59 protein-coding genes and 1 tRNA gene (2 of these 60 running past the window's edge) are annotated in these 53,694 nt (G+C 69.4%); 34 read left to right on the top strand and 26 right to left on the bottom strand.

What is annotated here, in order from left to right:
- Positions 1–139 carry the 5' portion of an AEC family transporter gene (locus ABQJ56_RS13870; protein ID WP_367845600.1) on the bottom strand. It extends 767 nt beyond the left edge of the window, so the window shows 139 of its 906 coding nt (coding positions 1–139); it begins with the start codon at positions 137–139; the stop codon falls past the left edge of the window.
- Between the two features lie 121 nt (positions 140–260).
- On the opposite strand from ABQJ56_RS13870, the gene ABQJ56_RS13865 reads away from it, so the two are divergent.
- Positions 261–563: a 2-hydroxyacyl-CoA dehydratase gene (locus ABQJ56_RS13865; protein ID WP_367845599.1), complete on the top strand. Its 303-nt coding sequence runs from the start codon at positions 261–263 to the stop codon at positions 561–563.
- 118 nt (positions 564–681) lie between these two features.
- Complete coding sequence (locus tag ABQJ56_RS13860) at positions 682–1,260, top strand: hypothetical protein (protein ID WP_367845598.1); 579 nt, start codon at positions 682–684, stop codon at positions 1,258–1,260.
- Positions 1,261–1,338: 78 nt separating this feature from the next.
- On the opposite strand, the gene htpG is transcribed toward ABQJ56_RS13860, so the two are convergent.
- Both htpG and htpX read right to left on the bottom strand, forming a co-directional pair.
- Positions 1,339–3,207 (bottom strand): molecular chaperone HtpG, encoded by a 1,869-nt coding sequence (gene htpG, locus ABQJ56_RS13855; protein ID WP_367845597.1) that lies wholly within the window; start codon positions 3,205–3,207, stop codon positions 1,339–1,341.
- 200 nt (positions 3,208–3,407) lie between these two features.
- Positions 3,408–4,310 carry a protease HtpX gene (gene htpX / locus ABQJ56_RS13850; RefSeq protein ID WP_367845596.1) on the bottom strand — a complete coding sequence of 301 codons (903 nt, stop codon included), beginning with the start codon at positions 4,308–4,310 and terminating at the stop codon, positions 3,408–3,410.
- Positions 4,311–4,434: 124 nt separating this feature from the next.
- On the opposite strand from htpX, the gene gluQRS reads away from it, so the two are divergent.
- The 3 genes from gluQRS to ABQJ56_RS13835 all read left to right on the top strand — a co-directional run bounded on the left by gluQRS (position 4,435) and on the right by ABQJ56_RS13835 (position 7,624).
- Positions 4,435–5,301: a tRNA glutamyl-Q(34) synthetase GluQRS gene (gene gluQRS / locus ABQJ56_RS13845; protein WP_367845595.1), complete on the top strand. Its 867-nt coding sequence runs from the start codon at positions 4,435–4,437 to the stop codon at positions 5,299–5,301.
- Between the two features lie 83 nt (positions 5,302–5,384).
- A complete protein-coding gene (locus tag ABQJ56_RS13840) occupies positions 5,385–6,125 on the top strand; it encodes a beta-ketoacyl-ACP reductase (RefSeq protein WP_367845594.1) in 741 nt (246 codons plus the stop codon).
- 146 nt (positions 6,126–6,271) lie between these two features.
- Positions 6,272–7,624 carry a diguanylate cyclase domain-containing protein gene (locus ABQJ56_RS13835; RefSeq protein ID WP_367845593.1) on the top strand — a complete coding sequence of 451 codons (1,353 nt, stop codon included), beginning with the start codon at positions 6,272–6,274 and terminating at the stop codon, positions 7,622–7,624.
- 24 nt (positions 7,625–7,648) lie between these two features.
- Here ABQJ56_RS13835 and ABQJ56_RS13830 read toward each other — a convergent pair whose 3' ends face one another.
- On the bottom strand, positions 7,649–8,440 hold the full coding sequence (locus tag ABQJ56_RS13830) for a tRNA threonylcarbamoyladenosine dehydratase (RefSeq protein WP_367845592.1): 792 nt from the start codon (positions 8,438–8,440) through the stop codon (positions 7,649–7,651).
- A 113-nt stretch (positions 8,441–8,553) separates the two neighbouring features.
- Between ABQJ56_RS13830 and ABQJ56_RS13825 the strand changes: the two genes are divergently transcribed.
- Entirely contained in the window at positions 8,554–8,943 is a 390-nt protein-coding gene (locus tag ABQJ56_RS13825; protein ID WP_367845591.1) for a cytochrome c, read from the top strand.
- Here the strand turns inward: ABQJ56_RS13825 and ABQJ56_RS13820 are convergent.
- From ABQJ56_RS13820 to ABQJ56_RS13795, 6 genes are all read right to left on the bottom strand, one after another.
- Complete coding sequence (locus ABQJ56_RS13820) at positions 8,940–9,242, bottom strand: Mpo1-like protein (RefSeq protein WP_367845590.1); 303 nt, start codon at positions 9,240–9,242, stop codon at positions 8,940–8,942. The two genes, ABQJ56_RS13825 and ABQJ56_RS13820, sit on opposite strands and share 4 nt — an antisense overlap.
- Positions 9,243–9,252: 10 nt before the next feature.
- Positions 9,253–10,128, bottom strand: coding sequence for a pirin family protein (locus tag ABQJ56_RS13815; protein ID WP_367845589.1), 876 nt, complete (start codon positions 10,126–10,128; stop codon positions 9,253–9,255).
- 13 nt (positions 10,129–10,141) lie between these two features.
- Entirely contained in the window at positions 10,142–11,200 is a 1,059-nt protein-coding gene (locus ABQJ56_RS13810) for an NADH:flavin oxidoreductase/NADH oxidase (RefSeq protein ID WP_367845588.1), read from the bottom strand.
- A gap of 55 nt (positions 11,201–11,255) precedes the next feature.
- A complete protein-coding gene (locus ABQJ56_RS13805) occupies positions 11,256–12,158 on the bottom strand; it encodes an alpha/beta hydrolase family protein (protein ID WP_367845587.1) in 903 nt (300 codons plus the stop codon).
- A 110-nt stretch (positions 12,159–12,268) separates the two neighbouring features.
- Complete coding sequence (locus tag ABQJ56_RS13800) at positions 12,269–12,478, bottom strand: cold-shock protein (protein ID WP_367845586.1); 210 nt, start codon at positions 12,476–12,478, stop codon at positions 12,269–12,271.
- 412 nt (positions 12,479–12,890) lie between these two features.
- Entirely contained in the window at positions 12,891–13,100 is a 210-nt protein-coding gene (locus tag ABQJ56_RS13795) for a cold-shock protein (protein WP_367845585.1), read from the bottom strand.
- Positions 13,101–13,356: 256 nt separating this feature from the next.
- Here ABQJ56_RS13795 and ABQJ56_RS13790 point away from each other — a divergent pair, with 256 nt between their 5' ends.
- Positions 13,357–13,713, top strand: coding sequence for a hypothetical protein (locus tag ABQJ56_RS13790; RefSeq protein WP_367845584.1), 357 nt, complete (start codon positions 13,357–13,359; stop codon positions 13,711–13,713).
- Between the two features lies 1 nt (position 13,714).
- Here the strand turns inward: ABQJ56_RS13790 and ABQJ56_RS13785 are convergent, their stop codons facing one another.
- Complete coding sequence (locus tag ABQJ56_RS13785) at positions 13,715–15,001, bottom strand: winged helix-turn-helix domain-containing protein (RefSeq protein ID WP_367845583.1); 1,287 nt, start codon at positions 14,999–15,001, stop codon at positions 13,715–13,717.
- 129 nt (positions 15,002–15,130) lie between these two features.
- Here ABQJ56_RS13785 and ABQJ56_RS13780 point away from each other — a divergent pair, with 129 nt between their 5' ends.
- The 3 genes from ABQJ56_RS13780 (at position 15,131) to ABQJ56_RS13770 (ending at position 17,213) form a co-directional block, all read left to right on the top strand.
- Entirely contained in the window at positions 15,131–15,508 is a 378-nt protein-coding gene (locus ABQJ56_RS13780) for a hypothetical protein (protein ID WP_367845582.1), read from the top strand.
- 95 nt (positions 15,509–15,603) lie between these two features.
- Positions 15,604–16,695 (top strand): phospholipase A, encoded by a 1,092-nt coding sequence (locus tag ABQJ56_RS13775; RefSeq protein WP_367845581.1) that lies wholly within the window; start codon positions 15,604–15,606, stop codon positions 16,693–16,695.
- Positions 16,696–16,751: 56 nt separating this feature from the next.
- Positions 16,752–17,213 carry a GNAT family N-acetyltransferase gene (locus ABQJ56_RS13770; RefSeq protein ID WP_367845580.1) on the top strand — a complete coding sequence of 154 codons (462 nt, stop codon included), beginning with the start codon at positions 16,752–16,754 and terminating at the stop codon, positions 17,211–17,213.
- Between the two features lie 69 nt (positions 17,214–17,282).
- Here the strand turns inward: ABQJ56_RS13770 and ABQJ56_RS13765 are convergent, their stop codons facing one another.
- Positions 17,283–17,765 carry an FKBP-type peptidyl-prolyl cis-trans isomerase gene (locus ABQJ56_RS13765; protein WP_367845579.1) on the bottom strand — a complete coding sequence of 161 codons (483 nt, stop codon included), beginning with the start codon at positions 17,763–17,765 and terminating at the stop codon, positions 17,283–17,285.
- A gap of 90 nt (positions 17,766–17,855) precedes the next feature.
- Between ABQJ56_RS13765 and dacB the strand changes: the two genes are divergently transcribed.
- Positions 17,856–19,397, top strand: a complete 1,542-nt coding sequence (gene dacB / locus ABQJ56_RS13760; RefSeq protein WP_367845578.1) for a D-alanyl-D-alanine carboxypeptidase/D-alanyl-D-alanine endopeptidase — start codon at positions 17,856–17,858, stop codon at positions 19,395–19,397.
- A 6-nt stretch (positions 19,398–19,403) separates the two neighbouring features.
- On the opposite strand, the gene ABQJ56_RS13755 is transcribed toward dacB, so the two are convergent.
- Positions 19,404–19,889 (bottom strand): glutathione peroxidase, encoded by a 486-nt coding sequence (locus ABQJ56_RS13755; protein ID WP_367845577.1) that lies wholly within the window; start codon positions 19,887–19,889, stop codon positions 19,404–19,406.
- A gap of 80 nt (positions 19,890–19,969) precedes the next feature.
- Here ABQJ56_RS13755 and ABQJ56_RS13750 point away from each other — a divergent pair, with 80 nt between their 5' ends.
- From ABQJ56_RS13750 to ABQJ56_RS13740, 3 genes are all read left to right on the top strand, one after another.
- On the top strand, positions 19,970–20,971 hold the full coding sequence (locus ABQJ56_RS13750; RefSeq protein WP_367845623.1) for a methionine ABC transporter ATP-binding protein: 1,002 nt from the start codon (positions 19,970–19,972) through the stop codon (positions 20,969–20,971).
- Positions 20,968–21,654, top strand: coding sequence for a methionine ABC transporter permease (locus tag ABQJ56_RS13745; RefSeq protein WP_367845576.1), 687 nt, complete (start codon positions 20,968–20,970; stop codon positions 21,652–21,654). The genes ABQJ56_RS13750 and ABQJ56_RS13745 overlap by 4 nt, the downstream gene beginning before the upstream one ends.
- Positions 21,655–21,801: 147 nt before the next feature.
- Positions 21,802–22,590 carry a MetQ/NlpA family ABC transporter substrate-binding protein gene (locus tag ABQJ56_RS13740; protein WP_367845622.1) on the top strand — a complete coding sequence of 263 codons (789 nt, stop codon included), beginning with the start codon at positions 21,802–21,804 and terminating at the stop codon, positions 22,588–22,590.
- A gap of 109 nt (positions 22,591–22,699) precedes the next feature.
- On the opposite strand, the gene panD is transcribed toward ABQJ56_RS13740, so the two are convergent.
- From panD to pcnB, 5 genes are all read right to left on the bottom strand, one after another.
- A complete protein-coding gene (gene panD, locus ABQJ56_RS13735) occupies positions 22,700–23,086 on the bottom strand; it encodes an aspartate 1-decarboxylase (RefSeq protein ID WP_367845575.1) in 387 nt (128 codons plus the stop codon).
- Positions 23,087–23,186: 100 nt separating this feature from the next.
- Positions 23,187–24,035, bottom strand: coding sequence for a pantoate--beta-alanine ligase (panC, locus tag ABQJ56_RS13730; RefSeq protein WP_367845574.1), 849 nt, complete (start codon positions 24,033–24,035; stop codon positions 23,187–23,189).
- A 17-nt stretch (positions 24,036–24,052) separates the two neighbouring features.
- Positions 24,053–24,883, bottom strand: a complete 831-nt coding sequence (panB, locus tag ABQJ56_RS13725) for a 3-methyl-2-oxobutanoate hydroxymethyltransferase (protein WP_367845621.1) — start codon at positions 24,881–24,883, stop codon at positions 24,053–24,055.
- 49 nt (positions 24,884–24,932) lie between these two features.
- Positions 24,933–25,430 (bottom strand): 2-amino-4-hydroxy-6-hydroxymethyldihydropteridine diphosphokinase, encoded by a 498-nt coding sequence (gene folK / locus ABQJ56_RS13720; protein WP_367845573.1) that lies wholly within the window; start codon positions 25,428–25,430, stop codon positions 24,933–24,935.
- On the bottom strand, positions 25,427–26,773 hold the full coding sequence (pcnB, locus tag ABQJ56_RS13715; RefSeq protein ID WP_367845572.1) for a polynucleotide adenylyltransferase PcnB: 1,347 nt from the start codon (positions 26,771–26,773) through the stop codon (positions 25,427–25,429). The genes folK and pcnB overlap by 4 nt, the downstream gene beginning before the upstream one ends.
- 144 nt (positions 26,774–26,917) lie before the next feature.
- Here pcnB and ABQJ56_RS13710 point away from each other — a divergent pair.
- Both ABQJ56_RS13710 and fdxA read left to right on the top strand, forming a co-directional pair.
- A tRNA-Glu gene (locus ABQJ56_RS13710) sits at positions 26,918–26,993 on the top strand.
- 363 nt (positions 26,994–27,356) lie between these two features.
- Positions 27,357–27,680: a ferredoxin FdxA gene (fdxA, locus tag ABQJ56_RS13705; protein WP_367845571.1), complete on the top strand. Its 324-nt coding sequence runs from the start codon at positions 27,357–27,359 to the stop codon at positions 27,678–27,680.
- Between the two features lie 110 nt (positions 27,681–27,790).
- On the opposite strand, the gene ABQJ56_RS13700 is transcribed toward fdxA, so the two are convergent.
- Together ABQJ56_RS13700 and dapA are read right to left on the bottom strand one after the other, a co-directional pair.
- A complete protein-coding gene (locus ABQJ56_RS13700; protein ID WP_367845570.1) occupies positions 27,791–28,354 on the bottom strand; it encodes a hypothetical protein in 564 nt (187 codons plus the stop codon).
- 50 nt (positions 28,355–28,404) lie between these two features.
- Positions 28,405–29,298: a 4-hydroxy-tetrahydrodipicolinate synthase gene (gene dapA / locus ABQJ56_RS13695; protein ID WP_367845569.1), complete on the bottom strand. Its 894-nt coding sequence runs from the start codon at positions 29,296–29,298 to the stop codon at positions 28,405–28,407.
- A gap of 110 nt (positions 29,299–29,408) precedes the next feature.
- Here dapA and ABQJ56_RS13690 point away from each other — a divergent pair, with 110 nt between their 5' ends.
- The 8 genes from ABQJ56_RS13690 to ABQJ56_RS13655 all read left to right on the top strand — a co-directional run bounded on the left by ABQJ56_RS13690 (position 29,409) and on the right by ABQJ56_RS13655 (position 35,801).
- The gene (locus ABQJ56_RS13690; protein WP_437343432.1) at positions 29,409–29,981 is read left to right on the top strand and encodes a glycine cleavage system transcriptional repressor; all 573 of its coding nucleotides are present in this window, start codon (positions 29,409–29,411) and stop codon (positions 29,979–29,981) included.
- A gap of 105 nt (positions 29,982–30,086) precedes the next feature.
- Positions 30,087–30,551 (top strand): peroxiredoxin, encoded by a 465-nt coding sequence (locus ABQJ56_RS13685; RefSeq protein ID WP_367845567.1) that lies wholly within the window; start codon positions 30,087–30,089, stop codon positions 30,549–30,551.
- Between the two features lie 82 nt (positions 30,552–30,633).
- A complete protein-coding gene (locus ABQJ56_RS13680; protein ID WP_367845566.1) occupies positions 30,634–32,013 on the top strand; it encodes a PhoH family protein in 1,380 nt (459 codons plus the stop codon).
- 51 nt (positions 32,014–32,064) lie between these two features.
- Positions 32,065–32,358 (top strand): GIY-YIG nuclease family protein, encoded by a 294-nt coding sequence (locus ABQJ56_RS13675; RefSeq protein ID WP_367845565.1) that lies wholly within the window; start codon positions 32,065–32,067, stop codon positions 32,356–32,358.
- Positions 32,359–32,509: 151 nt separating this feature from the next.
- Positions 32,510–33,295 (top strand): bifunctional hydroxymethylpyrimidine kinase/phosphomethylpyrimidine kinase, encoded by a 786-nt coding sequence (gene thiD / locus ABQJ56_RS13670; RefSeq protein ID WP_367845564.1) that lies wholly within the window; start codon positions 32,510–32,512, stop codon positions 33,293–33,295.
- Between the two features lie 76 nt (positions 33,296–33,371).
- Complete coding sequence (locus ABQJ56_RS13665; protein ID WP_367845620.1) at positions 33,372–34,310, top strand: aspartyl/asparaginyl beta-hydroxylase domain-containing protein; 939 nt, start codon at positions 33,372–33,374, stop codon at positions 34,308–34,310.
- Positions 34,311–34,369: 59 nt separating this feature from the next.
- A complete protein-coding gene (gene sigJ / locus ABQJ56_RS13660; protein ID WP_367845563.1) occupies positions 34,370–35,296 on the top strand; it encodes an RNA polymerase sigma factor SigJ in 927 nt (308 codons plus the stop codon).
- 46 nt (positions 35,297–35,342) lie between these two features.
- Positions 35,343–35,801 carry a carboxymuconolactone decarboxylase family protein gene (locus ABQJ56_RS13655; protein ID WP_367845562.1) on the top strand — a complete coding sequence of 153 codons (459 nt, stop codon included), beginning with the start codon at positions 35,343–35,345 and terminating at the stop codon, positions 35,799–35,801.
- A 318-nt stretch (positions 35,802–36,119) separates the two neighbouring features.
- Here the strand turns inward: ABQJ56_RS13655 and ABQJ56_RS13650 are convergent, their stop codons facing one another.
- On the bottom strand, positions 36,120–36,971 hold the full coding sequence (locus ABQJ56_RS13650) for an acyltransferase family protein (RefSeq protein ID WP_367845561.1): 852 nt from the start codon (positions 36,969–36,971) through the stop codon (positions 36,120–36,122).
- A 206-nt stretch (positions 36,972–37,177) separates the two neighbouring features.
- Between ABQJ56_RS13650 and ABQJ56_RS13645 the strand changes: the two genes are divergently transcribed.
- Both ABQJ56_RS13645 and ABQJ56_RS13640 read left to right on the top strand, forming a co-directional pair.
- Positions 37,178–37,828: a DUF2306 domain-containing protein gene (locus tag ABQJ56_RS13645; RefSeq protein WP_367845560.1), complete on the top strand. Its 651-nt coding sequence runs from the start codon at positions 37,178–37,180 to the stop codon at positions 37,826–37,828.
- Positions 37,829–37,845: 17 nt separating this feature from the next.
- Positions 37,846–39,234: a serine hydrolase domain-containing protein gene (locus ABQJ56_RS13640; RefSeq protein ID WP_367845559.1), complete on the top strand. Its 1,389-nt coding sequence runs from the start codon at positions 37,846–37,848 to the stop codon at positions 39,232–39,234.
- Here the strand turns inward: ABQJ56_RS13640 and ABQJ56_RS13635 are convergent.
- The 4 genes from ABQJ56_RS13635 to grxC form a co-directional block, all read right to left on the bottom strand.
- Positions 39,200–40,333, bottom strand: a complete 1,134-nt coding sequence (locus ABQJ56_RS13635; protein ID WP_367845558.1) for a helix-turn-helix domain-containing protein — start codon at positions 40,331–40,333, stop codon at positions 39,200–39,202. The two genes, ABQJ56_RS13640 and ABQJ56_RS13635, sit on opposite strands and share 35 nt — an antisense overlap.
- 160 nt (positions 40,334–40,493) lie before the next feature.
- A complete protein-coding gene (locus ABQJ56_RS13630; RefSeq protein ID WP_367845557.1) occupies positions 40,494–41,507 on the bottom strand; it encodes an isocitrate dehydrogenase in 1,014 nt (337 codons plus the stop codon).
- Positions 41,508–41,713: 206 nt separating this feature from the next.
- Entirely contained in the window at positions 41,714–42,127 is a 414-nt protein-coding gene (locus tag ABQJ56_RS13625; protein ID WP_367845556.1) for a carboxymuconolactone decarboxylase family protein, read from the bottom strand.
- Positions 42,124–42,387: a glutaredoxin 3 gene (grxC, locus tag ABQJ56_RS13620; protein ID WP_367845555.1), complete on the bottom strand. Its 264-nt coding sequence runs from the start codon at positions 42,385–42,387 to the stop codon at positions 42,124–42,126. Before grxC ends, ABQJ56_RS13625 begins: the two co-directional genes overlap by 4 nt.
- 117 nt (positions 42,388–42,504) lie before the next feature.
- Between grxC and ABQJ56_RS13615 the strand changes: the two genes are divergently transcribed.
- From ABQJ56_RS13615 to lpxH, 8 genes are all read left to right on the top strand, one after another.
- A complete protein-coding gene (locus tag ABQJ56_RS13615) occupies positions 42,505–44,196 on the top strand; it encodes a M48 family metalloprotease (RefSeq protein ID WP_367845554.1) in 1,692 nt (563 codons plus the stop codon).
- 266 nt (positions 44,197–44,462) lie between these two features.
- Positions 44,463–45,152, top strand: coding sequence for a phosphate regulon transcriptional regulator PhoB (gene phoB / locus ABQJ56_RS13610; RefSeq protein WP_367845553.1), 690 nt, complete (start codon positions 44,463–44,465; stop codon positions 45,150–45,152).
- A gap of 41 nt (positions 45,153–45,193) precedes the next feature.
- Positions 45,194–46,492, top strand: coding sequence for a phosphate regulon sensor histidine kinase PhoR (gene phoR, locus ABQJ56_RS13605; RefSeq protein WP_367845552.1), 1,299 nt, complete (start codon positions 45,194–45,196; stop codon positions 46,490–46,492).
- 171 nt (positions 46,493–46,663) lie between these two features.
- Positions 46,664–47,896 (top strand): FAD-dependent oxidoreductase, encoded by a 1,233-nt coding sequence (locus ABQJ56_RS13600; RefSeq protein ID WP_367845551.1) that lies wholly within the window; start codon positions 46,664–46,666, stop codon positions 47,894–47,896.
- 137 nt (positions 47,897–48,033) lie between these two features.
- Entirely contained in the window at positions 48,034–50,127 is a 2,094-nt protein-coding gene (gene ppk1 / locus ABQJ56_RS13595) for a polyphosphate kinase 1 (RefSeq protein WP_367845550.1), read from the top strand.
- Between the two features lie 55 nt (positions 50,128–50,182).
- A complete protein-coding gene (locus ABQJ56_RS13590; protein ID WP_367845549.1) occupies positions 50,183–51,700 on the top strand; it encodes a Ppx/GppA phosphatase family protein in 1,518 nt (505 codons plus the stop codon).
- Positions 51,701–51,890: 190 nt separating this feature from the next.
- Positions 51,891–52,589, top strand: a complete 699-nt coding sequence (locus ABQJ56_RS13585; RefSeq protein ID WP_367845548.1) for a peptidylprolyl isomerase — start codon at positions 51,891–51,893, stop codon at positions 52,587–52,589.
- Between the two features lie 7 nt (positions 52,590–52,596).
- Complete coding sequence (lpxH, locus tag ABQJ56_RS13580) at positions 52,597–53,325, top strand: UDP-2,3-diacylglucosamine diphosphatase (protein WP_367845547.1); 729 nt, start codon at positions 52,597–52,599, stop codon at positions 53,323–53,325.
- Positions 53,326–53,401: 76 nt separating this feature from the next.
- Here the strand turns inward: lpxH and ABQJ56_RS13575 are convergent, their stop codons facing one another.
- Positions 53,402–53,694, bottom strand: partial view of a sterol desaturase family protein gene (locus ABQJ56_RS13575; protein WP_367845546.1) — the 3' portion only. The gene runs 316 nt beyond the window's last position; 293 of the gene's 609 nt are visible here — the last part of the coding sequence; its start codon lies off the right edge, out of view — the gene reads right to left on this strand; it ends in the stop codon at positions 53,402–53,404.

Here is a 53,694-nt window from a genome sequence, read left to right as displayed (position 1 = left end):
GCTCCAGCACCAGCGCCGGCAACGCGATGTCGAGCACCCACCAGTTCAGCCCCTGCACGATGCCGGCCGGCGGTTGCGCATAACGGCGCACCAGCACGCCCAGCGCCAGACAGACGAACAGCAGCAGCAGCGCACTCATCGCGGACGTTTCGCATGAACCAGCGCCGCATTAGACGCGATCCGGCCGATAGCCGGAAGTCCGCCACCCAGTGCCGTCGCGACATGCGAAAATGGTTTCGCCCCCTGACTATGCCAGAGCCATGAGTTCCAAGTCCTACGATTTCCGCCAGTTCCAGGCCGAGCTTGCCGCACTCGACCAGACCAAGCCCGAACCGAAGCAGCCCAAGCCCCAGCCGAAACCCAGGCCCCTCGGCAAGAAGGCTGCCGAAGCCGAACGCCTCGCCCGCGCCCGCACGGAATTCCTGGCCCTGCGCGAGCGCTACCAGCTCAGCGTCGCCGACGTGGTGGCGTTCTTTCCCGAGGAGGAAGGCATCGCCTACCTGCAGCAATTGCTGGTGGCGTCGGAGAAGAAGCCGCGGCGACGGAAGATTATCGAAACGTGAAAAGATGCGACTGCCGTCGCGCCATCCCATGCATGTCGCGCATGAATCTTCCTTCACTTGACCCAGTCATGGACGCAGCGTAGATAGGTGGGTGCCCCACTGTCACAAGGAGATGGACATGCGCAAGCAGTTGCTTTCCGCCGTGGTCGTCGCGCTTCTGGGCAGCACCAGCGCCAGCGCCGGCGACTCGATGTCACTCAACCAGTTTCCCCACCGGGTCGAACCGGTACTGGTGCGTGTGGATGCCGCGGGCAAGGTCACCCAGGCTTCGCCGGCCTACGAGCTTTCGCCGAAGATGACCCGCCTGCTGCAGGACAACCTGAGCGAGATGATCCGCAAACCGGCCACCGACAAGCACGGCAAGCCGGTATCCAGCCAGTTCATCATGAACATGGCGCTGCTGGCCACGCCCAACGGCAGCGGCAGCTACGAGGCCTACTTCACCTACGTCTCGACCAAACCGGTGCCGCCGGGCTCCTGGTACTGGGTACACCTCGACGGCGACCGCCTCGCGCTGGCCAGCCAGGACATGTTCCGATTCGGCAGGGACAGGCATCGGTCCGTGCCCGTCTCGCGTTACGGCGACGGCTACCGGCCGACCTACCGGGGAAGCAGCCAGCCGATGCCGGCATCGATGCACGCCCCGGCGCAGGCGACGCAGAGCACGTCCAGCAACGCTCCCGCCCACACCCGGTAAATCCGCGGGGACAGATGTCAAAGGCCCGTCGCATGCGACGGGCCTTTTCGTTTGCGCAAGCCTTGCCGACGCGACGGCTTACGCCCCCAGCAGCACCCGGTTCATCCGCTGCACGAAGGCCGCCGGATCAGCCAACTGCGCACCGGCCGCGATCTCGGCCTGTTCCAGCAGCAGCGTCGCCAGGTCCTTCGCCTTGGCGTCGTCCGCTTCGCTTTCGACGCGCTTGAGCAAGGCGTGTTGCGGATTGATCTCGAGCGTCGGCTTGCTCTCGGGCAGTTCCTGGCCGGCTTCGCGCAGCAGGCGCGCGAGGTGCGGCGCCATCTCGTAGTCGCTGAGCGCGAGGCACGAGGGCGAATCGGTGAGGCGGGCGGAAACCTTCACGTCGCCCACGCGATCACCGAGCAGTTCCTTGAGCCTCTTCAGCAGCGGCTCGGCTTCCTTCGCTGCTTCCTCCTGCTGCTTCTTCTCCGCCTCGTCCAGCGGCAGCTCGCCCTTGGCCACGTTGCGCAGCTTCTTGCCTTCGTATTCGCCCAGGTAGCCGACCATCCATTCGTCGATGCGGTCGAACATCAGCAGCACCTCGATGCCCTTGGCGCGGAAGGCTTCCAGCTGCGGGCTGCCGGCGGCGGCGGCGTAGCTGTCGGCGGTGATGAACCAGATCGCGTCCTGGCCCACCGCCATGCGGCCGATGTAGTCGTCCAGCGAGACGTTCTGCTGCGCGCCCTCGCCCCTGGTGGAAGCGAAGCGCAGCAGCCTGGCGATGCGATCGCGGTTCGACGCGTCCTCGCTGATGCCTTCCTTCAGCGTGTTGCCGAAGGCCTTGCAGAACGTGGCGAACTTCTCCGGCTCGTCCTTGGCCAGCTTCTCGATCAGGTCCAGCACGCGCTTCACGCAGGCGGCCCTGATGCGCTCCAGCTGGCGGTTGTGCTGCAGGATCTCGCGGCTCACGTTCAGCGGCAGGTCGTCGGCATCCACCACGCCGCGCACGAAGCGCAGGTAGTTCGGCAGCAGCTCCTCGGCCGCGTCCATGATGAAGACGCGCTTGATGTAGAGCTTCAGGCCCTTGCGCTCGTCGCGGCCGCCCATCATCAGGTCGAACGGCGGCTGCGCGGGGATGTAGAGCAGCGTGGTGAAGCTCTGGCTGCCCTCGACGCGGTTGTGCGTCCAGGCCAGCGCGTCGTTGAAGTCGTGGCCCAGCGACTTGTAGAAACCCTGGTAGTCCGCGTCGGAAATCTCGGACTTGGGCTTGGTCCACAGCGCCGAGGCGTCGTTGACGGTTTCCCACTCGCCGGTCGCCTTGCCGTCTTTTTCCACCGGCACGCGGATCGGGAAAGCGACATGGTCGGAGTACTTGCGGATCAGCGACTTCAATTGCCACGCCTTGAGGAACTCGTCCTCGTCGGCCTTGAGGTGCAGGACCACCGCGGTGCCGCGCTCCGCCAGCTCGACCTGCTCCAGCGCGTACTCGCCCTTGCCGTCGCTCTCCCACTTCACGCCCTCGCCGGCCGGCGCGTCGGCGCGGCGGGTGAGCACGGTGACCTTGTCGGCCACCACGAAGGCGGAATAGAAGCCCACGCCGAACTGGCCGATCAGCCGCGCATCGGCCTTCTGCTCGCCGCTCATCGCTTCCAGGAAGCGGCGCGTGCCCGAACTGGCGATGGTGCCGATGTTCGCCACCACCTCGTCGCGGGTCATGCCGATGCCGTTGTCGCGCACGGTGACGGTGCGCGCGGCCTCGTCCCAGCTCACGTCGATGTGCAGCTCGCCCTCGCCGGCCAGCAGCTCGGGCTTGCCCAGTGCCTCGAAGCGCAGCTTGTCGCAGGCGTCGGACGCGTTGGAGACCAGCTCGCGCAGGAAGATCTCCTTGTGCGAGTACAGCGAATGGGTGACCAGGTGCAGCACCTGGGCGACTTCGGCTTCGAACTTGCGGGTTTCGGTGGCGGTCATGGCAGCAGGAGTTCCAAAAGTAACGGAAGGTTTTCCCCCTCTCCCCTCGGGAGAGGGTGCCCGGCAGGGCGGGTGAGGGTTCGGGCGAAGCGTAGCGTTCCGCACTGGCCGAACCCTCACCCCAACCCCTCTTCCTCGCTCCTCAGAGCAGGGCCATCCATGGCCCTTCCCCGCGTCCGGAGGGAGAGGGGCTCAAGGCGTCAGGCGTGCGGCGAAGCGTTCTGCAACGCGGCGATGCGCTCGTCCAGCGGCGGATGGCTCATGAACAGCCGCTGGAAGCCCTGGGCCAGCGGGCCGGAGATGCCGAACGCGGCCAGGGTCTTCGGCAGCGTGTTCTCGCCGTGGTCGCCCTTGAGCCGCTGCAGTGCGGAAATCATCGCGCCGTGCCCGGCCAGTTTCGCGCCGGCGGCATCGGCATGGAACTCGCGCCAGCGCGAGAACGCCATCACGATCATCGAGGCGAACAGGCCGAACACCAGCTGCAGCACCATCACAGTGACGAAGTAGCCGATGCCGCTGCCGCCGCGGTTGTCGTCGCGGCCGCCGGACAGCCAGCTGTCCACCAGCCGGCCCACGATGCGCGCGGCGAGGATCACCAGCGTGTTCAGCACGCCCTGGATCAGGGTCATGGTCACCATGTCGCCGTTCGCGACATGGCCGATCTCGTGGCCGAGCACGGCGGCGACCTGTTCGCGGTCCATCTGTTCGAGCAGGCCGCTGCTCACCGCCACCAGCGCGCTGTTCTTCGTCATGCCGGTGGCGAAGGCGTTCATCTCCGGTGCGTCGTAGATCGCCACCTCGGGCATGCCGATGCCTGCGTTCTGCGCATGGCGGCGCACGGTCTCCACCAGCCAGCGCTCGGTCTCGTTCGCCGGCTGCCCGATCACCTGGGCGCCGGTGGACATCTTGGCCATCCACTTGGACATGGCCAGCGAGATGAAGGCGCCCCCCATGCCGAACACCGCGGCATAGATCAGCAGGCCCGTGCTGCCGCCAAGGCCCTGGGCGGCGGCCATCTGGTCCACCCCGAGCAGATGGCAGACGATGCCCAGCAGGAACAGGACGGCGATATTCGTACCGAGGAACAGGACGATGCGGCGCATGGCTGTCTCTTTGGCAGTCACGTGGACAAGGGTGGCAAGTGCGATGGTGGTGGGGGCGGCGGCGCCCGGTTTCAAGCATCCGCGCCCCTCGCCAGCAGGCACCGGGGCAGGCAGACTGCCGCGGATGGACTACCGCGGACGCTTCGCCCCATCCCCCACCGGTCGCCTGCATTTCGGCTCGCTGGTCGCCGCACTCGGCAGTTGGCTGCGCGCGCGGCATGCCGGCGGCCAGTGGTTGTTGCGCATGGAAGACATCGATCCGCCGCGCGAGGTTCCCGGCGCGGCTGCCGCCATCCTCGCCGCCCTGCCGGCATTCGGCTTCACGGCGGACGAGCCGGTGCTGTACCAGTCGCAACGCCTGGCCGCCTACGATGACGCATTCGCACGATTGCGCGGGGCCGGTGCCGTGTTTCCCTGCTGGTGCAGCCGCAGCGAGCTGCTTGCCGGCGCGGGGCTGCACCGCGACGGCCGCTGCGTGGCGGCGCCCGACCCGCGGCGCGAGCCGGCATGGCGGTTGCGTGCGCCCGATGTCGGGATCGCCTTCCACGACGCGCTGCAGGGTCCGCAGCGGCAGAACCTGCGCGAGAGCGTGGGCGATTTCGTGATACGCCGCGTCGAGGGCCTGTATTCCTACCAGCTGGCCTGCGTGGTGGACGACGCCCACCAGGGCGTCACCGAAGTGGTGCGCGGCTGCGACCTGCTCGATTCCACGCCGCGCCAGATCTGGCTGCAGCGCCTGCTGGGCCTCCCTACGCCGCGCTACCTGCACCTGCCGCTGGCGCTGGACTGCGCGGGGCACAAGCTCTCCAAGTCGGAGCAGGCCTGTCCCGTCGATCCGGCCGATCCCCTGCCGGCACTGCGCCGCGCCCTGGCCTTCCTCGGCCAGCCGGCGCCCGGGGATGCCGCCGACGCGCCGGCACTGCTGGCGGCCGCGCTGGCGCGCTTCGATCCGGCGCTTATTCCCAAACGCAGCGGTTGCTTTGCCGGCTGAGCAGTTATAAATCTCTCCATGGGCAAACACCGGTCGCCGACCGTCGCACGTTGTGCCCGGCAGCGGCCCCAAGGAGACTGGACATGACGCAACGCACGGCTTTGGTCACGGGTGGTACCGGCGGCATCGGCAGCGCCATCGTGCGCTACCTCGCCGGACAGGGACACCGGGTCGCCACCAACTACCGCAATGCGGAGAAGGCCGAAGCCTGGCGCAAGGCGATGGCGGCCGAGGGCATCGAGGTGTGCATGGTTGCCGGCGACGTCTCCGATCCCGCCTCCTGCGAGGCGATGGTGCAGGCGGTCGAGGCCAAGTGTGGCCCGGTGGACATCCTCGTCAACAACGCCGGCATCACCCGCGACACCACCTTCCACAAGATGAGCTACCAGCAGTGGACGGAGGTGGTGAACACCAACCTCAACGCCTGCTTCAACGTCACCCGGCCGGTGATCGAGGGCATGCGCGCGCGCAAGTGGGGCCGTATCGTGCAGATCAGCTCGATCAACGGCCAGAAGGGCCAGTACGGCCAGGCCAACTACGCCGCCGCCAAGGCCGGCATGCACGGCTTCACCATCTCGCTGGCGCAGGAGAACGCGAAATTCGGCATCACCGTCAACACCGTCTCGCCGGGCTATGTGGGTACCGACATGGTGATGGCCGTGCCCGAGGAAGTACGCGAGAAGATCGTGGCGCAGATCCCGGTGGGGCGGCTGGGCAGGCCGGAGGAAATCGCCCACGCGGTGGCCTTCTTCACCACCGACGACGCCGCCTGGATCACCGGCGCCAACCTCGCCATCAACGGCGGCCACTACATGGGTTGGTAAAGCGAGCGCCCGGGAACTGCCAGCGGCAGCTTCGGCACGCTTTGCCGGGCGAGGCAGGATGCCGGGCGGAACGCCTCGCGTGACATGGCAATGGCGCAAGTCACGCCTGCAGGTCAGGCATGAACACGGCGACTCATCGGGGTCCGATGGAAACGACTGCACTCACTCCGCTGGGCAAGATCCTGGATCTTCTGCTGGACGCGATCTGCGTCGTCGACGCCGAGGGACGCTACGTGTTCGTCAGCGCGGCCTTCGAGCGCATCTTCGGCTATGCCCCCGCGGAAGTGATCGGCAGGCCGATGATCGAACTCGTGCACCCGGACGACCGCGACATCACGCTGCGCACCGCCGCGGCGATCATGGACGGCAGGCCCGAATCCAATTTCCAGAACCGCTACGTTCGCAAGGACGGCGAGGTGGTGCACATCATGTGGTCGGCGCGCTGGTCCGAGGCCGACCGGGTGCGGATCGCCGTTGCCCATGACATCACCGCGCTGAAGCGCGGCGAATCGATGCGGCTCGCGCTGCACGCGGTTTCCGAGGCGGCGCATGCCGCGCAGGATCTGCCGACGCTGTTCGAGCAGGTGCACCGGATCATCGGCGGCATCCTGCCCGCGACGAATTTCCTCGCCGCCCTGCACGACCCCGCGGGCAACCGCGTGGAATTCCCCTATGTGGCCCGCGCGCACGGACCGGCACCGGCAGCGGAAAGCCTCGCCGCCGATGCGCGCATCGCCGAGGTGATCCGCAACGGCCGGGTCGTCCGGCTGGCACCAGGCGCGTCGACGGGGCCGGAGGCCACGCACTGGCTCGGGGTGCCGCTGCAATCGAAGGACGGCACGATCGGCGCGCTGGTCGTCGAGCATCGCGGCCGCACCGGCTACACCGATGCCGACAGCGAGTTGCTGCAATTCGTCGCCACCCAGGTGAGCACCGCGATCGAACGCAAGCAGGTGCAGGCGAAGCTGCACCATCTCGCCCTGCACGATCCCCTGACCGACCTGGCCAACCGCAACCTGCTGCGCCACCACCTGGGGTCCATCCTGGAGAACGCCGCCAGCCGCAACGCGCACGTGGCGCTGCTGTACATCGACCTGGACGGGTTCAAGCAGGTCAACGACCGCTACGGCCACCCGACCGGCGACCTGCTGCTGTGCGAAGTCGCCAACCGCATCCGCGGCTGCCTGCGTGAACACGACCTCGCGGGGCGTATCGGCGGCGACGAGTTCGTCGTGCTGCTCGATGCGCTTGCCGCACCGGGCCTCGGCGTGGACATCGCGGAACGGATCCGCGCGGCACTCGGCCCGGTCTTCCATCTGCGCGACCATCAGGTCGGCATCTCGGCGAGCATCGGCGTGGCCACGTTTCCGGCGGATGGCGACGACGGCGAGCAACTGGCCAGGGCCGCGGACCGGGCCATGTACTGCGCCAAGCATTCCGGCGGCAACCAGACCCGTGTCGCGGCAGACCTCGCGGCCATGGATGCGGCCGGCCACTGAGCCCCCCTCCGCGCCGCCCCCTTGCTAGTCGTCCGCCTGCAGCAGGCGTTCCATCACCTTGCCCACCGCGGCGAACGCGAACGCGCCGGTGACGTGGGTGGCCGCGCCCAGGCCCCCGCCGCAGGCGAGGTTCAGCGCATCGCCGCCGGGCGGCCGCGTGCCGCACACGCTGCCGTCCGGCTGCGGGTACTGCACGTTCTGCAGCGAGTACACCGCCGGCACGCCGAAGTAGCGCTGCGGGCTGCGCGGGAAGTTGAAATCGCTGCGGAGCTTCTTGCGGACCAGGCTGAACATCGCGTCGTGCTCGGTGCGCGAGAGGTCGCGCACGCGGATCTGGGTCGGATCGGTGCGGCCGCCGGCCGAGCCCACGGTGACGATGGGCAGCTTGCGCCGGCGGCACCAGGCGATCATCTCCAGCTTCACGCGGAACGCGTCGCAGGCGTCCAGTACCGCGTCGTAGCCCCGGTCCAGCAGTTCGTCCAGCGTGGATGTGGTGAGGAAGCGCTCGACCGCCTCCAGCCGCAGCGCCGGGTTGATCGCATGCAGGCGCGTCGCCATCACGCCCACCTTGGGCCTGCCGTACTCGCCGTCCAGCGCGTGCAGCTGGCGGTTGGTGTTGGACACGCACACCTCGTCGGCGTCGATCAGGGTGAGCCGCCCCACCCCGCTGCGCGCCAGCGCCTCGGCCGCCCAGGAGCCCACGCCGCCCACGCCCACCACGCAGACATGGCGCTGCGCCAGCTTCGCCACGCTGCCGGCGCCGTACAGGCGCTCGACGCCGGCGAAACGTTCGTGCGGAAAGGTGGAGTCGCTCATCGAAAGAACCCGGCGGTGTGGCGTGGCACGCAGCGCAAAGCGGGCATTCTATCGCCCCGCCCCGGTGAACCGGGTTATCCTCGTGAACCCGTCTTCGACCAAGGAAACCCACGATGCGAGCCGCCCTCCTGATCCTGCTCGGCCTGGTCATCGGCGTGATCGGCACGTCCCAGGTGATGAACGCACTGGCCGCACGCAACCCCATGCCCAAGGCGGTGATGCACACCATGGCCTACCACATGGGCGAGCTGAAGCAGGCGATGAAGACGCAGAAGTGCGACGCGGCGACGATCCAGCATCACCTGCTGCGCATGCAATCCACCGCCACCGACATCCTGCCCACCTTCGGCATCGCCGACAAAGGCTTCGTCGACGACGCGAACCAGCTGCAGACGCGCCTGCAGCAGGCCACCGTATCCGCGCCGGCCACCTGCGCGGCGCTGGCGGCGGCGCTCAAGCCGGTAGGCGAGACCTGCCAGAGCTGCCACCAGCAGTACCGCTAGAAAGTCACCTTGCCGCGCAGCATCTGCGCGTACATCACCCAGTCGCCCGCCAGGCTGTACAGCGGGTGGTGGAACGTGGCCGGGCGGTTCTTCTCGTAGACGAAGTGGCCGATCCACGCGCAGCCGTAGCCCGCCACCGGCAGCAGCCACAGCCAGGCCCAGCGGCCACTGGCGATCGCCAGCAGCAGGATCAGCAGCACCAGCGAGCTGCCGATGAAATGCCAGCGCCGGCACAGGCGCTGGCTGTGCTCGCCGAGGTAGTAGGGATAGAACGCGCGGAAGCTGGCGAATTCGCTCATGGGTTCTCCCTCAACCGGGCGGCAGCGGAATGAACTCGTCCTCGTCGCCGGGCACCCTGGGGAAGCGCCCTTCCCGCCAGTCGGCCTTGGCCTGCTCGATGCGCTCGCGGCTGGCGGCCACGAAGTTCCACCACAGGTGACGCTCGCCATCCAGCGGCGCGCCGCCGAACAGCATCACGCGGCTGGCGCTTCGGGCCTTGAGCGGCGGCGGCGATGTACCCGCCTGCACGGCCATCCGGCCCGCCTCCAGCGTCAGGCCACTCCATGCCAGTTCGCCCTCGATCACATGCACGCCATGCTCGGCATGCTCCGCCGGCAGCGCCAGCTCGGCACCGGCGTCGAGTCGTGCCTCGGCGAAATACATCGGCGCGTACACCTTCACCGGCGAGGCCTCGCCCCAGCCGGTGCCGGTGATCAACACCAGCTCGACACCTGGCCGGCGCACGCGCGGCAGGGCGTCCGCCTCGTGGTGATGGAATTCCGGCGCGATCTCCGCGTGGTCGCGCGGCAGCGCCACCCACACCTGGATGCCGTGCAGGCGCTGGCCCGCGATGCGCGCTTCCGGGGGCGTGCGCTCGGAATGCACGATGCCGCCACCGGCCGTCATCCAGTTCACCGCGCCGGGGCGGATGTCGGCGAGGCTGCCCAGGCTGTCGCGATGGCGGATGGTGCCGTCGAACAGCCAGGTCACCGTGGCCAGGCCGATGTGCGGATGCGGCCGCACGTCCATGCCGCGGCCGGGCGCGAAGTCCGCCGGCCCCATGTGGTCGTAGAACACGAACGGACCCAGGTGGCGGGCCTCGAACACCGGCAGCAGCCGGCGCACGGTGAAGCCGTCACCGAGATCGTGCAGGCGGCCATCGATCAGGATAGCTTGCGTGTCCATCGAGGGTTCTCCGTCACCAGGCCCGCTGATATTGCGCCGGCGCGGGCAACTGCGCACCCAGCTCCTGCGCCGCACGGCGCGGAAAATACGGGTCGCGCAGGCTCTCGCGGGCGATCAGCACCACGTCGGCCTCGTCATTCGCCACGATGTCGGCGGCCTGTTGCGCCCCGGTGATCAGGCCCACCGCGCCGGTGGCGATGCCCGCTTCGCGGCGCACGCGGGCGGCGAACGGCACCTGGTAGCCCGGTCCCAGCGGGATCTTCACGTGCGGCAGCAGGCCGCCGCTGGACACGTCGACCAGGTCCACGCCCAGCGGCCCGATCTCGCGCGCCAGCCGCACGCTCTGCTCGACGTCCCAGCCGCCCTCGGCCCAGTCCGTGGCGGAGATGCGCAGCCACAGCGGCAGGTCCGCCGGCCATGCCTCGCGCACGCTGGCGATCACTTCGCGTACCAGCCGCGTGCGGTTCTCGAAACTGCCGCCGTATTCGTCGTCGCGCCGGTTGCTGAGCGGCGACAGGAACTGGTGCAGCAGATAGCCGTGCGCGGCATGCAGTTCGACCACCCGGAAGCCGGCGGCCAGCGCACGCTGCGCAGCCGTGCGGAAATCGTCGGTCAACTGGCGGATGCCGGCCGCATCCAGCGCCTCGGGGGTGTGCCAGCCGGCGTCGAACGGCAGCGCCGACGGCGCCACCGTGGTCCATGCGCCCTGCGCCGCGGTGAGCGCGCCGCCGCCATCCCAGGGCCGGTGCGCGCTGGCCTTGCGGCCGGCATGCGCCAGTTGCACGCCGGGCACCGCGCCCTGCGCCGCGATGAAGGCCGTGATCGGCCGCCAGGCCGCGGCCTGCGCATCGCTCCAGATGCCGGTGTCGCCCGGCGAGATGCGCCCCTGCGCCGACACCGCGGTGGCCTCGGCCATCACCGCCGCCGCGCCGCCCACCGCGCGGCTGCCCAGGTGCACCAGATGCCAGTGGTCGGGCGTGCCGTCGATCGCCGAGTACTGGCACATCGGCGACACCACGATGCGGTTGCGCAGGCTGAGGCTGCGTTGCTGGAGGGGCTCGAACAATTTCATCGGACAGCCGGCGTGGGGAAGGAGACCCTTACAGTGCCGGCGCACCGACGCCGCATCAAGGGCCGGAACGGCACCCCGGCGCGAACGCCGTGTCGTGTGCAGCGATCCAGTCGGCGATGCGCACGGCAATCGCGTCCGGCATCTTCATCCAGCCGAAGTGATCGGCCGGCTGGCCGCCCAGCTCGTCCGGCGTGACCAGCTCGTGGCGGCGCGGCGCGTGCGGCAGCTTGCCCAGCAGCCAGTCCAGCGAGGCCGCCGGACCCAGCCAGTCGTCGCGCAGGCGCAACGCCAGCAACGGCAATTCCAGCGCGGCCAGCCGCCGCTCGAAATCCGTCGCCATGCCTGCCGCGGCGTAGCGCCCGTGGCGGCCGCTGCGCGCCCAGTCGACCGTGACGCCACGCGCCTCGTTGCCGCCAAAACCGATGCGGCGGCCGGGCAGATGCCCCAGCAAGGCCGCCAGCGCCGGGGCCAGCACGTAGGCGAGGCCGACCAGGGCGCCGTGGCGGAAACGCCGCCAGTACGGCGCGCCGCTGGCCACCAGGGCGAGGCCCGCCATTTCGACCGGGTGCAGGCTCGCATAGAGGCAGGCCAGCTGCCCGCCGAGGCTGTGGCCACCCAGCCATGGGCGCGCCTGCGGCCAATGCGTCCGCATCGCGGCCAGCCCGGCAGGCAGGTCGATCTCCAGCAGGTCACGGTAACCCCAGTCGCAGCGGCGCCCGGCGCGCAGGCTGCTGGAACCCAGGCCCCGCCACTCGTGCAACGCCACCGCCACGCCCTGCGCCGCCAGCGAGGCGGCCAGCGGCAGGTAATGCTTCGCCGGCACGCCCATCGCGGGCAGCCAGTACACGGCCTCGCGCGGTTCGCCCCCCGGCGCCACGCACAGCAGCCCGGCGCGCGCGCCGTCGGCCATCACCAGCGGCAGCACGGCGGGTTCGGCGGAGGCGGTCGTGGCGTTCATCGCAAGGTGCAGCCATGGATGGCTGCACGTTTGATCCTCGCGGTCAGGGGCGATCCAGAGCAAAGAAAAAGCCGCGGTTTCCCGCGGCTTTTTCGCTCACCTCGCAGCCATCAAGCCGGGGTGACTTCCTCGGCCTGCAGACCCTTCTGGCCCTGCACCACCTTGAACGTCACCTTCTGGCCTTCCTGCAGGCTCTTGAAGCCCGTGCCGCTGATGGCACGAAAATGCACGAACACGTCGGGGCCGTTCTCGCGGCTGATGAAGCCGAACCCCTTGGCGTCGTTGAACCACTTGACGGTACCTGTTTCACGATCCGACATGACTCACTCCGATCCATTCCAGACGCTTGAGACGAGCCGACCCCGCGGGTCGACGACTTACTGGGCATGCCGGGGTCGGGTGTAGCGACATGGAATCGACAGGGGTTCCATACCGGGCACGCACGTGGCCAAGCAGACGCAGTAGGGCAAGCATAACGGAATTTCACGAATGCAAGCGACATGTCAAGCGTCATTTCCCAATAGTGTCCGCGGACACAAAAATCGCCGGGAGCGATTTTGAACATCGGGCCGGCAATGGCCCAAAGGGCACCCGCCACGGAGGGCGGCCGCAAAATCGTCGGGAGCGATTTCCGGCATCACGCGGCATTGGCCCGAGGGGTGCCTGCCATGGACGGCAGGCACAAAAAAACCGGGCATGGCTGCCCGGTTTCCGGTGACGCGCGAGCGGCGCTCAGGCCGGGGTCACTTCGTCGGCCTGCAGGCCCTTCTGGCCCTGCACCACCTTGAAGCTGACCTGCTGGCCTTCCTGCAGGCTCTTGAAGCCGTTGCCGGTGATCGCGCGGAAATGCACGAACACGTCCGGGCCATTGTCACGCGCGATGAAGCCGAAGCCCTTGGCGTCGTTGAACCACTTGACGGTACCGATCTGACGATCAGACATTGAATCACTCCACTGGGTATTGCATGAAAGGAGACTCGACTGCCGCGAATGTGGCAGCCGGCTTACTGGTGTGCGAAGGAAAACAACCCCGGGGTGAACTGATGAGGCAGATCGTGGATCGGCTGCATCGGGTCACCGGTGCTTGGCGACCCCGGCAAACTCAGCCCCATAATGATAACCGCAGCGGCGGTCCGGAAGCGAGGAGCAAGCGAATATCATGTCTGGCCCGTCCCATTCCCATCCGAGGACTCCCCGCGTGAGCATCCGCCCGTTGCTGCCGCTGTGTGCCGGCCTGCTGCTGGCAGGCTGCGCCACCACCCGGCCGAACCGTCCCGCCGCGCCACCGGCCGCACCGGCCGCGATCACCGGCATTCCCGCCTGCGACGCCTATCTGGCCGATTATCTGGCCGGCCATCGCGCTGCGGCGATCTTCCCGGCCGACCAGTTGCAGGCGCATTACCAGGCCATGCGCGACAGCCTGTTGCAGGCCGCCCATGACCCGCACACGCGGCCCTACCTGGACGCGCGCTGCCGCCTGCTGTCCAGCCAGCTGGACCAGGGCCTGCCGGCAGGTTCCCCCGGCGCGGCGGCGGCCGGGTCCGGCACGCACTGATTCAGGTCGCCCCTGCTTTCCAGGTGGCCCGCAGTACCGGCGCCAGTGCCGCCGGCCGGCAGCGCGCGAGGCGGATCCGCGGCGTGCCGTGCCAATGCGCGGTGCGCGCGATCGAGGCAGCCAGCTCGTGCGCCAGCCGCGGCGCGGGTTCCACGCCATCCTCCAGGTAGAGCGCCTTGATCTCGAACACGCCCGCGTCGCGGTGTGCCTTCGCGTCCAGCCGGCCGACCAGCGCCCCGCGATGCAGGACAGGCAGCACGTAGTAACCGTAACGCCGCTTCGGCGCCGGCACGTAGCACTCGATGCGGTAGTCGAAGCCGAACATCGCCAGGGCGCGGGCGCGGTCCCACACCAGCGGATCGAACGGCGACAGCAGCGCGGTGTGGGTGGCGCGCAGGCGGCCGCCGTGCGCGCGTTCCAGTTCCGCGGCATGCGCGCGATGCACGTAGCCAGGCACGTCCCAGCCGCGCACCGCCACCTCCAGCAGTTCCCCCTCGGCCAGCAGCGGCGCCAGTTCGCGCGCGCTCACCGCCGGCTTCAGCCGGAAGTAGTCGGCGATCCAGCGCGCCTGCGCGATGCCCAGCGCACGCACGCCGTCGAGGATGAACTGCCGCCGCAGTTGCCCCGGATCGAGCGTGCTGGGCACGAACGGCGGATCGAGTTTCGCCAGCACCCGCCCGGCGAGGTCGTACACGCGCTGGAAGCGTTCGCGCCGCGGCACCATCAATTCACCCAGCGCGAACCAGGCTTCCAGCCAGCGCTTCTCCGGCTTCCACTCCCACCAGCCGGACACGCCGCGATCCTCGCGCGGGAAATCCGACGCCAACACCGGGCCGTTTTCGCGGATGCGCGCCAGCAGCGCATCCATCTCCGGGCGGTGGTCGCGATGCATGCGCTCGGCATGCCGCTGCGCCCAGTGGCTACCACGCTCGCGCCAGACGCGGTGCGCGGCGAGATCGCGCGCACCGACGAAGCAGGCCTCGTGTGCCCAGCATTCGGCGATCAGGCCCGCGGCCAGCGCCTCGTCCAGCCACGCCATCGGGTAATCGCCGAGGCGCGCGTGCAGCACGAGGTAGGGGCTGCGCGCCACCACGTGGATGCTGTCGATCTGCAGCAGCCGCATGCGCTCGATGGCCGTCACCACGTCGGCGCGCCGCGGCTTGCGGCGAGGTGGCTGCAGCAGGCCTTGGGCATGCAGTTGCAGCGCACGTGCCTGCGACAGGCTCAATGCAGCCCTGTTCGCTGAAGCCGCGTTCAACGGCACGTTGCCTTCACGCCGGCTCGACAAGAATGTTGCGGCGACATTTATGCAGCCTCTGCTAGCGTCAATCGCAAGCCTCGCCGAGCAACGGATTTCCTCTCGCCGTTGCCCGCAAGGCCTGCACTCCCTCGGACATTCTGGCATGGAGTAACGATCATGAAAGCACGCAACGCGTTGTTGCCCGTACTCGCCGCCGGCGCCCTGATCTTCGCTGGCGCCTCCCTCGCGCAGGACAACACCGGCCAGACGCCGCCGCCGTCGCAGGACACCATGCAGCAGGCGCCTGCCCCGGCGCAGACATCCGCTCCCGCGCAAACGCCGCCGCCCGACGTGACCGTGCGCAGCGTGCCGCCTGCCGCGCCGCAGGTCGCGCCGCCGCCGCCGTTCAGCCAGCTCTCCGGTGGCAGCAAGTGGATCACCGAGGAACAGGCGGCCGCCTATCCGCCACTGGCGAACGACTTCCTCAACGCCAGCCACCACGGCACGCGTGTCAGCAAGGCGCAGTACGAAGCCTGGATCAAGCAGGTCCAGTGAGGCCCTGCGCACGGAACCGGCCACATCGCGATGTGGCCGGTTTTTCATTGCCCTAGACTCCGACCATGCTTGCTGGCCGCCCCGCCGGAGTCCCCATGAAACACCGCCGCATCCTGCTGCTGGCCGGCTGCCTCGCCGCCGGCATCTGCCATGCGCAGAATCCCGACCCGATGGACATCCGCGCCTGCACCGCGATCGAGAGCGACGCGCAACGGCTGGCCTGCTACGACCGCGCCACCGGACGCGACCAGTTACCGGCCGCGCAGAAGCGCAACGGGCAGCAGGCCGCCGCCGCGAACGAGCGCATGTTCGCGCACGACCGGCAGGCCGCCGTCGTCGCCGCGGCCGAGCCGGCGTCCCGGGTATCGCCGCCGCTGTCGCTGCTGGACAGCCGCTGGGAGCTGTCGCCGGAAAGCAAGCTCGGCACCTTCAACCTGCGCGGCTACAAGCCGGTGTACGCGATGCCGCTGTTCGCCACCAACAACCAGAACAGGGAGCCGTACAGCCCGAACCCCGACAACACCGTGCAGACGCCGCAGCAGTTGCAGAACGTCGAGGGCAAGTTCCAGCTCAGCCTGAAAACCAAGCTGTGGCAGGGCGTGTTCGGCGATGCCGGCGACCTGTGGCTGGGCTATACGCAAAGCTCGCGCTGGCAGGTCTACAACGCGCAAGCCTCGCGGCCGTTCCGCGAGACCGACTACGAGCCCGAGGCGCTGCTGGTGTTCGATACGCACTACCAGGTGCTGGGCTGGGAGGGCCGCCTGTTCGGCATCGGCGTCGACCACCAGTCCAACGGCCGGGGCAATCCGCTGTCGCGCAGCTGGAACCGGGTGATCGCCGACTTCGGCTTCCAGCGTCCCGGCTGGACCGTCATGATCCGCCCGTGGTGGCGCATTCCCGAGGCGCGCAGCGACGACGACAATCCCGACATCAGCAACTACATGGGCCGCGCCGACGTGCAGATCATCCACGAATGGCACGGCCAGGAATTCGGCATGATGCTGCGCCATTCGCTGCGCGGCGGCAGCCAGAGCCGCGGCGCCGCGCGCTTCACCTGGAGCTTCCCCGTCGCCGGCAACCTGCGCGGCTACATGGAGCTGTTCAAGGGCTACGGCGAAAGCCTGATCGACTACAACCACAACGCCACGTATTTCGGGGTGGGCGTGTCGCTGCTCGATTGGTACTGAGTCCGCCGCCGAGGCATCCGCTGCATCCTCCCCCCACACGCAACCACGAGCAGCCCATGAGCGGCACGATATCGATCCGCCCCGTCACCCCCGCCGACCATGCCGCGTGGAAACCGTTGTGGGACGGCTACAACGCGTTCTACGGCCGCAGCGGACCCACGGCCCTGCCGGAGGAAATCACCCGCACGACCTGGGCGCGGTTCCATGACCCGGCCGAGCCGGTGCACGCGCTGGTTGCCGAGTGCGACGGCGAGCTGCTGGGCCTCGCGCACTATCTGTTCCACCGCAGCACCATCCAGATCGGGCAGAGCTGCTACCTGCAGGATCTGTTCACCGTCGAAGCCGCGCGCGGCCGGGGCGTGGGCCGCACGCTGATCGAGCGGGTCTGTGAACACGCCAGGGCAGCCCGCGCGCCGCGCGTGTACTGGCAGACCCACGAAACCAACACCACCGCGATGCGGCTCTACGACCAAGTCGCCGAGAAGTCGGGCTTCGTCGTCTATCGCAAGTTGCCCTGACGTCAAAGGCCCGGCAGTTCATGCCGGGCCTTTGGGTGTCGGGCACTGCCTACGGGCGATGCAAAGCGATCAGTGGTGGTGGCCACCCTCGCCGTGCACATGGCCGTGCGACAACTCTTCCTCGCTGGCTTCACGCACACCGGTCACTTCGATCGCGAAATGCAGGGCCTTGCCGGCCAGCGGATGGTTGCCGTCGATGTGCACCTTGTCGTCCTCGACCCTGGTCACGGTGACGTTGATGACGCCCTGCGGGCCGTGGCCCTGGAACTGCATGCCGGGCTGGATGTCGGCCACGCCCTGGAAGGCCTCGCGCGGCACTTCCTGCACCAGTTCCTCGTGGCGCACGCCGTAGCCTTCTTCCGGCGCCACGTGGGCATCGAACCTGTCGCCGACCTGGCGGCCTTCCATCTGCTTCTCCAGGCCCGGCACGATCTGGCCCTGGCCGTGCAGGTAGCCCAGCGGTTCGCGGTTGGCGGAGCTGTCGACGACCTGGCCGTCGTCGTCGGTAAGCGTGTAGTGGAAGGTGACGGCGGAGTTCTTGGCGATCTGCATGGTAGAGCGTTCCGTATCGATGAAAGAGCCGGTTTTGCGCCGGCATGAGCGGATAAGCCTAGCAGATGGCGACTTTGCGATACTCCGCGCATGAGACCCGCCCCGTGGATCACCTCGCTGCCGTGCCTGCTGATTTTGCTGTGCGCCGGACTGCCGGCAACAGCATTCCCGGTCGCGTCCGCCACGGCGCAAAGCCAGCGCTCGCTGACCACGCAGATCGACGCGATCATCCGCCAGCCACGCTATGCCGCCGCCGACTGGGGCATCGCCGTGGTGTCGCTGGACAGCGGCCGCATGCTGTACTCGCACCAGTCCGGCAAGCTGTTCCAGCCCGCCTCCACCGCCAAGCTGTTCACCGCGGCGCTGACCCTGTCCACGCTGGCTGCGGACTACCGCATCCCCACGCGCCTGCTCTCGGCTGCGCCAGTCCGGCACGGCCGGCTGGACGGTCCACTGCTGCTGTACGGCATGGGCGATCCCACCCTGGGCACGCCGGGCGCGAATCCCGCATGGGCCGATGACCTGGCCGGACAGCTGGCCGCGCGCGGCATCCGCGAGGTCCGCGGCGACCTGGTCGCCGACGACAGCTACTTCGCCGGCCCACAGCTCGGCAGCGGCTGGGAAGCGAGCGACCTGCTGGGCTGGTTCGCGGCCCCCGCCTCCGCACTCAGCGTGCACGAGAACATCGTGGCGCTGACGGTGACGCCCGCCGCCAACGCCGGCCAGCCGGCACGGCTGAGCTTCGCGCCCGCCGTGGCGACGCCACCACTGGCGGACACGCTGACCACGGCGCCGGCGCACGCCCCCGACGACATCAACCTCTATCGCGCACCCGGCGACCCGCTGCTGCACGCCTTCGGCAGCATCGCCGCCGGCACGCCGCCGCACACCTATCGGCTGGCGATACCCTCACCGGCGCGCCAGGCGGGCGAGGAACTGCGTGCGGCGCTGGCACGCCACGGCATGCGGCTGCGAGGCCAGCTGCGCGTGCTGCACTGGCCGGAACGCGACGACGCGCTGCGTGCCGACGCGCAGACACTGGCCGAAGTGCTCTCGCCGCCGGTCGCCGCGATCCTCGCCCAGGGGCTCAAGCGCTCGCAGAACCTGTACCTGCAGAACCTGCTGCAGATCGACGGCATCAGCGCGCAGGCCGCGGCCGCGGGCCAGCCCGACGCGCCCACCGGTTTCCTCAGCAGCGAAGCCTGGGGCTTGCATGCCCTGCACGACCTGCTCGGACGCATCGGCATCGCGCCATCGTCGGTGCTGCTGGAGGAAGGCACCGGGCTGTCGCGCGGCGACCTGGCGACGCCCGAGGCGATGGTGCGGCTGCTGCAATACCTCGCCGCGCAACCCTGGGCGGCCACGCTGCGCGGCATGCTGCCGGTGGCCGGCGTCGACGGCACGCTGGAGCGGCGCATGCGCGACGGCCCCGCCACCGACAGGGTGCAGGCCAAGACCGGCAGCATGGCCCACGTGCACAGCCTCGCCGGCTACGTCACCACGGCGAACGGCCAGCAGCTGGCCTTCGCGATCCTGCTCAACAACGACGAGCGCGGCGCCGTGGAGCCGCCCGCCAGCGGCGACATCGACGCCATCGTGCAGTTGCTGGCCGGCTGGCGCGGTACCGACTGACGCCGATCAATTCGCCAGCAGGTGATCCAGCTCCCTGCCGATCTTCTCCGGCGTGTCGGCGGGCGCGTAACGCTTCAGCACCTGGCCGTGGCCGTCGACGAGGAACTTGGTGAAGTTCCACTTGATCGCCTCACTGCCCAGGATGCCCTTGCCCTCGCGCTTCAGCCACTGGTAGAGCGGATGCGCGTGCTCGCCGTTCACCGCGATCTTGGCGAACAGCGGGAAGGTCACGCCGTAGTTCGCGTCGCAGAACTCGCGGATCGCCGCCTCGTCGCCCGGCTCCTGATGGCCGAACTGGTCGCAGGGAAAGCCCAGCACCACCAGGCCGCGGTCGCGGTCGTCCCGCCACAGCTTTTCCAGGCCGGCGTACTGCGGGGTGAAACCGCATTTCGAGGCCACGTTGACGATCAGCAGGGTCTTGCCCCGCCACTCGGCCAGCGAGCGTTCGTTGCCGTCGATGTCGCGTGCGCTGAAGTCGTGGACGCTGCTCATGGCCGGGGTTCCCGTGGATGGACGTATGGAAGTCTACGCCAGACGCTAGAATGTCCGCCCACTCCGCCGCCCGAATCGCCGTGATCCGTTTCCTCGACGTACACAAGTCCTACCGCGTGGACGGCCGGGAGGTTCCCGCGCTGCAGCCGTTCAACCTCGACATCCCGGATGGCGAGGTATTCGGCATCATCGGCCACTCCGGCGCGGGCAAGTCCACCCTGATCCGGCTGGTCAACCTGCTGGAACGCCCCAGCGGCGGCCGTATCCTGATCGGCGACACCGAGATGACCGCGCTGGACGAGGCCGCGCTGCGTGCGCAACGCCGGCGCATCGGCATGATCTTCCAGCACTTCAACCTGCTCGCCTCGCAGACGGTGGCGGACAACGTGGCGTTCCCGCTGCGCCTCGCCGGCGAGCGCGACGCGGCGAAGATCCGTCGGCGCGTGGACGAATTGCTCGCGCGCGTAGGCCTCGGCGAACATGCAAGCAAGTACCCGTCGCAACTCTCCGGCGGCCAGAAACAGCGCGTGGGCATCGCCCGTGCGCTGGCGAACCGGCCCGAGATCCTGCTCTGCGACGAGGCCACCAGCGCGCTCGATCCGCAGACCACGGCCTCGGTGCTCGACCTGCTGGCGTCGATCAACCGCGAGCTGAAGCTCACCATCGTGCTGATCACCCACGAGATGGACGTGGTGCGCCGCATCTGCGACCGCGTGGCGGTGCTCGATGCCGGTCGCATCGTGGAAAGCGGCACGGTGGCCGACGTGTTCCTGCACCCGCGGCATGCCACCACGAAACGCTTCGTCGAAGAGGCGCTGCCGGAGGAAGCCGCCACCGCGCAGGCACCGGGAGTCGCCGGCCGCGTGCTGCGCCTCACCTTCCGCGGCGACGCCACGCTGCAGCCCGTGCTGAGCCGCGTGATGCGCGAGCACGGCATGGACTTCAACCTGCTGGCCGGCCGCATCGACCGCATCAAGGAGCTGCCCTACGGCCAGCTCACGCTGGCGCTGCAAGGCGCGCACACCGACGCCGCGCTGGCCGCGCTGCGCGAGGCCGGCATCGAGATCGAGGAACTGCCATGAGTACCGCGCCGCTGCTGCAGACGCTGTTCCCCAACATCGACGACTGGGGCGAGCTGGGCCGCGCCTGCGTCGACACCCTGCTGATGCTGGGCGGCGCGCTGGCGCTCACCGTGCTGATCGGCCTGCCGCTGGGCGTGCTGCTCTACCTCACCGGCCGCGGCCAGCTGCGCGCGATGCCGAAGCTGTATGGCGCCACCTCGCTGGTGGTGAACGTGCTGCGCTCGGTACCCTTCATCATCCTGATGATCGTGCTGATGCCGGTGACCTACGCGCTGGTGGGCACCAAGCTGGGCGTGCGCGGCGCGATCCCGCCGCTGGTGATCGGCGCCGCGCCGTTCTTCGCGCGGCTGGTGGAAACGGCGCTGCGCGAGGTGCAGCAGGGCGTGATCGAGGCGGCGCAGGCGATGGGCGCCGGCACCTGGCAGATCGTGCGCCACGTGCTGCTGCCCGAGGCGCGCGCCGGCATCGCCGCCGGCATCACGGTCACCGCGATCGCGCTGGTGGGCTACACCGCGATGGGCGGCGCGATCGGCTCGGGCGGCCTGGGCGACCTCGCCTACCGCTACGGCTACCTCAGCTACAAGTCCGACTACATGGTCGTGACCGTGGCGTTGCTGGTGGTGCTGGTGCAGCTGCTGCAGATGCTCGGCGACCGCATCGTGGCGCGTTATAAGCGCCACTGATCCGGTTATTTCACCCCAGTCATTTGGGCGTCTAGTCTGGAACTCCCCCTGGAAACCGTCATGACCGATGCTGCTGCTCCCCGCGATCTCCGCCATCCTTGCCCTGCTGCTGCTCGCCGGCTGCGCCCGCAAGCCGCCGTGAAGCGGATGCTGCGCACCGCCGGCTGCGCGGCGTTCGCCCTGCTGCTCGCGGCCTGCTCCGCACCGAAGGAGGACGCGAACACGCTGACGGTGGCCGCCACCGCGGTGCCGCATGCGGAGATCCTCAAGCAGGTGCAGCCCATCCTGGCGAAGGAAGGCGTGAAGCTGGAGATCAAGGTGTTCGCCGACTACGTGCAGCCGAACACCCAGGTGGTCGAGAAGAACATCGACCTGAACTACTTCCAGACCGGCCCTTATCTGGAGGCGTTCAATCGCGAGCACGGCACCCGCCTGCTGCCCATCGTGGGCGTGCACATCGAGCCATTCGGCGCCTACTCGCGCAAGCTCAAGAGCATCGACCAGCTGCCGGACGGCGCCACCGTGACGCTGCCCAACGACCCCAGCAACGAAGGCCGCGCCCTGCTGCTGCTGGCGAAGAGTCAGCTGATCACGCTGAAAGACCCCGCCAACGTGCTGGCCACGCCGAAGGACATCACGGCGAACCCGAAGCACCTGCAGTTCAAGGAGCTGGAGGCGGCGATGCTGCCGCGCACGCTGGACGAGGTGGACCTGGCGCTGATCAACACCAACTACGCGCTGGCGGCCGGACTCAACCCCACCAGGGACGCGCTGCTGATCGAGAGCAAGGATTCGCCCTACGTGAACTACCTGGTGGGCCGCGCCGACAACGCGCACGACCCGCGCGTGCAGAAACTGGCGCAGGCGCTGACCAGCCCGGCGATCAAGGCGTTCATCGAGACGAAATACAAGGGCGCGGTGCTGCCGGCGTTCTGAGCACCCGCCTGTGGATCGCCCGCAGGAGCGGCTTCAGCCGCGATTCGCGTGCGGCGGGCGATCACCCGTCGCGGCTGAAGCCGCTCCTGCGGGGCTCATGGCGGGCCGCTCAGGCCGCCGCCATCTGCTTCGGGATAGAGCGGTTGGTGTGGGTGATGCGGTTGTTCGCGTCCACGTAGACGCAGGTGGGCTGGAACTGCTCCAGCTCCTTCTCGTCGAGCTGGGCGAACGCGGCGATGATGATGAGGTCGCCCACCTGCACGCTGCGCGCGGCGCTGCCGTTCACCGAGATGATGCCCGAGCCTTCCTCGGCACGCAGCGCGTAGGTGACGAAGCGCTGGCCGTTGTCGATGTCCCAGGCATGGATCTGCTCGTACTCGCGGATGCCCGCGGCGTCGAGCAGGTTGCCGTCGATCGCGATCGAGCCCTCGTAATGCAGCTCGGCGTGGCTGACGGTGGCGCGATGGATCTTCGCCTTGAACATGTTCAGGTGCATGACTTCGGTTTCCTGCGGGAACGGCCCGCGTGGCTGCGCATTATCGAACCGCCGACATTGCACCGCAACATCGGCCATTCAGCTTGAAAATGTGGGCAGCTCAGTCGAACTGCAAGTTGTCGATCAGCCGCGTCGTGCCCAGCCGCGCGGCGACCAGCGCCACCAGTCCCGTGCGTTCGCCGGCCTCGGGCTCGGCCAGATCCTCGGCGCGGCGGATCGCCACGTAGTCGGGGACGAAGCCCGCACGCTCCAGCTTCGACTGCGCGGCTTCCTCGACGATGCGCCACGCGTGGCCCTTGTCGACGACCAGCTCGCGCATCTGCACCAGCGTGGCGTGGATCTGCGGCGCGACTGCGCGCTCCTCCGCCGACAGGTACTGGTTGCGCGAACTCAGCGCCAGCCCGTCGTCGGCGCGCTGGGTGGGCGCGCCCACGACTTTCAGCGGCAACGCCAGGTCGCGCACCATGCGCTCGATCACCTTGAGCTGCTGGAAATCCTTCTGGCCGAATACCGCGAGATCCGGCTGCACCAGGTTGAACAGCTTGCACACCACGGTGGCCACGCCGTCGAAATGGCCAGGGCGGTGCGCGCCTTCCAGCGTGTCGGTGAGCTGCGGCACGTGGATGCTGACACTGTGTTCGGCGCCGAACGGATACATCGTCGCCACCTCGGGCGCAAACACCAGGTCGCAATCGTGCTCGGCCAGGCCGGCCTGGTCCTGCGCCAGCGTGCGCGGGTAGCGCTCGAAATCCTCGTTCGGGCCGAACTGGGTGGGGTTGACGAACACGCTGGCCACCACGCGGTCGGCGCGCGCGCGCGCCAGCTTCAGCAGCGCGTAGTGCCCCGCGTGCAGGTTGCCCATGGTGGGCACCAGCCCCACGGTCTGGCCCTGGGCCCGCCAGCCGCGGATCGCGGCGCGCAGGGCCGGAAGGTCTTGCACAGTTTGCATACGTAAACCGCCGTCGGTCAGTTGAAGCAGTGCTCGGGGCCGGGGAACGTCCCGCTGCGCACGTCCGCCGCGTAGGCCGCGATCGCCGCCGCCACAGCATCGCGGCCGGCAAGGAAATCCTTGCTGAACTTGGGTCGCTTGCCGGGCGTGATGCCCAGCATGTCGTGGATCACCAGCACCTGGCCGTCGCAGTGCGGGCCGGCGCCGATGCCGACCACCGGGATCTTCAGCGCATGCGTCACCCGCCCGCCCAGCGCGCTGGGCACGCCCTCCAGCACCAGCAGGTCCGCACCCGCGGCCTGCACGGCCAGTGCCTCGGCGAGGATGCGGTCGGCGGTCTCCCGCTCGCGGCCCTGGATGCGGAAGCCGCCGAACTTGTGCACCGACTGCGGGGTGAGGCCCAGGTGCGCGCAGACCGGAATCGCGCGCGCCACCAGTGCGGCAGTCGCCTCGAGGATGTGCGGCGCGGCGCCCTCGATCTTCACCATCGCGGCGCCCGCCTCGCCCACCAGCCGCGCACCGGCTTCCAGCGTGTGCGACACGTCGCGATCGGCCATGAACGGCAGGTCGGCAATCAGCAGCGTGGCCGACAAGCCGCGCGCCACCGCCTGCGTGTGGTAGACCATGTGGTCAAGCGTCACCGGCAGGGTGCTCTTGTGCCCCTGCACCACCATGCCCAGCGAGTCGCCGACCAGGGCCACGTCGATGCCGGCCAGTTCCAGTTGCGCGGCAAGGCTGTAGTCGTAGGCGGTGAGCATCGCGATGCGGCGGCCTTCGGCCTTCATCGCGTGCAGGCCGGGCACGGTGACCGGCTTGCGGGCGGGCAGGTTGGCGGGATCCACGTACACGATGTCGTCTCGCAAGGCTAGGGAGCAGCCGATTATCCGCTGCACCGCATCATTCGGCCAGCCGGTCCTCGACCAGGCACTCGCAGCCCTGCGTATCGGCCACGGCGAGCAGGTCCGCCACGCGGCCCTGCCCCGGCAGTTGCAGGTCCGGTGCCAGGTCGGCCAGCGGCAGCAGCACGAAGGCGCGTTCGGCGATGCGCGGATGCGGCAGGGTCAGGTGCTCGTCGTCGAGCTGCACGCCGTCCATGTGCAGCAGGTCGAGATCCAGCGTGCGCGGGCCGTTGCGCTCGGCGCGCACGCGGCCGGCGCGCTGCTCGATCGCCAGCAGCGCATCCAGCAACTCGTGCGGCGCGAGGCCGGTGTCCAGCAACGCCGCGGCATTGAGGAACGGCGGCTGCTCCAGCACGCCCCAGGGTGGCGTGCGGTACAGGCGCGAGCGGCGCAGCAACCGCGTGGCAGGCAGCCGCCCCAGCGCGTCCATGGCCTCCAGCAGCTGCCGTCGCGGATCGCCCAGGTTGCCGCCCAGCGCGATGTAGGCCGCGGTCACGCCGGTTTCGACTTCGCCGCGGGCTTGCGCCGGCGCCGCTTGCGCGTCGGACCGGCCGGCGCGGCCGCCTCGGGCTCGTTGCCGCCGTGTGCCGGCAGCGCCGCGGCCAGCGTCTCGTGCGGCAACTGCTGCGCATGCTCCCACCACAGGCCCAGCTCGCGGATCGCCGGTGACTCGTGCGCGCGCAGCAGCAGGAAATCGAATGCGGCACGGAAGCGCGGATGCGCCAGCAGGCGCAGCACCTTCTTGCGCTGCACCTGCTCGAAGCGCGGCTGCAGCGACCAGATCTCTTCCATGGTGAAGGTGAAGCGGCGCGGGATCGCCACGCGCTGGCACTGCTCGCCCACCACCTGCAGCGCGGCGCGCGCCCAGGCTTCGGTGGCGTCCTTGCCGCGGGCGATCTGCTGCTGCGCCAGGTCACGCACCTCGCCCCACAGCAACACCGCGAACAGGAACGCCGGGGTCACCGACTTGCCCTCGACCACCCGCGCGTCGGTGTTCGCCAGGCCCTGTTCGACCAGTGCGCGCAGCGCCTCGTCGCCGCGCTTCAGCGCGCGCGCGGTGGCCGGGAACAGGAACTTCAGCAGGCCGCACTGTTCGAGCATGCGGAAGCTCTTCAGCCCGTGCCCGGCGAGGAACATCTTCAGCGACTCGTCGAACAGCCGCGCCGGCGCCGCCTCGGCCAGCAGCGGCCCCAGCTCCTCGAACGGCGCGGCGGCGTGCGCGTCGATGCTGAAACCGAGCTTGGCGGCCAGCCGCGCCGCGCGCAGCATGCGCACCGGATCCTCGCGGTAGCGGGTGTCCGGATCACCGATCAGGCGCAGCACGCGGTCCTGCAGGTCCTGCATGCCGCCCACGTAGTCGCGCACCGAAAAATCGCTGATGTCGTAGTACATCGCGTTGACGCGGAAGTCGCGGCGCAGCGCGTCCTCCTCGATCGTGCCCCACACGTTGTCGCGCACGATGCGGCCATCGACGATGTGGCGCTCACCCTCCGCGCCCTCTTCCTCGCCGGTACCGCGGAAGGTGGCCACCTCGATGATCTCCGGCCCGAACACCACGTGGGCCAGCCGGAAGCGGCGGCCGATCAACCGGCAGTTGCGGAACAGCTTCTTCACCTCGTCCGGCGTGGCGCTGGTGGCCACGTCGAAATCCTTGGGTCGGCCACCCAGCAGCAGGTCGCGCACCGCACCGCCGACCAGGAACGCGTCGTAGCCGGCCTCGTTGAGGCGGTACAACACGCGCAGCGCGGCCTTGCTGATGTTCTTGCGGGAAATCGTGTGCTGCTCGCGCGGGATGATGCGCAGCGCGGGCCTGGCGTCGTTCCTGGCTTCGGGATTCAAGCGTGTGGAGTCCTTGCGGCTATCGTGTCCGGCGCGCTGCCAGGGCGGCGGCGCGGCGGCCTGCAGCCGCACATCTTACCTGCCGTCGCCGGGGCATTGCCGGGCGAAACATTTCAGCTATACTAGCGCGCTCCGCGTCATTCCGCTCCCATCGTCTAGTGGCCCAGGACACCGCCCTCTCAAGGCGGGAACACGAGTTCGAACCTCGTTGGGAGCGCCATCGTTTGTGCGATTCGTCCGGAATCGCCGCCCGGCGCGGCAGTACGGCACGCTTCAAAGTGCCCGCCCTGCCCAAGCGCCAACCGCGGCCATCCATGGCCGCGCTCTTCAAGGAACAGCCGGCACGATCATGCAGTCGTGCCGTTTGTTTCTGGAGCAACAGCCACGCCAACCGCTGTCGACCTCAGTGCCGGGATACGCCTGGCGTGGCCACGTCGCGCGAGGACAGAAGTCCTCTCTCCCCTCCCCGCCCCCTCCCCCGCAAACGGGCGAGGGGGTGACTCGCAAGCAGCCGCCAGCGACTTCTCACTCGGCGCTCGTTGCAGTCATACTTGCCAACGCCACAACGCAAGAGCCCCGCCCCATGACCTTTGTCGTCACCGACAACTGCATCAAGTGCAAGTACACCGATTGCGTGGAAGTCTGCCCGGTCGACGCCTTCCATGAAGGCCCGAACTTCCTGGTGATCGATCCGGACGAGTGCATCGACTGCACGCTGTGCGAGCCGGAGTGCCCGATCAACGCGATCTACCCGGAAGACGACGTGCCGGCCGGCCAGGAGGGCTACGTGGCGCTGAACGCCGAACTCGCGAAGGCGTGGCCGGTGATCACCGAGCGCAAGGACGGGCTCGCCGATGCGAAGGACTGGGAAGGCAAGCCCGGCAAGCTCAAGCTGCTGGAGCGCTGAAAGGCGGGATTCGGGAACGGCGGAACGCCGCAGACCGCCCATTCAGCGCGCCGCAACGGAAAATGCCGCCCATCGGGCGGCATTTTTCATGGGCGGAAACGGTGGCGGGATCAGCCGCCCATGCCCTTCTTCAGCGCATCGATCAACTTGGCGACCGCGCCCTCGTCACCCTGCACGCGCACTTCGCTGGCGCTGCTGCCGCTGGGGTTCACCGTGACCTGCACCGCATGCGTGGCGGTGTCGGAGGTGGCCCTGCTCTTGTCGTGGTGGAACATGCGGCCGAAGAAGCCCCGCTTCTTCGCCGGCGCCACGCCGCCCACCACATTCACCGCATAGCTGTGCGCGCTGTCGTCATGGGCGGTCACCTGGCCGGCGCCGCCGGCAGCCAGCACCTGGCCCACCTTCTGGTAGGTGCCATCGACATCACCGGACACCACGAAGGCGTCGGAGATCGCGCCGGGCACGGGTGCGGCCTGCGGCTGGTTCGAGCCCGGTGGCGGGATCACCAGTGCGGCATTCGCCGCCGGCGTGTCCAGGCCCGGCGGGATTTCCAGCGGCGATTCCTGCTTGGCCGTCTCCCACGCCTTCGTGGATCGGAACATGCCGCAGCCGGAAAGCAGCAGACCCGCAAAGGCCAGCGCCGGCAGGGTCACGAGGAGCGAGGATTTCTTCATGCAAGGGATTCCGTGAAAAGGTCGGGTACGGCCGCAAACGTGGCTTTCGATCAGGCAGCGTGCGCCAAGGATGCCAGACTGGACAGCGCTTCGCGCAAACGGGCGCGATCGGGCCCCTCGGCAAGCTCCACCAGCGGCAGCCGCGGCAGCGCCGAACCCAATCCCAGTTCCGGCAAGCCGGCCTTCACCGCGATCGGGTTCGGTGCGCAGTTCAACGCTTGCAGCAGCGGCGCCAGTGCATCCTCGCAACGTGCGGTGGCGGCATGGTCGCCGCCGGTGGCCGCGTCGCACAGCGCACGGAACGCCTTCGGCACCAGGTTCGCCACCACCGACACGGTACCGGCCGCACCGGCCAGCATCGCCTGCCCGGCCGTGCCATCGTCGCCGGAGAGATAGACGAAATCCGGGCACGCAAGTTCCGCCAGGGCGGCAATGCGTTCGGCGTCGGCGCGCGCCTCCTTGATGCCGACGATGGCCGGATGCCCGGCGAGCTGCGCCACCGTCTCCGGCAGCAGGTCGCAGGCGGTGCGGCTGGGCACGTTGTACAGCACCACCGGCAGGCCGCCGTGCTCGGCCACTTCGAGGAAGTGCCGGCGCATGCCTTCCTGGGTGGGGCGCACGTAGTACGGCGTCACCACCAGCGCGGCATCGGCACCCAGCGCCTTGGCGCGGCGCGTCGCCGCCACGGTTTTCGCGGTGCCCGCCTCGCCCGTGCCGGCGATCACCGGCACGCGGCCGGCGACGTGCTCCACCGCGAACACGAGCAGGCGGTCGAACTCGTCGTGTTCGAGCATGTGCGCCTCGCCGGTGGAGCCGGCCACCACCAGCGCCTGCGTGCCGCCGGCGAGCTGGTGGTCGAGCAGGCGCGCGAACGCTGGCAGGTCGAGCGCGCCATCGGGCACGAACGGCGTCGCCAGCGCGCAGATGCTTCCACGAATATCCAAGGCCCGGTTCCGCTGCAGATTCAGACGGACCATGTTACTTGCGGCCTTGCCGGAGCGGCAAGTAAGCTGGCCGGCGCGATTCCCGCGCCGCGCGGGATCCGGCACAGGCCATCCCATTGAAACCGACGCCCCCCGCCTCCGCTCGTTCGGGCAGCGACAATCAGTTGCTGATCCACGCACTGACCTCCGCCACCCATTCGCCGCTTACCGCGCTGACCCGCCGCATCGCCGACGCCGGCTGCAGCCTGGCCGAGTCGCGCGTGGCCACGATCGGCAACGAGGTGTCGATCATGCTGCTGGCGAACGGTGCCTGGGATGCATTGGCCAAGCTGGAGACGGCACTGAACAAGCTGGCGCGCGACGAGAACCTGCGGCTGAGCCACTACCGCACGGCGCCGCGCGAGCCGAACTCGCACCTGCTGCCCTACATGGTCGAGATCATTTCCGCCGACCGCCCCGGCATCGTGGCGCGCATCGTGGAATTCTTCAGCCAGCAGGGCATCAGCGTGGAGCAGTTGCATTCCACCCGCTACCTGGCGATGCAGACCGGGGCGGAGATGTTCCAGGCGCAGTTCACGATCGGCATCCCGGCGGACGTGCACATCGCCGCCTTGCGCGACGATTTCCTGGAACTGTGCGACGGCATGAACCTGGATGCGATCATGGATCCGGTGAAGTTCTAGCTTGCTCCGCCGGAAGACGCCTGACAAGGCTGTCATCCGTAACATTCATCGCGCTAGTCTCTGCTCCGCGTACAGGCGAAACCCCGTCGGGTTTCCGGAGAGACCATGCCAGACATCGGAAAGAAGGCCCCGGCCCTCAGCGGCAGCACCGGCGACGGCAGCACGCTGAAGCTCGCCGACCTCAAGGGCCAATGGGTAGTGCTGTATTTCTACCCCAAGGACGCCACCCCCGGCTGCACCACCGAGGCGAAGGACTTCCGCGACCTCTACCCGAAGTTCAGGAAACGCCACGCCGAAATCGTCGGCGTCTCGCGCGACTCGGCGAAATCCCACGCCAACTTCGCCGCCAGGCAGGAGCTGCCGTTCCCGCTGCTGTCCGACGCGGACGAAACCTGGTGCAAGGCCTTCGACGTGATCCACGAGAAGGTGCTCTATGGCAAGCGCCACATGGGCGTGGTGCGCAGCACCTTCCTGATAGACCCGGACGGCAGGCTCGCCGCCGAGTGGCGCGGCGTGAAGGTGCCGGGCCACGCCCAGGCCGTGCTCGACGCGATCCCCACCGGCAAGTGACCACCGCCTTTTCCTGCGTCGTACCCGCGGCATCCGCCATGCCGCGATCCCTTCGTATTGCCCTTCGCGAGGTTCCCGCCGCATGACCGCAAGCAAGCGCATCTACGCCCTCGACACCAACGTGCTGCTGCACGACCCCACCTCGCTGTTCCGCTTCGAGGAACACGACGTATTCGTCCCGATGACGGTGCTGGAGGAACTGGACGAGAAGAAGAAGGGCGGCTCGGAAGTCTCGCGCAACGGCCGCCAGGTCAGCCGCTTCCTCAACGAGCTGATCGTGCGCGGCAACGGCCACGGCATCAGCAACGGCCTGGAGCTGGCCAACCCGCAGGGCGTGAGCCTCAAGCGCGGCGCCGCGGTGGGCCGGCTGTATTTCCAGCAGCGCACCACCGCCAACCACGGCAAGGCGGACAACCTGATCCTCGCCGCGGTGATCGAGCTGCGCGACCAGAACCCCGACCGCGCGGTGATCCTGGTCACCAAGGACATCAACCTGCGCATCAAGGCCAAGATCTACGGCATCGACGCGGAGGACTACGAGAACGACCGCGCGTTGGACGACTTCGCCCTGCTCTACACCGGCTCGGCCGCGCTGCCCGAGGACTTCTGGGACAAGCATCCCGAAGTCGAGTCGTGGAACGAGCGCGGCCGCACCTACTACAAGCTCGACCACCACGAGGACGAGGACTGGTATCCCAACGAGTGCCTGTACCTGCCCGGCGAGGGCGGCGTCGAGCTGCGCGTGCTGCGTCTGGACGAAGGCAAGGCCACCCTTGCGCTGATGGACGACCACAGCCACGCCAACCACCACGTCTGGGGCATCGCCGCGCGCAACCGCGAGCAGAACTTCGCGCTGAATGCACTGATGGATCCGGACATCGACTTCGTCACCCTGCTCGGTACCGCCGGCACCGGCAAGACCCTGCTGGCGCTGGCCGCCGGCCTGGCCCAGGTGATGGACCAGCAGCGCTACCGCGAGATCATCATGACCCGCGCCACGGTGAGCGTGGGCGAGGACATCGGCTTCCTGCCCGGCACCGAGGAAGAGAAGATGACGCCGTGGATGGGCGCGCTCACCGACAACCTCGAAGTGCTGGCCAACCCCGAGGAAGGCGGCAGCTGGGGCCGCCAGGCCACCAACGACCTGCTCGCCTCGCGCATCAAGATCCGCTCGCTGAACTTCATGCGCGGGCGCACCTTCCTGTCGCGCTACCTGATCATCGACGAGGCGCAGAACCTCACGCCCAAGCAGATGAAGACCCTGATCACCCGCGCCGGCCCCGGCACCAAGATCGTCTGCCTGGGCAACGTGGAGCAGATCGACACGCCCTACCTCACCGAAACCACCTCCGGCCTCACCTACGCGGTGGATCGTTTCAAGCAGTGGGAGCATTCGGCGCACGTCACCCTGCGGCGCGGCGAGCGCTCCCGGCTGGCGGATTTCGCGTCCGAGGCGCTGTAACGCTCTTGATCGTCATGCCGGCGCAGGCCGGCATCCAGTGGAGACCACGCCATGGAAAGGCGGCAACCTTGCGTATACATGCTTGCCAGTCGTCGGAACGGCACGTTGTACACCGGCGTCACCAGCAACCTGGCCGGTCGCGCCTGGCAACATCGCAACGAAGTCGTCGCAGGCTTCACCTCGCGCTATCGCGTCCACGATCTGGTCTGGTACGAGCTGCACGAAACCATGGAGTCGGCGATCCTGCGCGAGAAGCAGCTCAAGGAATGGAAGCGCTCCTGGAAACTTCGGCTGATCGAAAGCGGGAACCCCGGATGGTGCGATCTTTATCCAACGCTGCTGTAACTGGATTCCGGCCTTCGCCGGAATGACGATCATGAGCAGGCACCTCGTGCTTGCCGTCATTCCAGCGAAGGCCGGAGGCGCTTTTCAACAGCCAAAGGGCGGGTCATCCAGTAGCCGCCATACCCGACAGTACGACAACCACCAGGCATCGATGTCCCACACCACGCCCCCCATCGCCCTCACCATCGCCAGCTCCGACTCCGGCGGCGGCGCGGGCATCCAGGCCGACCTCAAGACCTTCCACGCCCGCGGCGTGCATGGACTGTCGGCGATCGCCGCGGTCACCTCGCAGAACACGCGCGGCGTGACCGCGGTGCATCCGGTGCCGCTCAGGCACATCCGCAGCCAGATCGCCGCGGTGTTCGACGACTTCCCGATCGCCGCGGTGAAGACCGGCATGCTGGGCGGTGCGGCCATCGTGCGACTGGTGGCGCGCGAGATGGCGGCGCGCAAGCCGGCATGGCTGGTGGTCGATCCGGTGATGATCGCCACCAGCGGCGCGCGCCTGCTCGACGAAGGCGCCATCGCGGTGCTGGTGGACGAGCTGATTCCGCTGGCCGACGTGCTCACGCCGAACCTGCCCGAGGCCGAGGCGCTGCTGGGCTACCCGATCCGCAGCGCGAAAGACTGCACCCGCGCCGGCAACGAGCTGCGTGAGCTCGGCGCCAGGGCCGTGCTGCTCAAGGGCGGCCACGGCAGCGGCCGCGAGGTGGTGGACCGCCTGTTCGACGCGCGCGGCGTGCTGGAGCTGCGCCACCCGCGATTGAAACTGCAAGCCCACGGCACCGGCTGCACGCTGGCCTCGGCGATCGCCGCCGAGCTGGCCAGGGGACAAACGCCTCGCGGCGCCGTGCGACGTGCCGTGGCCTACGTGCAGCGCGCGCTGGCACATGGCTATCAGCCGGGTGGCGCGCCCCTGCGCGTGTTGTCGCACTGAGCGGGTGCGCTGCGGCGGTTCACGGCACGGGCGCTAGAATGCCGCATTGCCCCGCCCCACCTTGCCGCCCGACCCGATGACCCCTCGCCTCGTCCTGCTGATCCTGATCCTGCTGTTCGCGCTGTGCGTGCTGCTGGTGCACCTGCGCGGGCGGGCGCGGCTGCGCTTCGACCGCCAGCTGGTGGATCACTCGGCGATCTTCGCGCCGTACAACCTGCTGATGTACGCGTTCTCCGCGGTACCGGCGCGCCCCATCCTCGACCGCCGCGGCTTCCCGCAACTCGACCTGCTGCAGGCGAACTGGCAGACCATCCGCGCGGAAGCCTTGTCGCTGTTCGACGAGGGCCACATCCGCGCCGCACAGGGTGGCAACGACGCCAGCTTCAACAGCTTCTTCAAGCAGGGCTGGAAGCGCTTCTACCTGAAGTGGTACGGCGAACCGCTGGCCTCGGCCGAGGCCTTGTGCCCGCAGACCGTGGCGCTGCTGAAGTCCATCCCCAGCGTCAAGGCGGCGATGTTCGCCACGCTGGCGCCGAACAGCCGGCTCAACCCGCACCGCGACCCGTTCGCCGGCTCGCTGCGCTACCACCTCGGCCTGATCACCCCGAACTCGCGCGACTGCCGCATCTTCGTCGACGGCGAGGAACACGCCTGGGGCGACGGCAAGGACGTGGTGTTCGACGAGACCTACGTGCACTGGGTGGAGAACAAGACCGACCAGACCCGGGTGATCCTGTTCGCCGACGTGGAACGCCCGCTGCGCACGCGCTGGATGAGCGCGATCAACCATCGTGTGGGGGCCTTCATGGGCAGGATCACCGCTTCGCCGAACACCGAATCGCCGGAAGAGAAGACCGGCTTCGTCAACCGCGTGTTCGCGCTCAACCAGCGCAACCGCGAACGCAACCGCGCGTTCAAGAAGAGACACCCGAAGCTGTTCCGCGTGCTGAAATACCTCGGCATGCTGGTGCTTGCATGGCTGATCGTCTGCGCGCCGTGGCCGTTCGTCCGCTGAAGCTGTAACGCCGAGGCCCGCCCGCGCGTCCTTGCCGCGATTCCCTTGAGGAAACCGCCGTGGATCCGCAAACCGCCCTGTTCCAGCAACACCGCCCGCGACTGTTCGGGCTGGCCTACCGCATGCTCGGCACGCCCGCCGACGCCGAAGACGTCCTGCACGATGCCTGGCTGCGCTGGCACGCGCAGGACACCGACGCGCTGGACGACCCGGAGGCCTGGCTGGTCACCGTGACCACGCGCCTGGCGCTGGACCGCCTGCGCCGCGCCAAGACCGAGCGCGAACACTATCCCGGCCCATGGCTGCCCGAGCCGCTGGTGGAAGAAACCGCGCCCGCTGCAAGCGCCGGCACCGAGACGCCCGAGGCGGCGCTGGAGCGCGACCAGACCCTCACCCTCTCCTTCCTCACCCTGCTGGAACGGCTGGGCCCGGACGAGCGCGCCGCCTTCCTGCTCAACGAGGTGTTCGACTACAGCCATGCCGAAACGGCGGCCATCCTCGGCATCGCCGAGAACGCCTGCCGCCAGCGCGTCCATCGCGCCAGGGCCCGCTTGCGCGAGGACCGCCCGCGCTTCAACGTGGATGCGCGCGCCCAGCAGCGCCTGCTGCAGCGCTTCGTGGCGGCGATGGAACAACCCACGCTGGAATCGCTGCAGGCGCTGTTCGCCGAGGACGCCATCCACATCAGCGACGGCGGCGGCGTGGTCGCCGCCACCCTGCACCCGCTGCACGGTGCCGAGCGACTGGCACGACTGTACCTGCAGATCGCCCACAACACCCGCCTGCAGCCGCTGCGCTACAGCCTGCTCACGCTCAACGGGGCGCCGGCCCTGCTGGCCTGGGCCGGCGACGCGCTGACCACCGCGATCTGGATCGAGGACGACGGCGAGCACATCAGCGCCATCCACGCCCTGCGCCATCCCGGCAAGCTGGCCCGGCTGGCGGCGACGGTCACGAATCCGCCGACTGGCGCGTCCTGGCACTGAGCGGCCCCTTCCGGCCGTCATCCCCGACAGACACAGGAGTTTCCCCATGACCCGCATTTCCATCCAGCGCCACTACGCCGCCATGCAGCCGCTGGTCAAGCTCGGCGAGGAGATCCGCGCACGCGGCCACCTGGACGCCAAGCTGGCCGACCTCGTGCTGATGCGCTGCTCGCAGATCAACGGCTGCGCGTTCTGCCTCGACATGCACAGCAAGGACGCCCGCGCCGCCGGCGAGACCGAGCAGCGCCTGCACCTGCTGCCCGCCTGGCGCGAGACCAAGCTGTACAGCGAAAGCGAGCAGGCCGCCCTGGCCTTCGCCGAGGAACTGACCGAGCTGCCCTCGCACGAGTCGGTCTCCGACGCGCTCTACGAACGGCTGCACCAGCACTTCGACGACGCCGCGGTGATCGACCTGATCCTGCTGGTCGGCCTGATCAACACCTGGAACCGGCTCAACATCGCCGTGCGCACGGAAGGCGGCCACTACAAGCCCGCCGCGCACTGACGTTGCGCGCGCATCCGCGCAGGCTTCAGCCGCCTGCGCGGATGCGCGCGAACACCAGCCACGCCTTCGCCTGCGCCACGCCTGGCAGGGACTTCAGCCGCAGCGCCGGCCGCTCGACCAGGTGCCAGGACAGCACCGCCAGCAGCATGGCCAGCGGCCACGCCAGCAGGATGTTGCCCGCCGGGGTCAGCCGCGGCGCGAGATGCGCCACCAGCTGCTGCATCGGATAGCCCCACAGGTACAGGCCGTACGAGTAATCGCCGAAGCGCAGGCAGCCCAGCCACGGCGAGGCATAGCCGAACGCGAACACGAAGGCGGTCAGCGCCAGCGCGAAGGCGAACGGATAGAGCGGCGTCGCGCGCAGCAGCCAGGCCAGCGCAGCCAGTGCAGCCGCGCACCACCAGCCTGCCGGGATGCGCTCGCGGTTGACGCAGCAGAACACGCCCAGCGCGAAGCAGCCGGCCAGCCGCAGGAACGAGGCCAGCGGCACCAGCGGCACGTGCGCCGGCGCCAGCAGTCCGCAGACGAACAGGGCCGCCAGCAGCAGGTGCAGCACCAGCGGCGGGACAGGATGCCCAACACGCCCGCCAGCGCCACCCAGAGATACATGCGCACCTCGGCCGGCAGCGTCCAGATCGAGCCGTTGACGAACGCCAGCTTCGGGTTGCCGGTGAACACGCCCGGCAGTTCCCACGACAGCCCCTTGCCGAGCTGGACGTTCTTCGACACGTAGCGCACCACCTCGTGGCTGCCGTAGTAGTCATGCAGCGGCAGGCTGGTGCACGCGGCGCCCAGCACGAAGGCCGTGCCCAGCAGGCACACGATGTAGGCGGGATAGATGCGCAGCAGCCGCGCCCACAGGAAATCCGCCAGGTGCTGCCGGCGCAGGTAGCTGCCGGCGATCATGAAGCCGCTGACCACGAAGAACACGTCCACCGCCAGGTCGCCGGAGTAGCTGCCCCAGCCCAGCCAGACGAAGACATCCGGCCAGCCCCGGCCACCGGTGATGGCAGGCGCGTGGCCGTAGATCACCAGGCTCGCCGCCAGCAGCCGCAACAGCAGGAAGTTGTCGCGGCCGCCGGCCAGGCCATCGGCGACAGTGGCAATGCGACGCGAGACCGGACGATCCCGCCCGCCGCGCAGACCCGACAGCCATTCCTTCGCCCTCATGCACTCTCCCTTCGACCGGCAAGCAACGCCAACGGCGCAGCGCGCATCTTAGAGGCTGTCCCGGTCTCCCGCTTGCACCGGATACGTCCGAACCGGCCGGATCGCACCTGCGCGCCGCGGGCTGCCGTACGGTTCCGCCGTCCCGGACGAGGCTGGATGTCCATCGCCGCATGCTGACTGCTCCTTCCGACGAACGGGACCATCCCATGCGCGATCGATCCGTCAGGCTCCTGCGCTGCATCGCCATCCTGACGTTCACCGTGCTCTCGATCGCGGTCGCCGCGTATGCGTTCGCCTATCTCTATCGCGAGCACTCGCCGTACAACCGCTTCGCCGCCCAGTTCGCCGTGTCCGGGCTGGACGTGCCGGCGCATTTCTTCGGCGCCGGACTCGCGTTGCTGCTGACTCCGCTGCAGCTGGGCGCCACCGTGCGCCGGCTCGCGCCCCGCCTGCACCGGCTGAGTGGCTGGCTCGCCGCCAGCGGCATCCTGGTGGCGGCCCTCGCCGCCCTGTCGATGGCCCGGCACACGCAAGGCGGCGCGGCCAGCGGACTGGCCCTGGCAACCCTGGCCCTGGCCTGGCTGTTCTGCATGGGCAAGGGCATCCGCCACATCGTGGCCGGCGACGTCGCCGGCCATCGCCGCTGGATGTGCCGTACCGCCGCGCTCAGCTTCACCGCGGTGACGCTGCGGTTGATCCTGGCCCTCGGCACGGCGCTCCACCTGCCGTTCCTGCCGGTCTACGTCTTCGCGACCTGGGCCTGCTGGCCGATCAACCTGGCCGTGTGCGAAGTCCTGCTGCGCAGGCGCGCCATCCGGCAACACCCATCCCCTGCCGCCTCGGCGGCGCAATCGTGAAGCGAAGGAAGCATCCGATGACTGCACGCATCCTGAAAATCGTCCTGGGCCTGCTGCTGGCCAGCATGCTCGCCGGCACGGCCTGGCTGTGCACGGCGGGCAGGCCCTTGCTGCTCGTCGCCACCGGCTCGGTCAGCCAGGGACTGTGCGACGCGGTGTTCGTCAGCCGCGTCGATCCCGGCCGCGTGTTCCGCGAGCAGCATGCGCCGCTGATGCGCGGCATCGGCTGGGCGGTCCGCTGGCAGGTGGACCGCGCGCACGACGAAGTGCACGCCAGCGTGCTCGGGGGTTTCGGCGCACGCGCCGTGTTCCGCCCGGGACTGGGTTGCCTGCTGCTGCACGATGATGGCCCGGCGCCCGAGGCTGCCGGCTTCACGCCCTCCCCCATCGCCAGCCCGTTCCCGGGCCGTCCGGTCGCCCCGAACGACCCCGCGATCCGCCGCGCGCTGGACCGCGCCTTCGCCGAACCCGACCCCGCGCATCCGCGCAACACCAAGGCCGTGGTGGTGCTGCACGACGGCCGGCTCATCGCCGAGCGCTACGCACCAGGCTACGGGCCGGACACGCCGATCTGGGCGCATTCGCTGACCAAGTCGCTGACCAGCGCGCTGATCGGCATCCTGGTGCGCGAAGACAGGCTGCGGCGGCAACAGCCTGCACCGGTCGCCGGATGGCGGTCGCCCGGCGACCCCCGCCATGCGATCACCATCGACCAGTTGCTGCGCATGGACAGCGGCCTGCCGTTCGACGAGACCGATGGCGCGCTGAACCCGCTGACCCGCATGACCTTCCTGGAACGCGACATGGCCGGATACGCGGCGCGGATGCCGCTGGCCCACGCGCCCGGCACCGCGTGGGGCTACAGCAACCTGGGCTACGTGCTGCTCGGCCGCATGGTCACGGATGCCACCGGCGGCAGCGCCGCGGACGCCGAGCGCTTCGCGCGGCGCGAGCTGTTCGCGCCGCTGGGCATGGCGCACACGGTGATCCAGACCGACGCCGACGGCACCCTGGTCGGCGCGAGCGGCAGCTACGGCACGGCGCGCGACTTCGCCCGCTTCGGCCAGCTCTACCTCGACGACGGCGTGGTCGGCGGCCAGCGCATCCTGCCCGCGGGCTGGGTGGCCTACAGCCACTCGCAGACACTGGACACCGGCTACGGCGCGGGCTTCTGGCTGAACGTCAGGAACGACACCCGGGTGCCGGTGTGGAACGCGTCCTGGGGCATGCCGCAGCTGCCGAAGGACATGTACTACGCGCGCGGCGCGTTCGGGCAGTACGTGGTGATCGTGCCGTCCGAGCAACTGGTGGTGGTGCGCATGGGCATCTCGCTGGACTACGGCGACGACACCGGCGACCTGGTGGCCGCGATCATCGCCGCCCTGCACCGCCAGCCACCGCCGTGAGCGGCTGCGCCGCCTTGCGGTAGGCGCTGGGCGTGTCGCCCACCTGCCGCTTGAAGGCGGCATTGAAGGTGGACTTGGAGGTGAAGCCGCAGGCGTAGGCGATGTCGAGGATGCTGCGCGTGTCGCCGGCGTCGGCCAGGCGCTCGCGCGCCGCTTCCACGCGCAGCCGGTTGATGTAGTCCCAGAACGTGCCGCCGAAGCGGCGGTTGATCACCGCCGACACCAGGTACTCGGGATAGCCGCTGCGCTTCGCCACCTGGCCGATGGTCAGCGCCGGCTCCAGGTACAGCGGCGCGGCGCCGCCCATCAGCTCCGCGAGGCGGGCCTGCACGGCATCGGAACGGGCGTCGTCGGGCGCGACTTCCAGGCGTTCGGATGCCGGCGCGGGCGGCGGATCGGGTTCGACCACCACCGGCGCCTGGTTCAGGCTGAACCAGCCCACCACGCACACCCAGGCCGCCACCAGGCCGAACAGCAGCATGTAGTTGATCACCGGCATCCACACCACCGCCTGCACGATGGCGACGATCCAGATCACGATCTGGCACAGCGCCAGCACGTCGATCCAGCGCAACGCATGGCGGTCGGCGTCCGAGCGCCGCTCGCGCAACCCGCGCCGGTGGCGGTGAACGCGCACCAGCGCCGCCGCCACGTAGGACAGGCTGTAGACGAACAGCGGCCCGTCGAACCACACGCCGACGTTGCGCTCGCCGGCGATCCAGCGCGCCGACAGCGCCGCGATCCGCGCATGGTCCATCGTCCACACGTAGCCGCTGGCCACGAACATCGCGCCGAAGCCGAGCAGGTGCACGCAGTCGCGCCAGCGGAAGCCGCGCCCCTGCGTCAGCGTGCGCACGTAGAGGTAGAACAGGCTGCCGTAGAGGAACGGGAACAGCGCCACGAAGCGATAGGCACGGAACCACTCCGGCGCCAGCGTGTGCCAGTACGCCGCCTTCACCGCTAGGTCGAGGCCGGCCAGTGCCACCCACAGGGCGAGCAGCCGGTTCGCCTCTCGGTTGGCCGGCCGTCGCCACAGCGCCAGCGCGAGCAGGGCGGCCTGCAGGGCCGCGGCAAAGTAGAGGAAAACCCAGGACGTCATGCGCGCGAGGACGGGTGAAGGCGCCGGAGGCCGCCAGGACCATCGATGCTAGCGAGACGGGCGGCGCCGTTCCAGAACACGCCGTCGCAGAACATGCCGTCCGGAAACGCGAAGGCCGCGGACGATGCCGCGGCCTCCGGAGACTTTCGCGCGGGGCGGATCAGCCCTTCACGCGCTTCGCGATCGCCTCGCCGAAACTCTCGGTGCTGCCCTTGCCGCCGAGGTCCGGCGTGACGCTGTCGCGGTCGTGCGTCATGGTGTCGCGGATCGCGGCGCGCAGCTTGTCGCCCTTGTCCACCATGCCGAGGTGGTCGAGCATGTCGGCCGCGGCCAGCAGCAGCGCGCAGGGGTTGGCGATGCCCTTGCCGGCGATGTCCGGCGCGGAGCCGTGCACCGCCTCGAAGATCGCCGCGCTCGCGCCGATGTTGTCGCCCGGCGCCAGGCCCAGGCCGCCGACCAGGCCGGCGCAGAGGTCGGAGAGGATGTCGCCGAACAGGTTGGTGGTGACGATCACGTCGAACTGCTCGGGCTTCATCACCAGCTGCATGCAGGTGTTGTCCACGATCATCTCGTTGAACTCGATCTGCGGGTATTCCTTCGCCACTTCGCGCGCCACGTTGAGGAACAGGCCCGAGGCGGTCTTGATGATGTTCGCCTTGTGCACGGCCGTGACCTTCTTGCGGCCCTTCTTCACCGCCAGCTCGAAGGCGTAGCGCACGATGCGCTCGCTGCCCTTGCGCGTGTTGCGGATCATCGAGATCGCGGTCTGGCCGTCCTCGGACAGAGACTGGCCTTCGGCGAGGTACGCGCCCTCGGTGTTCTCGCGCACCGTGATGATGTCGATGTTGTCGAAGCGCGCCCTGGTGCCGGGGAAGCTGATCGCCGGGCGCACGTTGGCGTACAGGTCGAAGTGGCGGCGCAGGGTGACGTTGATCGAGGTGAAGCCGCCGCCGATCGGCGTGGTCAGCGGGCCCTTCAGCGCCACCTTGTGTTCGGCGATCTTGTCCAGCGTGGCCTTGGGCAGCAGGTCGCCATGCTTCTCCAGCGCCACCATGCCGGCGTCGGCGAAATCATAGGAAAGGCCGCAGTCCAGCGCGTCGAGCACGCGCAGCGTGGCGGTCATGATCTCCGGGCCGATGCCGTCGCCCGGGATCACCGCGATGGTCTTGCTCATGGGGAAACTCCATTGGGGAATGAAACCATCGACCGCTGCCGCGGGAAGGGGCACAAGGATCGACAAGCCCGCAATTATCGCCCATCCGTACGGGAGCGAACAGGCGGGAGCGCCCGCAAGACGTTGAAAATCCTCGCACGGAGCGTTGCGGGAACTCGCATGCCAGGCTCTCTCCTCTCTCACCCTGGGGGAGAGGGAGCACTCCGTCAGGCGTGGTCGGCGCAGCTGCCGGACGAACCGGCCTCGCCCGCTTCCAGGCGATCCAGGAAATCCACCGCGCGGCGCAGGTGCGGGATCACGATGGAGCCGCCCACCACCAGGCCCACGCTGAAGGTCTCGAAGAACTCCTCGCGCGTGACGCCGGCCTCCCTGCATTGCGCCACGTGGTAACTGATGCAGTCGTCGCAGCGCAGCACCATCGAGGCGACCAGGCCCAGCAGTTCCTTGGTCTTCACGTCCAGCGCGCCGGGCTTGTAGGTCTGCGTGTCCAGCGCGAAGAAGCGCCGCACCACCTGGCTGTCCTCGGCCAGGATGCGCTCGTTCATGCGCTGGCGGAACGCGGTGAACTCGGCCACGCGGTCCTTTTCGCCGCGGTTGCCGTCGTCCTGGCCGCCGCTCATGCGGCTTCGCCCAGCAGCTGGGCCAGCTTGCCGCTGCGATCGGCGGCCACCAGGTCGTCGTAGCCGCCCACCAGCTGGTCGTTGACGAAGATCTGCGGCACCGTGCGGCGGCCGCCGCTGCGCGCCAGCATGGCGTCGCGCTGCGCGGGATCGGTATCCACGCGGATGTCTTCCCAGCTCAGGCCCTTGGCCTTGAGCAGGTTCTTCGCCGCCACGCAGTACGGACAGACCGCGGTGGAATAGACTTCGATCTTGGGCATTGCCGGGCTCCACGGACATCTGCCGCCCAGATGGCGGCGGATGCTTGCAAAAACAAGCCGGCAGGCGCTGAACTGCACCTGCCGGCGACGGTCATACCCCATATTGTCCCCCAACTCATGTCCATGGCACCACGACGCCCCGCCACGCGCCTGCTGACCACCCTGGTCCTCGCCGGCCTCGCCTTCGCCGCCGGGGCACAGGACAACGTGCGCCTGCCCGACCTCGGCAGCTCGGCGAACGCGCTGATCTCGCCGCAGGAGGCGCAGGACTACGGTGCGGCGATGCTGCGCCAGATGCGCGCGCTGGACATGGTGGTGGACGACCCGCTGCTGGACGACTACATCAACGACCTCGGCTTCCGCCTGGTCGCCGCCTGCGCCAAGCCGCGCGACCACTTCGCGTTCTTCATCGTCAAGGACGACGAGATCAACGCCTTCGCCGCGCCGGGCGGCTACATCGCGGTGAACTCGGGCCTGATCACCATCACCCGCAACGAGAGCGAGCTGGCCGGCGTGATCGCCCACGAGATCGGCCACATCACCCAGAACCACCTGCAACGCGCGTTCGAGGCCTCGAAGAAGGACGCGCCGTTGATGGCGCTGGTGCTGCTGGGCGCGATCGCCGCCGGCACCGCCGGCCGCAGCGCCGGCGACGCGCCGATGGCGGTGCTCGCCGGCGGCCAGGGCCTGCTCATGCAGAAGTCGATCAACTTCACCCGCAAGGACGAGATCGAGGCCGACCGCGCCGGCATCCAGACCCTCGCCAACGCCGGCTTCGATCCGAACGCGATGGCCGCGTTCTTCGGACACATGGAGGACGTGATGAGCGCCGGCGCCGGCGGCGAGGCGCCCTCGTTCCTGCAGGACCACCCGGTCACCAGCGACCGCATCGCCGACGCCAGGGCGCGTGCCGGCGCGCTGATCGCCGCGCAGAAGCTGCGCCCCTCCGGCGACACCCTGCTCAAGGGCCAGTGGGAACAGATCACCGCGCCGATGCCGTTCGTGCGCGAACCGATCCGCCTCGACAGGGACGCTCCCGCCCCGGACGACCTCGGCACCTACGCGTTGATGCGCGAACGGGTGCGCGTGCTGGCCGGCAACGCCCTCCGGCTGGCCACCTGGTACGGTACCAACCTCAAGGACCGGCCCGGATTCGACATCCCGGCGAACCGCTACGGCTACGCGCTGGCGCTCACCCGCAGCGACCGCGGCGCGCAGGCGATGACACAGCTGCAGCCGCTGCTCAAGGCGCACAGGGACAGCCTGATCCTCAACCTGGCGCTGGCCGACGCCGAGCTGCAGGCCGGCCAGCGGGACGCCGCGCTGGCGCTGTACCGCGACCTCAACCAGCAGTCGCCGCGCAACCGCGCGGTGGCGCTGGCCTACGCCACTGCGCTCACCGACGGCGGCGACAAGCAGCAGGTCGCCACCGCGGCGGACCTGCTGCGCCCGCTGCTGGAAAACAGCGACCAGCCCGAGATCTACACCGCCTACGCCCGCGCCAGCGACAAGGCCGGCGACGGTGAACGCGCCGGCGAGGCCTGGGCCGACGCCAGCTACTACTCCGGCCGTCCGTTCGACGCGATGGAGCAGCTGAAGCGCCTGCTCCAGCGCGCCGACCTCAGCTACTACGCCCGCGCGCGCATCCAGGCGCGCATCGCCGAACTCACCCCGCTGGTGCTGGAGCTGCGCAAGCGCAAGATCGGCACGCCGGACAACCCCGCCACCCGCGACGATTCGCAGCAGCTGCAGGACGGGCATTGCGCCGGACGACTGTGTTTCGGCCTGGATACAGGCGGTTCTTACTGAAAAGTGCGGCCATGGACGGCCGCTTCTTGACTCTTGCGCTCAAGGATGAGCGCATAAGTACAGCAAGTGCGGCCATGAGTAGCCGCTTTTATGAGCAATGCGGCCATGGATGGCTGCCCGTTTGATTCTGCACTCATGGACGAGTGCACAGGTATGTAACTGCTCACGGACAAGCGCACAAACAACCCACACAAGCAATCCATGTCATCGCCGCGTAACATTTCTGCATTGCAATATCCCGGTCACAGGCCACGGACCTTGCCCGCGTGCACAAGCGCATCCTGATCGTCGAAGATGAAACCTCGATCCGCGAGATGATCGCGTTCGCCCTGCGCAAGGCCGACATGGAGGCGATGCAGGCCGCCGACGCCCGCGCCGCCCAGCTGGCCATCTCCGAGCAGGTGCCCGACCTGATCCTGCTGGACTGGATGCTGCCGGGCATGAGCGGGCTGGAACTGGCGCGCCGCCTGCGCAAGGAGGAGCTGAGCCGGGAGATCCCGATCATCATGCTCACCGCGCGCGGCGAGGAGATGGACCGCGTCAACGGCCTCGAGGCCGGCGTGGACGACTACGTGGTCAAGCCGTTCTCCACCCGCGAGCTGCTCGCGCGGATCAAGGCGGTGCTGCGACGCAGCCACGGCGACGACGGCTCCGGCGTGGTGGAGCTGGGCCGGCTGCGCATCGACGGCCCCGCGCACCGCGTGTTCGCCGGCGAGGAGCCGGTGACCATCGGCCCCACCGAATACCGCCTGCTGCACTTCTTCATGACCCACCCCGAGCGCGTGTACTCGCGCGCGCAGCTGCTCGACCACGTGTGGGGCGGCAGCGTCTACGTGGAGGAGCGCACCGTGGACGTGCACATCCGCCGCCTGCGCAAGACGCTGGAACCATGGCAATTGCATGACATGGTGCAGACGGTGCGCGGCAGCGGCTACCGCTTCTCGGCCAGCGTCTGACCTGCTTGCGGCGGCCCGGGCTTTTGCCGATGCTGGCCGCCATGCCACCCTCCCGGACGCAAGACCCGACGACTCCCGCGCACCGCGCCTGGGCACTCCCTGTGGCGCTGGCCGCGGGTCTGCTCGCCGGCGCGCTGCTGGGCTGGCTGGCCGGCGGCCGCGTCGCATCGGGCGTGGCCATCGTCGCCGTGGCGGAAATCGTCTTGCTGCTGACCCGATTCGGTCATGTGACGCGATCCATCATGCCGCCGCCCGCCACGGCCGCCACGCCACGCCATGACCGTCTCCTGATGCGCACCCGCCGCCTCGCTTCCAACCTGCGCGACCTGCGCCGTACCGCCAGCCAGTTGCCCGACGCCGTGGTCCTGCTCGACCAGGAACAGCACGTGCGCTGGTGCAACCACGCCGCCGAGACCCTGCTCGGCCTGCGCCTGCCGCAGGACCGCGGCGCGCTGCTGCGGCAGCGGCTGCAGGCCTCCGAACTGGCCGGCTGGCTGCAGCAGGGCGGCGAGCGCGAACCGCTGCACGACACCATCGCGCCCGGCAAGCCCGACAGCCAGATCAGCGTGAGCCTGCTGCCGTTCGGCCGCCGCCAGCAGGTGCTGCTGGCGCGCGACACCAGCCACGTCACCCGGCTGGAGCAGATGCGCCGGGACTTCGTGGCCAACGTCTCGCACGAGCTGCGCACGCCGCTCACCGTGATCCACGGCTACCTCGAGCTGATCGACCCCGAGGACGTGCCCGCGCTGGCACCGGTGCTGGGGGAAATGCGCGCGCAGTCGCGGCGCATGGGCCAGATCGTGGAGGACCTGCTCACCTTGTCGCGGCTGGAGACCCAGCACCACGTCGAAGACGAGCGCGTGCCGATGGCACCGCTGCTGGCCACCCTGCGCAAGGAAGCCGAGGCGCTCAGCCAGGGCCGCCACACCATCGCGGTGGAGGCCGAGGCCGGCCTCGACCTGCTCGGCTCGCCCAAGGACCTGCACAGCGCGCTGTCCAACCTGGTCAGCAACGCGGTGCGCTACACCCCCGCCGGCGGCAGCATCACGATCCGCTGGCGGCGCAGCGCGGACGGCGCGGTGTACTCGGTCAGCGACAGCGGCTACGGCATCCCCGCCAGCCACCTCGCCCGGCTCACCGAACGCTTCTACCGCGTTTCCTCCAGCCGCTCGCGCGGCACCGGCGGCACCGGACTGGGCCTGTCCATCGTCAAGCACGTGCTGAACCTGCACCAGGCGCGGCTGAGCATCGAAAGCGAACCGGGCCGCGGCTCCACCTTCGCCTGCCACTTCGGACCGGAACGCCTGCCTTCGGTGGACGACCGGTTTGGCGAAACCTGAAATGGCCTGGGTCGACCATTGACGTGGCGCCCCGCCGGATCCTCCGGACCCGGTGAATCCCGACCTCGTTTCTGCCATCGACACGGACACTGGACGCCGCGGCAAGAACCCTTCGAGAATGGAAAATCGCCATTCGCGATGGCGCCATCCCGTCCGAGCAGGAGTCGCCCGATGTCCGAAGGCCTGTCGCAAACGCGTTGCTGCGTGGTCGGCGGCGGTCCCGCCGGCATGATGCTCGGGCTGCTGCTGGCGCGTGCCGGCGCGGCGGTGACGGTGCTGGAAAAGCACGGCGACTTCCTGCGCGATTTCCGCGGCGACACGGTGCACCCGTCCACGCTGGCGATCCTCGACGAGCTGGGACTGCGCGCCGGATTCGACGCGTTGCCGCAACACCGCGTGGAACACCTGGATGCGATCGTCGGCGGCCGGCCGCAACCCATCGTGGACTTCCGCGGCCTGCATCCCTACGGCTACCTGGCCCTGGTGCCGCAGTGGAACTTCCTCGACCTGCTGGCACGGGAGGGGCAACGCCATCCCTCGTTCGACCTGCGCATGCGGCATTGCGCGACCGATCTGCTGCGCGAGCAAGGACGGGTCGCAGGCGTGCGGGTGAACGGACCGGACGACGCCTACGACCTGCGCGCCGACCTGGTGGTGGCCTGCGACGGCCGCCATTCCACCCTGCGCGAGGCGGCGGGCCTCGTGGCACGCGACTACGGCGCGCCGATGGACGTGCTGTGGTTCCGCCTGCCGCGCAAGGACAGCGATCCGCAGGACACCTTCGGCATCGTCGACCGCGGCCACATGATGGTGCTGCTGAACCGCGACGACTACTGGCAGGTGGCCTACCTGGTGCCCAAGGGCAGCGACGCCGCGCTGCGCGCGCAGCCGGTGCAGGTGCTGCGCGACGGCGTGGCGGAACTGGCCGCCTTCCTCGCCGACCGCAAGGACGCCATCGCCGGCTGGGACGCGGTCAGCACGCTCACCGTGAAGATCGACCGCCTGCCGCGCTGGCACCTGCCGGGCCTGCTGCTGCTCGGCGACGCCGCGCACGCGATGTCGCCGATCGGCGGCGTCGGCATCAACCTGGCGATCCAGGACGCGGTGGCGGCGGCGAACCGGCTGGCCGGGCCGCTGCGTGCCGGCGCCCCCATCGACGAGACGCTGCTGGCGCAGGTGCAGCAACGACGCGAGTTCCCGGTGCGGGTGGTGCAGCGCGTGCAGATGCTGATGCAGCGACGGCTGATCTCCAGCGTGCTGGAGCAGCGCGGCGAACCGCCGCGCGTGCCGGCCCTGCTGCGCTGGCTGCTGGGCTTCCGCGCGGTGCGGCACGTGCCCGCGCGGCTGTTCGGCTACGGCCTGCGCCGCGAGTACGTGGCGTGCGGCCCCGCACGCGACGCGTGAGGTGCCGCCGGCCGTGCCATACCGGATGACGCTTCGCGGCAAGCCGTGCAGGCAGCCGGCCCTGCGCCGCCGCATGGCGTGAGTGCCGCCCGGCGCGAGTCACATTGCCGCGGCCGGAAATGCGCCAGAATGCGGGCATGCGCCGTACCGACACCCCCATGCCCACGCCCATCGACCTCGCCGCTCCCGAGCTCTTCCTCAGCCGCGAGCTGGCCGCGCTGGAATTCAACTTCCGCGTGCTGGCGATGGCGCGCGACACCACGGTGCCGCTGCTGGAACGGCTGCGCTTCCTCAGCATCGTGGCGAACAACCTCGACGAGTTCTTCGAGGTGCGCGTGGCGATGCTCAAGCACCACCATGCCTACGGTTCCGCCGCGCCCGGGCCGGACGGCCTGACGCCGCCGGAACTGCTGGCGCGCATCCGCAGCCGCGTGCTGGAGCTGGTCGCCGGGCAATACCAGACCTGGCAGCAGGAACTCCGCCCGCAGCTGGACGCCGAACGCATCCACATCCTCACCCGCAAGCAGTGGAGCCCGCGCCAGCGGCGCTGGCTGCAGGGCTATTTCGAACACGAGGTGCTGCCGGTGCTGTCGCCGCTGGGGCTGGACCCGGCGCATCCGTTCCCGCGCATCCTCAACAAGACGCTGAACATCGCGGTGGTGCTGAAGGGCCGCGACGCGTTCGGCCACGAGGGCCACATGGCGCTGGTGCGCGCGCCGCGCTCGCTGCCGCGGATCATCCGCCTGCCCGCCGAGGTGTGCGGCGAGGGCGACCATTTCGTGTTCCTCGCCGAGCTGCTGCATGCCTTCGTCGACCTGATGTTCCCCGGCTTCAAGGTGGTCGGCTCCTACCAGTTCCGCGTCACCCGCAACAGCGAGCTGATGGTGGAGGAGGCGGAGGTGGACAACCTCGCCCGCGCGCTCAGCGAGGAGCTGGTGGGGCGCGGCTACGCGCGGCCGGTGCGGCTGGAGATCGCCGACGACTGCCCGCAGGCGATCACCGCGATGCTGACGCAGAACTTCCAGCTCGAGGAAGCCGATGTCTACCGCTGCGACGGCCCGGTCAACATCATCCGTGCCGGGCTGATCTGCGACTGGCTGGACCGCCCCGAGCTGAAATACCCGCGCTTCACCCCGCAGCTGCCGGCCGGGCTGGAGACGAGCCGCGACAAGTTCGAGCACATCGCCCAGCGCGACGTGCTGCTGCACCACCCCTACCAGAGCTTCGCCGCGGTGGTGGACCTGCTGCGCCAGGCCAGCACCGATCCGAACGTGCTGGCGATCAAGCAGACCCTGTACCGCGCCGGCGAGGACACCCCGCTGGTGGACCTGCTGGTGGAGGCCGCGCGCCACGGCAAGGACGTCACCGTGGTGGTCGAATTGCGCGCGCGCTTCGACGAGGAGGCCAACATCCGCCTCGCCACCCGCCTGCAGGAGGCCGGCGTGCAGGTGGTGTACGGCGTGGTGGGCTACAAGACCCACGCCAAGATGATGCTGATCGTGCGCCGCGAGGGCGACACGCTGCGCCGCTACGCCCACCTCTCCACCGGCAACTACCACCAGATCAACAGCCGCACCTACACCGACATCGGCCTGATGACCGCCGACCCGGAGATCGGCGAGGACCTGCACAAGGTGTTCCAGCAGCTCTCGGGCCTGGGTCCGCGCATCGCGCTGAAGCGCCTGCTGCATTCGCCGTTCACCCTCTACACCGGCGTGATGGAACGCATAGCCCGCGAAACGGAACTGGCCCGCGCCGGCCGCCCCGCGCGCATCGTGGCCAAGCTCAACGCGCTGAACGAGGCGCACGTGATCGAGGCGCTGTACCGCGCCTCGCAGGCCGGCGTGGAGATCGACCTGATCGTGCGCGGCGCCTGCACGCTGCGCCCCGGCCTGCCCGGCGTCTCCGAACGCATACGCGTGCGCTCCATCGTCGGCCGCTTCCTCGAACACAGCCGCGTGTACTGGTTCGGCAACGACGGCGCGCCGGAGATCTACTGCGCCAGCGCCGACTGGATGGAACGCAACCTGATGCGGCGCATCGAGATCGCCTTCCCCATCCGCGATCCCGAACTGGCCGCGCGCGTGTACGAGGAAACCCTCGCCAACGGCCTCGCCGACAACACCCAGGCCTGGCTGCTTGACGCCGCTGGCCGCTACACCCGCGCCACCCCGGGCCGCCATGCGCCCTACAGCGCGCAGCAGGCGCTGCTGGACAAGTTGTGCCCGTGAGCGTGGCGATCCGGCATCATGGGCGCACCCGTGCCCACCTGTGAGGAACCCGCGCTTGAGCCAGGCCGACCAGACCCCGATCCGCGATGGCGAACTGCTCGCCGCGGTGGACATGGGCTCGAACAGCTTCCACCTGATCGTGGCACGCATGGAACACGGCGAGCCGCGGGTGATCGACCGCCTGCGCGACAGCGTGCGCATGGCCGCCGGCCTGCGCGGCGACGGCTCGCTGGACGCCGATCGCCGCGCCCGCGCGCTGGACTGCCTGGCCCGCTTCGGCCAGCGCATCGCCGGCCTGCCCTCGCAGCGGGTGCGCGCGGTGGCCACCAACACCGTGCGCCGGCTGGCCGCTCCGCAGGCCTTCCTCGGCGCCGCCGAAGCCGCGCTGGGCCATCCGATCGAGGTGGTGTCCGGTCGCGAGGAGGGCCGCCTGATCTTCCTCGGCGCCGCGCACGACCTGCCCGCCTCGCGCGAGCCGCGGCTGGTGATGGACGTGGGCGGCGGCAGCACCGAGTTCATCATCGGCCGCGGCCTCGCGCCGCTGCACACCGAGAGCGTGCAGGCCGGTTGCATCGCCTCCACGCTGCGCTTCTTCCCCGGCGGCAAGCTCAACCGCAAGCGCTGGCAGCGCGCGCGCGGCGAGATCGGCGTGCTGCTGCAGCAGTTCGCCGAGGACTACCGCGAATCGGGCTGGCAGGAGGCCTACGGCTCTTCCGGCAGCGCCAAGGCGATCGGCGCGGTGGTGCAGGCGATGAAGCTCAGCGACGACGACATCACCCCTGCCTCGCTGGCCGGGTTGCGCGACGCGCTCCTCGCGCAGGGCTCGATCGCCACGCTGAAGCTGCCCGGCCTGGTGGAGGAACGCGCGCCGGTGATCGCCGGTGCGGTGGTGATCTTCGAGGCCGCGTTCGAGGCGCTGGGCATCGCGCGCATGCGCGTGTGCGAGAGCTCGATGCGCGAAGGCCTGTTGTGGGACCTGCTCGGCCGCGCCGCCGGCAGCGATCCGCGCACCGGCAGCATCGACGCGCTGGCCAGCCGCTACGGCGTGGACCGCGCGCAGGCGCGGCGCGTGGAGTCCACCGCGCTGCAGCTGTTCGACCAGGTGGCGAAGGCCTGGAAGCTGGACGGCGAGGCGCGCGAATGGCTGTCCTGGGCCGCGCGCGTGCACGAGATCGGCCTCGCCATCGCGCACAGCCAGCACCATCACCACGGCGCCTACATCCTGCGCCACGCCGACCTCGCCGGTTTCTCGCGGCAGGAGCAGCAGCTGCTCGCCGCCGTGGTCGAGCTGCACCGGCGCAAGCCGGACAAGGCGGTGATCGCCACCTTGCCGCAGCGCTACCGCCAGCTGGCCCGCTACACCACGGCGCTGCTGCGCCTCGCGGTGCTGTTCCGCCGTGGCCGTCGCGCCGAATCGCTGCCGGCCATGAAGCTCGCCGCCACCCGCCAGCGGCTGCGCCTGGGACTGCCGGCCACGTGGCTGGAACAGCATCCGCTCAGCGAGGCCGACCTGCAGCAGGAACAGGCGCCGATGGTCGAGCTGGGCCTGGAGCTGGAGCTGTCCGCGACCTGATGGTGTGCCCGTGCATTCGTCCGGGAGCGCCGTGGCATGGCGCGTGGCTGCAAGCTTCAGGCTCCCGCTCCGCCCTCGCGCCACCCGCGGCCATCCATGGCCGCACTCTTCAATGAGAGCTGAACTTCGGGGGACGCGCACGCGCGGCTGGCCGCGTATCATGCGCGGATACCCCGGACTGCGTGACGCCATGCCCAAGTTCAAGCTCGCCCTGCTGCTCCTGTCCGCCGCCCTGCTCGCGCCCGCGCTACAGGCCCAGGACGCCAAGCCGGCGGCCACGGCCAGTCCCGAAGTGGTGCTGCACACCTCGCAGGGCGACATCACGCTGGAGCTGTACCCGGACAAGGCGCCGAAGAGCGTGGCGAACTTCCTGCAATACGTGCGCGAGGGTTTCTACGCCGGCACGGTGTTCCACCGCGCGATTCCCGGCTACCTGGTGCAGGGCGGCCTGTACACGCGCGAGCTGCAGCCCAAGCGCACCCGCCCCGCCATTGCCAGCGAGGCGGACAACGGGCTGTCCAACCTGCGCGGCACCGTGGCGGTGGCGCGCGGCGCCGATCCGAACTCCGGCACCTCGCAGTTCTTCTTCAACCTGGTGGACAACCGCCGGCTCGATTTCGTGGGCAACCAGAGCGGCCTCACCTGGGGCTTTGCCGTGTTCGGCAAGGTGGTCAAGGGCATGGACGTGGTGGACAAGATCGCCGCCCTGCCCACCCGCGGCATCGGCCCGTTCGCCGCCGACGTACCCAATCCGCTGGTGGTGATCGAAAGCGCCCAGGTGCTCGGCGAAGCCGCGCCTGCCGCGGCGGCCAGCGCGGCCGCGCCTGCCGAAGCCGCCGCGCCCAAGCCGGCGAAGCGCGGCGCCCGCAAGCCCGCGCACGGCGGCTGAGGCGCCGATGGGCACGCTGTTCATTGCCGACCTGCACCTGGACGACAGCCGGCCCGGGATCACCGCACTGTTCGAGCGCTACCTGGCCAGCGACGAAGTGCGCCGCGCCGACGCGCTGTACATCCTCGGCGACCTGGTCGAGGCCTGGATCGGCGACGACGACGACGCGGAACTGCCGCGACGCATCGCCGCCGCCACCCGCGCCGTGCGCGCGGCCGGCGTGCCGGTGTACTTCATGGCCGGCAACCGCGACTTCCTGCTCGGCGAGGACTACGCCCGCCGCGCCGGCTTCGAACTGCTGCAGGACGGCACCGTGCACACGCTGTACGGCCGCCCCACCCTGCTGATGCACGGCGACGTGCTGTGCACCGACGACCTGGCCTACCAGGCGGTGCGCAAGCAGGTGCGCACGCCGGAGTGGCAGGCGCAGATCCTCGCCATGCCGCTGGAGGCGCGCCGGGCCTTCGCCGCAAAGTCACGCGCCGAAAGCCGCGCCCACACCGGCAGCACGATGGAAGCCATCATGGACGTCAATGCCGACGCGGTGGCGGACGCCATGCGCGAGGCCGGCACGACGCGGCTGATCCACGGCCACACCCATCGCCCCGCGATCCATCGCTTCGAGCTCGACGGCCACACCGCCGAGCGCATCGTGCTCGGCGACTGGTACGAGCAGGGCTCGGTATTGCGCGTGGATGGCGACGGCGCGGAACTGCGCGGCCTGCCGCCGGGCTAAGCCACCGCATGCCGGGGCGCATCCGGGACGCGACCAGGTCGTTCGCGAAAAGCCCGAGCGCGCACAGGCCGCGCTACTACAGCCGCACCTTGCTCTTGGACACGTACCACGTGCCCAGCAGGAAATCCCACAGCGGCGAAGTGACACCGTAGTTCTTGTCGGGATGGTGGTGGTGCACGTGGTGCACCGCCGCCCACTTGCGCGCCAGCGGGTGGCTGAAACGGCGGCGGTGGATGATCAGGTGGCTGAAGCCGTACAGCGCATAGCCCAGCGCGATGGCGCCGGAAAGCAGCAGCGCGACCGCCAGGGGCAGCAGCAGGGCCAGCATCGCCGCGAGCAGCAACACCACCGCCGGCGGGAAGAAAAACG

The organism is Rhodanobacter geophilus (assembly GCF_040812275.1).
Classification (GTDB): domain Bacteria; phylum Pseudomonadota; class Gammaproteobacteria; order Xanthomonadales; family Rhodanobacteraceae; genus Rhodanobacter_A; species Rhodanobacter_A geophilus.
This window is presented reverse-complemented; position numbering and strand designations above follow the sequence as displayed.

Excerpts from the sequence above, each read along its gene's own strand:
- ABQJ56_RS13865 (WP_367845599.1), top strand. The coding sequence starts at position 261 with ATGAGTTCCAAGTCCTACGATTTCCGCCAGTTCCAGGCCGAGCTTGCC.
- ABQJ56_RS13860 (WP_367845598.1), top strand. The coding sequence starts at position 682 with ATGCGCAAGCAGTTGCTTTCCGCCGTGGTCGTCGCGCTTCTGGGCAGC.
- htpG (WP_367845597.1), bottom strand. The coding sequence starts at position 3,207 with ATGACCGCCACCGAAACCCGCAAGTTCGAAGCCGAAGTCGCCCAGGTG.
- htpX (WP_367845596.1), bottom strand. The coding sequence starts at position 4,310 with ATGCGCCGCATCGTCCTGTTCCTCGGTACGAATATCGCCGTCCTGTTC.
- gluQRS (WP_367845595.1), top strand. The coding sequence starts at position 4,435 with ATGGACTACCGCGGACGCTTCGCCCCATCCCCCACCGGTCGCCTGCAT.
- ABQJ56_RS13840 (WP_367845594.1), top strand. The coding sequence starts at position 5,385 with ATGACGCAACGCACGGCTTTGGTCACGGGTGGTACCGGCGGCATCGGC.
- ABQJ56_RS13835 (WP_367845593.1), top strand. The coding sequence starts at position 6,272 with ATGGAAACGACTGCACTCACTCCGCTGGGCAAGATCCTGGATCTTCTG.
- ABQJ56_RS13830 (WP_367845592.1), bottom strand. The coding sequence starts at position 8,440 with ATGAGCGACTCCACCTTTCCGCACGAACGTTTCGCCGGCGTCGAGCGC.
- ABQJ56_RS13825 (WP_367845591.1), top strand. The coding sequence starts at position 8,554 with ATGCGAGCCGCCCTCCTGATCCTGCTCGGCCTGGTCATCGGCGTGATC.
- ABQJ56_RS13820 (WP_367845590.1), bottom strand. The coding sequence starts at position 9,242 with ATGAGCGAATTCGCCAGCTTCCGCGCGTTCTATCCCTACTACCTCGGC.
- ABQJ56_RS13815 (WP_367845589.1), bottom strand. The coding sequence starts at position 10,128 with ATGGACACGCAAGCTATCCTGATCGATGGCCGCCTGCACGATCTCGGT.
- ABQJ56_RS13810 (WP_367845588.1), bottom strand. The coding sequence starts at position 11,200 with ATGAAATTGTTCGAGCCCCTCCAGCAACGCAGCCTCAGCCTGCGCAAC.
- ABQJ56_RS13805 (WP_367845587.1), bottom strand. The coding sequence starts at position 12,158 with ATGAACGCCACGACCGCCTCCGCCGAACCCGCCGTGCTGCCGCTGGTG.
- ABQJ56_RS13800 (WP_367845586.1), bottom strand. The coding sequence starts at position 12,478 with ATGTCGGATCGTGAAACAGGTACCGTCAAGTGGTTCAACGACGCCAAG.
- ABQJ56_RS13795 (WP_367845585.1), bottom strand. The coding sequence starts at position 13,100 with ATGTCTGATCGTCAGATCGGTACCGTCAAGTGGTTCAACGACGCCAAG.
- ABQJ56_RS13780 (WP_367845582.1), top strand. The coding sequence starts at position 15,131 with ATGAAAGCACGCAACGCGTTGTTGCCCGTACTCGCCGCCGGCGCCCTG.
- ABQJ56_RS13775 (WP_367845581.1), top strand. The coding sequence starts at position 15,604 with ATGAAACACCGCCGCATCCTGCTGCTGGCCGGCTGCCTCGCCGCCGGC.
- ABQJ56_RS13770 (WP_367845580.1), top strand. The coding sequence starts at position 16,752 with ATGAGCGGCACGATATCGATCCGCCCCGTCACCCCCGCCGACCATGCC.
- ABQJ56_RS13765 (WP_367845579.1), bottom strand. The coding sequence starts at position 17,765 with ATGCAGATCGCCAAGAACTCCGCCGTCACCTTCCACTACACGCTTACC.
- dacB (WP_367845578.1), top strand. The coding sequence starts at position 17,856 with ATGAGACCCGCCCCGTGGATCACCTCGCTGCCGTGCCTGCTGATTTTG.
- ABQJ56_RS13755 (WP_367845577.1), bottom strand. The coding sequence starts at position 19,889 with ATGAGCAGCGTCCACGACTTCAGCGCACGCGACATCGACGGCAACGAA.
- ABQJ56_RS13745 (WP_367845576.1), top strand. The coding sequence starts at position 20,968 with ATGAGTACCGCGCCGCTGCTGCAGACGCTGTTCCCCAACATCGACGAC.
- ABQJ56_RS13740 (WP_367845622.1), top strand. The coding sequence starts at position 21,802 with ATGCTGCGCACCGCCGGCTGCGCGGCGTTCGCCCTGCTGCTCGCGGCC.
- panD (WP_367845575.1), bottom strand. The coding sequence starts at position 23,086 with ATGCACCTGAACATGTTCAAGGCGAAGATCCATCGCGCCACCGTCAGC.
- panC (WP_367845574.1), bottom strand. The coding sequence starts at position 24,035 with ATGCAAACTGTGCAAGACCTTCCGGCCCTGCGCGCCGCGATCCGCGGC.
- fdxA (WP_367845571.1), top strand. The coding sequence starts at position 27,357 with ATGACCTTTGTCGTCACCGACAACTGCATCAAGTGCAAGTACACCGAT.
- ABQJ56_RS13700 (WP_367845570.1), bottom strand. The coding sequence starts at position 28,354 with ATGAAGAAATCCTCGCTCCTCGTGACCCTGCCGGCGCTGGCCTTTGCG.
- ABQJ56_RS13685 (WP_367845567.1), top strand. The coding sequence starts at position 30,087 with ATGCCAGACATCGGAAAGAAGGCCCCGGCCCTCAGCGGCAGCACCGGC.
- ABQJ56_RS13680 (WP_367845566.1), top strand. The coding sequence starts at position 30,634 with ATGACCGCAAGCAAGCGCATCTACGCCCTCGACACCAACGTGCTGCTG.
- ABQJ56_RS13675 (WP_367845565.1), top strand. The coding sequence starts at position 32,065 with ATGGAAAGGCGGCAACCTTGCGTATACATGCTTGCCAGTCGTCGGAAC.
- thiD (WP_367845564.1), top strand. The coding sequence starts at position 32,510 with ATGTCCCACACCACGCCCCCCATCGCCCTCACCATCGCCAGCTCCGAC.
- ABQJ56_RS13665 (WP_367845620.1), top strand. The coding sequence starts at position 33,372 with ATGACCCCTCGCCTCGTCCTGCTGATCCTGATCCTGCTGTTCGCGCTG.
- ABQJ56_RS13655 (WP_367845562.1), top strand. The coding sequence starts at position 35,343 with ATGACCCGCATTTCCATCCAGCGCCACTACGCCGCCATGCAGCCGCTG.
- ABQJ56_RS13650 (WP_367845561.1), bottom strand. The coding sequence starts at position 36,971 with ATGAGGGCGAAGGAATGGCTGTCGGGTCTGCGCGGCGGGCGGGATCGT.
- ABQJ56_RS13645 (WP_367845560.1), top strand. The coding sequence starts at position 37,178 with ATGCGCGATCGATCCGTCAGGCTCCTGCGCTGCATCGCCATCCTGACG.
- ABQJ56_RS13640 (WP_367845559.1), top strand. The coding sequence starts at position 37,846 with ATGACTGCACGCATCCTGAAAATCGTCCTGGGCCTGCTGCTGGCCAGC.
- ABQJ56_RS13635 (WP_367845558.1), bottom strand. The coding sequence starts at position 40,333 with ATGACGTCCTGGGTTTTCCTCTACTTTGCCGCGGCCCTGCAGGCCGCC.
- ABQJ56_RS13630 (WP_367845557.1), bottom strand. The coding sequence starts at position 41,507 with ATGAGCAAGACCATCGCGGTGATCCCGGGCGACGGCATCGGCCCGGAG.
- ABQJ56_RS13625 (WP_367845556.1), bottom strand. The coding sequence starts at position 42,127 with ATGAGCGGCGGCCAGGACGACGGCAACCGCGGCGAAAAGGACCGCGTG.
- grxC (WP_367845555.1), bottom strand. The coding sequence starts at position 42,387 with ATGCCCAAGATCGAAGTCTATTCCACCGCGGTCTGTCCGTACTGCGTG.
- ABQJ56_RS13615 (WP_367845554.1), top strand. The coding sequence starts at position 42,505 with ATGTCCATGGCACCACGACGCCCCGCCACGCGCCTGCTGACCACCCTG.
- phoR (WP_367845552.1), top strand. The coding sequence starts at position 45,194 with ATGCCACCCTCCCGGACGCAAGACCCGACGACTCCCGCGCACCGCGCC.
- ABQJ56_RS13600 (WP_367845551.1), top strand. The coding sequence starts at position 46,664 with ATGTCCGAAGGCCTGTCGCAAACGCGTTGCTGCGTGGTCGGCGGCGGT.
- ppk1 (WP_367845550.1), top strand. The coding sequence starts at position 48,034 with ATGCGCCGTACCGACACCCCCATGCCCACGCCCATCGACCTCGCCGCT.
- ABQJ56_RS13585 (WP_367845548.1), top strand. The coding sequence starts at position 51,891 with ATGCCCAAGTTCAAGCTCGCCCTGCTGCTCCTGTCCGCCGCCCTGCTC.
- lpxH (WP_367845547.1), top strand. The coding sequence starts at position 52,597 with ATGGGCACGCTGTTCATTGCCGACCTGCACCTGGACGACAGCCGGCCC.